The sequence below is a fragment of the Streptomyces sp. NRRL F-5755 genome (genome assembly GCF_001279365.1).
Taxonomy (GTDB): domain Bacteria; phylum Actinomycetota; class Actinomycetes; order Streptomycetales; family Streptomycetaceae; genus Streptomyces; species Streptomyces rimosus.
On sequence record NZ_LGCW01000114.1, the window covers coordinates 55,745 to 112,269 of the forward strand.

Sequence of the window (56,525 nt, forward strand, 5' to 3'; positions counted from 1 at the left end):
AGCCGCGACGGTGCCGGCCGCGAAGGAGGCCGCGGCCGCGCGGAGTTCGGCGGCGGAGGGCGCGTCCAGGCCGAGCCGGGCCGCGAGGTGCCCGTACAGGTTCTTACGGGGCGGGCGGGGGCGGCCGTAGAACGCGGTGAGGTCGGCCGTGCGGCTGTCGAGCACGTGGTGCAGTTCTCCGAGGTTGGCCGCCTTGGTGCCGTAGCGGTCCCGGTCGGCGCTGCGCAGCCGGTGCAGGGAGAGTACGGGCGCGTCCTCCAGGAGCGGTGGTTCCAGGCGGATGCGCTGCTGGTGCCAGGCCGGGGCCCGCAGTTCGGGGGCCTGCTCCAGCCGCTCCAGGGTGATCTCGTCCTCGCGGACCCGGTAGCGGACCCAGGCCCCGTCCAGACCGTCCTTCTGGACGAGCTGTTCCAGGTCGCGGACGATCGCGTTGGGGATGCCCCATCCGGAGGCGAGGACGTTGGTGTGGGACAGCGGGGTGATGGGCGCGGTGTTGATGAACCCGGCCACCCGCTGCACGCCGTCCGGCAGGCAGGGCATGGCGACGATGTCCGACCAGCCGAGCCCGTCGGCCGCCGCCTCGTACTCCGCCACGGTCGTGAAGCAGCGCAGCCGGCCGGTGGCTTCCCCGGCGTTGAGCGGCACGCGGACCCGGGAGCCGAAGAGTTCGTGACCGAGGATGCGCGGCACGCGCTGCTCGCTGACCGAGGCCAGTGTCTCTTCCTGGCCGTGGTTGGCGGGCTTGAGCAGGAGCGGCAGCCTGCCGTCGACGCGCTCCCGGACGAAGGTGTAGAAGAACTCCAGCAGTTCCCCGTGCATGGTGTCGGCCTCGGTCGTCTCCAGCACGAGGAAGGTGCGCTCGCGGCCCTCCCGGTCCTCGTCGGTGTGCAGGGACAGCACCCCGAGCAGGAAGCGGCGCCCGGGGTCCATGTAGACGGACGCGTTGAACTCGTCCAATCGTGCATCGAGTTCGTCGAGACTCATGCCGAGGACACGGGTGGCGATGTAGTTCACGTGGAACGGGTGGGCGGCCGTGTCGAGCAGGTGCCAGGTGGCCTCGGTGCGGTCGACGACGACCTTGAGGTACGGGTGGCCTGCCAGGACCCCGGACAGCGTACGGAACAGCGGCAGCGAGAGGTTCTCACCGACGACCGTGCGGTCGGTCGCGGGATCCGCGACGCTGACGGGGAGCGGAGCGGTGGTCATACGGCGACTCCCTCGGACGGTACGGCCGGCCGGACGCGCGGGCGGGCGGGGGATGCTGACGTTTTGGCCATGGACGGGGGCCGGTCGGCCGGAGACCCGGACCGCGGCGCGGCGGGTACGGCGGGCGGCAGCACGTCGGGCAGCGCGTCCACCAGAGCCGTGAAGTCGCGCAGCACGGTGCGCGCGTCGGCGGCGGAGAGCAGGCACAGGGCCGCCATCGTGTTGGCACCGCCGGCGGGGTCGTAGACCGGCACGGTGCTGCCGTCGGGCAGGGAACTCTCCGGTACCACCGAGAGCGTGCTGCCCTCGCTCAGTGCGACGGCCTCCTGCACCACGGGGAAGTCCCACAGCCTGCGGTCCCGCCAGGCCGCGCCGCGGCCGTCCACCGCGAGGACGACGAGGGAACCCGCGGCGCCCCGTGCCTGCTCCGGGCCGAGGACCCGCTCGGGCCAGGCGACCGGACGGCCCAGAAGATGGTCCACGAGCATGCCGACGACGTCGAGCCCGAACACCTCCTCGATCTGCGGGACGGTCATCGCGCCGCCGAACCGGGCGGCCGTCTCGATCAGCCACATCCGCCCGTCGGCGCCGAGCTTGATCTCGGTGTGGGTGCCGCAGTCGCGCAGGCCGAGGGCGTCGACGGCTTCCCGGGCGAGGGCGACGACGCGGTCCTGGAGGTCCGCGGGAAGCGACGCGGGGGTGATGCCGGCGCGCTCGGTGAACGGCCGCACCGTCGGCATCCGGCCGCTGACGCAGACCGGCCGGAAGACGCCGCCGGTCACCACGCCCTCGACGCTGACGTAGTCGCCCCAGCCGGGCTCGTCGAACCAGCCCGCGGTGTCGCCGGCCACGATCTCCTCGACCACGAAGTGCCCAACTGCCTCGGCGACATGGAGTTCGGCGAAGCCCAGCCGGGCGGACTGGTCCATGGTTTCGCGCGAGCGCTGCCAGGCGGCATCGGCCTCCTGCGGGGAGCCGATGATCTGGTGGGCGGTGGAACCGGCGCTCCAGGCCGCCTTCAGCAGCAGGGGAGCGGTCAGGGTGGCGACGGCCTCGTGCAGGTCCGCCTGTGTGGCGACGGGGCGGAACGCGGGCTGCGGCAGGCCGTGCCGCTGCCAGGTGTGCCGCATCATCCGCTTGTCGCGGGCGAGCGCGGCGGCCTCTCCCGCCCCGGCGAGGCCGAGCGCCTCACACGCCTCGGCGACGGCCACGACCGCGTACTCGGAGAAGGTGAGAACCGCGTCCGCGCCGACGGCCCGGGCCCGCGAGACGATCAACGAAACCAGATCGGACCGCTCCGCGTCGGTGGGCAGCACGACCGAGGCGCACAGACGCTCCGCGGACGCGGCGACCGACGGCACAAGCGCGCTGAGCGCCAGCAGGTGCACGTCTGCTCGCGCGGCTGCCCGGGACAGGACATGGCCGAGCGGCGGACCGCCCTTGGCGTGCACCAACAGCACCGTGCTCACTGAGATTCGTCTCCCATCACTTGTCACTTGTCTGTTCGCTCGTCCGTCCGGGGCGTCGGGCCGTGGCCTGGCACCACCACTGCCCGCCAACCGCGACCGGGGCACCGTGACGCAACCCGCGTAGAACACGGCGGGTAACCGGTGACACACACAAGGGAATCAGAAGGCGGGTGCCGGAAGTGCCGCCGGAGGCGGGCGCCAATCAGGCAAATGCCAAAGTCGTGGACATCGTTGGAGTGCGGACGAAGGTCGCGGATCACCTATGGCAAACCGCCTTGACGAGGCGCTTGCGCATCGCAGTCGGCCGATAACCGAGCATGGCCGGACTCCGCACGGGATAGGCATCGCCATGTCACTTCCCGCCGCCCGGTGGGGACATGGACGGAAAGGCCGTCGTGGACGATCCCGGTCTCAGAGCACTGCTGGAGCGTCTCCCCGTGTCGTGGTGGGAGGCCGATGAGCAGGGGCGCGTCAAGGAGCGGGGCGGCGGGGCCTTCGCCGACCTGCCCACCACACAGCGCTTCCTGGACCGTGCGCGCCAAGAACTGTCCGCTCAGGGAGACGCCCTCCAAAACGGCCACCCTTTGGTCCAGTTCGACGGCCGGACCTTCACCGTGAGACGGCCCCAGGACGGGAGCCGGGGCTGGACGCGCGGGTTCGCGATGGAGGCCGGTGCGCAGCCCGCGGGCGGCCGGCCGTACGCCGCTTTCGCGGACTTCGCCGACTTCGCGCCGGCCGCGGCCTTCCTCCGCGACCGCGACGGCCGCTACTTGTGGGCCAACCACGCCTACGCGCACCTTTACGGCACCACACCGGAGCGGGTCGTCGGCAGCCGCATAGAGGATCTCGACACCCCCTCCGACGCCGCCCAGTTCCGGGCCCTGGACCAGGAGATCCTCCGCCGCGGCAAGCCGGTCCGCCACCACCTGCGCTATCACCGTTCGGACGGCAGCACCGGGCAGGCGGCCGGCCACCGCTTCCCGGTCCAGGAGAACGGCCGGACCTGCGTGGCCGGGATCTACGTCGACATCACCGACCACGTCCGCGCCACGAGCCAGCGCCAGGAGGCCGAGGAGAAGCTGCGCGCGCTGCGGGACTACAGCGGTCTGCCCTGCGCGCTGCTCTCGGTCGGCGGCCGTATCGAACAGGCGGGTACGGCTGCCGCCGAACTGTTCCGGACACGCCTGTCCGACCTCGTCGGCCGCCGCGCGCACACCCTGCTCGCCGCCACGCCCGACCTGCGCCCCCTGCGCCGCGCCTGGGAGGGGCTGATCACCCGCCGCATCCGGCGGGCGGAGACCTCCGCCGTCCTCCTGGACACCGAGGGGCGCCAGCGCCGCGCGCAGCTCCACCTGTCCACGGTGAGCGGACCCGTCGGCCGCGTCGCGCACGTGTGGGCCGTCGTCACCGACCAGAGCATCGCCCACGACGCCCACCCGCCGCTCACCGCCGCGCAGATCCGCATACTGTCCCTCCTCGCCGGCGGCAGCACCAACGGCGAGATCGCCACCTCGCTGAAACTCTCCCGGCAGGCGGTCGACTACCACCTCAGCCGGCTCCGGGACCTACTGGGCGCCGAAACCAGACCCGCCCTCGTCGCCCGCGCCTACGTCCTGGGCATCCTCGCCCCCCGCGCCTGGCCACCGCGTCCGGCCGCGACCCGCGAACCGCTCAGGTCACGCTGAGATGTGCGGGCCGCCGGTGGCGGCCGCAGGTGTGACCGTGGGGCGGGAGGTGTGCGTGGCCGGCGCGGCGCGGGCGGTGGCGCGCGGTGGCCTGCCCGTACGAACGAGAGGCCGGGGCCGTCGGCATGTGAGGTCTGGATTTGCGGAACTCGGTGAGAATTCCGCAGGGTTCCGGCGCCGCTTATTGCGGCGACAGGCGCGCTGCCTCCGTACTTCGGTGGGCCGGACGCCAGGCATAGCAGGTGCTCAATAGGCGGGGGCGTCCGCCTGCTACCCGAACGCCCCGCGGTACCCGGCCCCGCGAGTCGCCACGGGACGGCTCGTCCGCCCAAGGCGCAGGCTTTGGCCGTATCCCTTTGCCGACGCTAAGGTATGCCGCCGTACTCGGCGGATCGCTTCCTTGAAGAAGGTGGGATGGGGCTCATGGACGCGGGCCACGCGGAGCTGGTTGTCGCGGCGCAGGCCGGTGACGACCGGGCGCGCGAGAAGCTGATCGCCGCATACCTGCCGTTGCTCTACAACATCGTCGGGCGAGCGCTGAGCGGACATGCCGACGTCGACGACGTCGTCCAGGAGACCCTGCTGCGCGTGGTGCGCGACCTGCCCGACCTGCGTGCCCCGGAAAGTTTCCGGTCCTGGCTGGTGTCGATCGCGCTCCGCCAGATCAATACCCACTGGCACCGGCAACGCACTCTCGCCGACCGGACCACGGTCATCGACGAGGCGCTCCGGACGCCGCGCGCCGGCGCCGCGCTGGAGGACGTGACGATCCTGCGTCTGCACATGTCGGACGAGCGCCGTCAGGTGGTCGAAGCCGCCCGGTGGCTCGACCCGGACCACCGGGTCCTGCTGTCGCTGTGGTGGCAGGAATGCGCCGGCGTGCTGAGCCGTCAGGACATCGCCGACGCGACGGGGCTCAGTGCCGCCCACGCCGGAGTACGCCTGCAACGTATGCGCGAGCAACTGGAACTGAGCCGGACGATCGTCGCCGCGCTGGCGGCGGACCCGCGCTGTCCGCAGCTGAACGAGACCGTCGTCGGCTGGGACGGTCTCCCTACATCGGTGTGGCGCAAGCGGATCGCGCGGCACACCCGCGACTGCCCGGTCTGCACGACGACCGAACGGGTTCCGGCCGAACTGCTGCTTGTCAACATCGCGCCGCTGGCCGTCCCGGCCGCACTCCTCGCCGCGCTGGCCGCCAAGGGCCTGTTGTCGGGTACGGCTGCGGGCGCCGCCGGGCTGGCCGCGGCACACGTCACCGTCGGCACGGCGACGGGGGGAAGCGGTCTGCACGGCTCGCTGATCGGCAAACTGCACGTGGTGACCGCTCATCCGATGGTGAGCCTCGCCACCGGCGCGGTGCTCATCGCCGGGACCGCCACCTACGCGGCCTGGCCGGAGCCGGCGCCCCGAACGCCTGCCGTCATCGCCGCTCCCCCGGTCGGCACCCCCACGCCGACCCCGTCGCGCATCCCTACGCCGACCCCGTCGCGCACCACCACGTCGCCCAAGCCGTCCCCGGCGAGTCCGTCCGCCGTTGCAGGCACGGTTCCGCTGGGCGCACAGTCGCTGGAGTCCGTGGACCAGCCCGGCCTGTTCGTCACGTATGCCGGTGACTTCGCGACGCTCGGCGGCCGGGTCTCCGCGCCCAGCGGCGCGCAGGCACCGCAACGGGTCACCTTCACGGTCATCGGGGGACTGGCCGACACACGGTGCGTCACGCTCCGCGCCGCAGACGGCCGGTATCTTCGCCATCAGTATCTGCGGCTACGGCTGAGCGCCGACGACGGCAGCGAACTGTTCCGTGAAGACGCCACCTTCTGTCCGCGCCCCGGTGCGGTCGCCGGGTCGGTGACCCTGCACGCGCACAACTATCCCGGATCGGTCCTCCGCCACCGCGACGGCGGCATCTGGCTCGATGGCTCCGACGGCACCCGGGCCTTCGCCGGCCAGGCTTCCTTCATCACGCGCAGGGCCCGGGCCTGAGGGCTGTTCCTTGAGCAGCCTGGGCCGGGTCGCTCGGTGACAGCCGGCGATTTCGCAGCAACGAGCCCGCATCACGCCTTCCTTCACCCCGCAGTGAGCCGAGCGCTGCGCCGAGTCCAGGTTCGGTCCGCATTTCATCGACGGCTGCTTCGCCGTGACAGGTCCGCATTCCTCTCCACGGGGACGGCCGGACCACCGGGCTCGGCATAACGTTTTTTGCCTGCGAGATGCATCACCGGGCAATCCTCCGGGCGGCGCGACTTTTCCGTTACGGGGCCACGGGTTCGAAAGCCTCCACTTCAGGGGTGATCTTCCCGCCGCTCGCCATGGCGTGCCGGCGTGGCAGGTCTCCCACGACCCGTTGACGTATCCCCTGAAGAAAGCGGCTCCCATGACCCGACACACCCACGAACCCCGGGTGACCGGTAGGCAGGAACGGTCCCACGTCCTGCACCGCACCCACCCCGCGGCAGATCAGGTGATCCGCGACCTCCGAGGAGAATCATGAAGGGCCTGCACCGGCTCCGCCGGAGCCGCCGGACAGTGACGGTAGGACTGTCGGCCGCGGCGGTGATCGCCGGAGTCGTGACGCTCCTCCCCAGCTCCGCCGGAGCCGCAGCCTTGAGTACGCAGGCGGCCCCCTCGGGCAGGTACTTCGGTACGGCCGTGGCTGCCGGAAGGCTCGGCGACCCGACGTACTCCACGATTCTCGACCGGGAGTTCAACATGATCACCCCGGAGAACGAGATGAAGTGGGACGCCACCGAACCCTCCCGCGGCACCTTCACCTTCGGCCAGGCCGACCGGATCGTCGGCCACGCCACCGCGCACCGGCAGCGGATACGTGGCCACGCCCTGGTCTGGTACCAACAGCTGCCCGGCTGGGTGAAGTCCATCACCGACGCCAACACCCTGCGCAGCGCGATGAAGAACCACATCACCACCGAGATGAACCACTTCAAGGGCAAGGTCTACGCCTGGGACGTGGTCAACGAAGCCTTCGCCGACGGCTCCTCCCAGCACCGCAGTTCGAAGTTCCAGGACCTGCTGGGCGACGGCCACATCGAGGAAGCGTTCCGCATCGCCCGTGCGGCCGACTCCTCGGTCAAGCTCTGCTACAACGACTACAACATCGAGAACTGGTCGGACGCCAAGACCCAGGGCGTCTACCGCATGGTCAAGGACTTCAAGTCCCGCGGCGTGCCCATCGACTGCGTCGGGTTCCAGAGCCACTTCCAGGCGGGCGGCCCGCCGGCGAGCTTCAAGACCACCTTGGCCGCCTTCGCCGCCCTGGGCGTCGACGTCCAGATCACCGAACTGGACATCGCCCAGGCACCACCCGTCCACTACGCGAACACCGTGAAAGCCTGCCTGGCCGTGGCCCGGTGCACCGGCATCACGGTGTGGGGCATCCGTGACAGCGACTCCTGGCGCCGCGACGAGCGCCCGCTGCTGTTCGACGACAACGGCAGGCCGAAGCCCGCGTACACCGCCGTCATGAACGCTCTCCATTCCGGCTCCGGTACGCCCCCGGCCAAGCCGGCCGACGGTACCGGGGAGATCAAGGGCGTGGCCTCCGGCCGCTGTATCGACATCCCCGACTCCACCACCGCCAACGGCACCCCGGCGCAACTGTGGGACTGCAGCGGACGGGCCAACCAGCGCTGGACCTACACCGCCGCCAAGCAGCTGAAGGTCCACGACAACAAGTGTCTGGACGCCAGGAACAAGGGCACCACCAACGGCACCTCGTTGGTCGTCTGGGACTGCAACGGCGGCGCCAACCAGCGGTGGAACATCAACGCCAACGGCACGATCACCGGCGTCCAGTCCGGGCTGTGCCTCGACGCCGTCGGCGCGGCCACCGCGAACGGCACCAAGATCCAGCTGTACGCCTGCGCGTCCGTCGACAACCAGAAGTGGACCGCCCCGTCCGGGACGACGGCGGGCGGCGGCGCGTGTGCTCTTCCCTCGACGTACAAGTGGAAATCGACGGGTGCCCTCGCACAGCCCTCGCACGGGTGGGCCGCGGTGAAGGATTTCACCAGCGTGGTGCACAACGGCAAGCACCTGGTCTACGCGTCGAGCGCGTCCGGAACCTCGTACGGCTCGATGGCCTTCAGCCCCTTCACGAACTGGTCGGACATGGCGTCGGCCGGCCAGACCGCCATGCGAGAGGGCGCGGTGGCGCCCACCCTGTTCTACTTCGCCCCCAAGAGGATCTGGGTGCTGGCGTCCCAGTGGGGTGCGTGGCCCTTCAGCTACCGCACGTCGAGCAACCCCACCGACCCGAACAGCTGGTCCGCGCCCCGTCCGCTGTTCACCGGCAGCATCCCCCGCACCGTTTCCCCCACCGGCCCGATCGACCAGACCCTGATCGCCGACGACCGGAACATGTATCTGTTCTTCGCCGGTGACAACGGCAAGATCTACCGGGCGAGCATGCCGATCGGGAACTTCCCGGGGAACTTCGGCTCCTCGTACACGACGGTCATGAGCGACACGCCGGACAAGCTGTTCGAGGCGCCGCAGGTCTACAAGGTCCAGGGCCGGAACCAGTACCTCATGATCGTCGAGGCGAAGGGCGCGCACCAGACGCGCTACTTCCGCTCGTTCACGGCCTCCAGCCTGAGCGGTCCGTGGACCCCGCAGGCCACCGATGAAAGCCACCCCTTCGCGGGCAAGGCCAACAGCGGTGCCACCTGGACCAACGACATCAGCCACGGTGACCTGGTCCGCAGCAACCCCGACCAGACCATGACCATCGATCCCTGCAACCTGCAGTTCCTCTACCAGGGCAAGTCCCCCACAGCGGGCGGCGACTACGACCGACTCCCGTACCGGCCGGGTGTCCTCACTCTGCAGCGCTGACCTGCCCGATCCACGGTGATATGCAAGGAGAACACCTCCCCATGAAAAGCCCCACGGACGGAGGGCGCCGCGGGCGTCACCGCCGTCGCAGAGCCGCGACCGGCCTGGTGCTCGGCGTGCCGGCCGCCGTCGTGCCGTACCTCCTGTTCACCCAAGAGGACTCCCAGGCCGCGACGATCGACGCCGGTGCCTACTACAGGCTGGTCTCCGTGCGCAGCGGCAAGGTGATGGACGTCAACGCCTTCTCCACCGCCGACGGCACCCGCATCCAGCAGTGGACCGACCAGAACACCGCCAACCAGCAGTGGAAACTGCGGCCCACCGGAGACGGCTACTACCAGCTCGTGAACCGCAACAGCGGCAAGGTGCTGGGCATAGCGGGCGGCTCGACCACCCGGTCGGCTGCCGCCGAGCAGCAGACCGACAGCTCCTCCGCCTCCCAGCAATGGCGGATCGATGACGTGAGCGGTTCCGGCGCCGTCACCTTCACCTCCCGCAAGAGCGGGCAGGTCCTGGACGTCTCCGGAGGCGCCACGGCCCAGGGCGCGGCGGTCGTCCAGTATCCCGGCAGGGGCAGCACCAACCAGCAGTGGAAGCTGGCGAAGGCGACCGACAGCCGGGCGGCCGCGGCCGGACCGTATACGTGGAGGAACGCCCAGGTGGTCGGTGGCGGTTACGTCACCGGCCTGGTGTTCAACCCACGGGAGAAGGGCCTGCTGTACGCGCGCACCGACATGGGCGGCGCCTACCGCTGGGACACCGCGGCCGAGCAGTGGATACCGCTCACGGACTGGCTCGGCGAGAAGGACTGGAACCTGCTGGGCATCGACGCGCTGGCCACCGACCCCGTCGACCCCGACCGGCTCTACCTCGCGACGGGCACCTACACCAACAACTGGGCCGGCAACGGCGCGATCCTGCGCTCCACCGACCGGGGCCGCACCTTCCAGCGCACCGATCTGCCGTTCAAACTGGGCGGCAACGAGGACGGCCGCGGGGCGGGCGAACGGCTCGTGGTCGACCCCTCGGACCACCGCACCCTGCTGCTGGGCACCCGTAAGAACGGCCTGTGGCGCAGCACCGACCACGGGGTGACGTGGCGGCAGGTCTCTTCGTTCCCGGTCAAGGACGGGGCGGGCAGCGGTGCCGGCATCTCCTTCGTGACGTACGGGCCGGCCGGCAGCAACACGGTCTACGTCGGCGTCGCGGACAGGTCGGCCTCCCTCTACCGCTCCACCGACGGCGGCAGCACCTGGAAGGCCGTCCCCGGGCACCCCACCGGCCAGCTGCCCCAGCACGGTGTGGTCTCCGGTGACGGTTCGCTGTACCTGACGTACACCGACAACCTCGGACCCAACGGCGTGACGGCGGGCTCGGTGTGGAAGTACACCCCGGCAGGCGGAGCGTGGAAGAACATCTCCCCGTCCCAGGGCAGCTACGGCTTCTCCGGCCTGGCCGTCGACCCGCGCAAGCCGTCCACGGTGATGGTCACCACCCTCGGCCGCTGGTGGCCCGAGGACGAGATCTACCGCAGCACCGACGGCGGCACGACATGGAAGGCGCTGGCCGGGAAATCCGTACGGAACGCCTTCGCCGCTCCGTACATCGGCACCCACACCGGGCACTGGATGACCGCCCTGGCCATCGACCCCTTCGACTCCGGGCACGTGCTGTACGGCACCGGCAACGGCATCTGGCGCAGCAAGGATGCCGACGCCACCGACAGCGGCGGCAACAGCCACTGGACCGTGGGCGCGCGCGGCCTGGAGGAGACCGCGCTGATGGACGCGATCGCCCCGCCCGGCGGTGCCACCGTCATCACCGCCATGGGCGACCAGGGCGGCTTCCGCCACGACGACCTGACCAAGGTGCCCGCCGGGCGGATGAACAACCCGATGATGACCAACAGCAGCGACATCGACTTCGCTCAGGCCAACCCCTCGGTGATGGTCCGTGTCGGCCGTGGCGGCGCGCAGGACGGCGCCTACTCCACCAACGGCGGCAACAGTTGGACCGGCTTCCGGTCGGAGCCGGTGGCCGGCGCCGACAGTGGCCATGTCGCGCTCGCGGCGGACGGTTCGAGCATCGTGTGGACCGAGGCCGGCCAGGTCCCGTACCGCTCGACCGACAAGGGGGCGAGCTGGTCGAAGGTCGGTGGCCTGGGCACAGGCGCCGTGGTCGTCGCCGACCGCTCCTCGGCCGGGACGTTCTACTCGCTGGCCGGCGGCACGCTCTACGCCAGCACCGACGGCGGAGCGACCTTCACCGCCCGGGCCACCGGTCTCCCCGCCGACGGCCGGCTCAAGGCCGTCCCCGGCGTCGCGGGAGACCTGTGGATCGCCGGCGGTGACCAGGGGCTGCTGCACTCCACCGACGGCGGCCGCACCTTCGCCAGGCTCACCACGGTGAAGTCCGCCGCCGCCCTCGGCTTCGGCAAGGCCGCACCGGGCGCCTCGTACCAGGCCCTGTACATGATCGGCACCGTCAAGGACGTCAGCGGGGTCTTCCGCTCCACCGACAAGGGCGCCACCTGGCTCCGCGTCAACGACGACGCCCACCAGTGGGGCAACATCGGCAGCGTCGGCGTCATCACCGGCGATCCCGACACCTTCGGCCGCGTCTACGTCGGCACCAACGGACGCGGCCTCCAGTACGGCGACCCGTCCTGACCCCGACGCCAGAGCGGACGCACGTCCAACGCATGAGCTGACGCGCTGTCAGCAATGGACAGCCGTCCCTCCTGACCGATGCGACATCTCGGTCGGAGGGGCGGCTTTCTGCTGTGGAGCGGGGACGCCGGCGGTGGGCGGGTTGGTGGTCATGGTGCTCCTTCCCGATCGGTTACGTCAGGGCGCCAACGCGCTCCGCGCCAGGTCGCGTAGCCAGACGTGTGCGGGGTCGGTGTCATAGCGCTGGTGCCATGACAGGTACACCGCGATGGGCGGCAGTTCGAACGGCAGGGGGAGCAGGGTCAGGCCGAGGGCCGTGGCTGTTGCGCGTGTTGTCGATTCGGGGGCTGTGACGAGGAGGTCGGAGTCGCGCACGAACTCGAAGGCGGTGCCTTCGGTGGGCGCGGTCGCCACCACCCGGCGGGTGAGGCCGAGCCGCCCGAGAGCGTCGTCGAGGGCATTGCCGAGCTTTCCGCGCCGCGAGACGGTGATGTGCTCGGCCGCGGCGTACTGCGCGGCGGTGACGGCCTCGGCCCGGGTGAGCGGGTGGCCCTGCCGCACGACGATGACGTGCCGGGTCTCGGCCACCCGGTCGGCGCGGATGTCGGGTGCGGTCGGGCGGTTCGCGTTCGCCTCCAGATCGATCTCGCCGCGGCGCAGCTCGGGGGTATCGGTGCTCGATTCCGCGATGAAACGCAGACGTACGCCCGGCGCCTGCTCGCGTACGGCCGCGAGAAGCGCGGGGCCACCGAGTGCGACGAGTGAATCGTGCCAGCGGAGTGTGAAGGTGCGCTCCAGCGTCGTGAGGTCGAGTGCGCGGCTCGGTGCCAGCACGCCCTGGACCTGCTGCAACAGCTCGTGCACCTGCTCCCGGACGGCGAGTGCGTACGGCGTCGGGGTCATCGTGCGCCCGGTACGCACCAGGATCTGATCCCCTGTCGTGCGCCGGATCCGGCCGAGGCTTCGGCTCATCGCGGGGGCGGTGACGCGCAGGCGCTCGGCTGCGCCGGCCACGCTGCCTTCCTCCAACAGCGCATCGAGCGCGGCGAGCAGGTTCAGATCCAATTGCATGAGAGTCATGCTAGCCGTGCTTTACATGCACTTGTGGTTAATGGTCGGCCCTTCTACCTTCGAAATGCGGGCGCGAAAGGGACACAGTCCTCGCCCAGTTCGCCTCATCACCCCCCTTTCTCAGACGGGAGCACCGCCATGCCCACATCGATGCAGAGCACCCCAAGCGCTGCAACAGCCGGTTCCGGGTCCGACGCCGACCTGCTCGCGCAGACCGCGATCGCCGTGCGCGCGGCGGCTTCGGTGCTGCGGGAGCGGTTCGGCGACGTGGTCCGCCACCGGACCCGCGAAGAGCTGATGCGCGCACTCGCCGCCAATGACGACGCGGCCCTCGGCGTCCTGCGCCCCCGCCTCACCCTCCTGCGCCCGGACGCCCGCTTTGTGGAGGACGAGCTGGCGGACGGTGCCCTGCCCCCCGGCGAGTGGTGGGTTCTGGATCCGGCCGAAGGCAACGTCAACCACCTGCACGCCCTGCCGGAGTGGGCGGTGACCGCCACGCTCGTACGCGACAACCAGCCGGTCCTCACCGCGGTGCACCTGCCGTTGGCCGGGGAGACCTACACCGCGCTCGCCGGCGCCGGCGCCCGGCTCGACGGCCGCCCGCTGCGCGTGTCCCGGACCACGGACCTCGGCTTGAGCCTCGTGGCCACGAGCCAGGCCAGGCCGGACGAGGACGAGAAGGTCGTGCGGCGCATCGGCTCCTCGATCACCGCGATGCTCTTCGACGCGCTCGTGGTGCGGACCTCCGTGCCCGCCACCCTGCACCTGCTGAACGTGGCCGCCGGCCGGATCGACGCCTTCTGGCAGTTCGCCGGGGCCCGTGCGGACCTGCTCCCCGGAGCGCTGCTCGTCGCCGAGGCCGGCGGACGGATATCCGACGCCGAGGGCCGCCCCTGGACCCCGCAGAGCGAGAGCTTCCTGGCCGCCGCGCCCGGCGTGCACACCGCAGCCGTCACCACGCTCTCCCGCTGACTGCCACGAGAACCACCACCACCGGAAGGACCACATCCGCATGACCATGATCGCTGTTCTCGGGAACGGCCGCGTCGGCGGCAGCCTCGCCCGAACCCTCACCGGGGCCGGGCACCAGGTGACCGTGGCGGACCGCTCGCCAGGCGCTGCCGCCGACGCCGCCCGCACGGCGCAGATCGTCATCAACGCCACCCCGGGCGCCGGATCGCTGGAGCGGCTCGTCGCACTGCGCGAGGAACTGCGGGGCAAGATTCTCGTGGACGTCTCCAACGCCACCGTCGACGGACCGGACGGCCTGCCGGCCGACCTGCTCTACCCCGGCTCAAGCCTCGCGGAGCACCTCCAAGAAGCCCTCCCTGACACGCGCGTCGTCAAGACGCTCAACACGATGCTCTACACGGTGATGACCGCGCCCGCCGCGCTGACCCGGACACCGACCGCCTTCCTCTCCGGCGAGAACCCGGAGGCCAAACAGGCCGTACGCGGGCTTCTCGCCGACCTCGGCTGGCAGCAGGAGTGGGTCACGGACCTCGGCGGGGTCGAGACCGCGCGGGCTGCCGAGGCCGCCGTCCTGTTCGTACCGCACGTGATCCGATCCGGCGGATTCGCGCCCTTCGCCATCTCGATCAGCCGCTGAAAGCCCGAGGCAACTCTTCCTGAGGGCGACCGTAGGGCGGCTGAGGCTATGGAGGTTGGAGGTCGCGCCCGGCCTGGGCAACCGCGAGCTGGTCCGCTCCTGCGCACCTGGTCAAACAGCTGCCGCCAGGCCCCCGCTATGGTCCCCACCACGACATGTGGGAGCGTGAGCAGGTGAGTGAGACGACGGTGAAGACCCTGCAATACCGCTCTGACGGGCCGGAAGACGCACCTTGTCTGGTTTTGGGGGCGGCGCTCGGGACGACCTGGCACATGTGGGATCGCCAGGTACCCGAGCTGACCCGCCACTGGCGCGTCGTCCGGTTCGATCTGCCCGGGCATGGCGGCTCGCCCGCGTATCCGGCGTCCTCCGTCGCCGAGCTGGCCGACCGACTGGTGGCCACGCTCGATGTGCTGGGGGTGGAACGTTTCGGGTATGTGGGGTGTTCCATCGGTGGTGCCATCGGTGCGCAGCTGGCGCTCACCCGGCCGCAGCGGGTCACCTCGCTCGCGCTCGTGTCCTCCTCGCCGCGGTACGGAACCGCGGACGCCTGGCGGCAGCGGGGTGTGGTGATCCGTACGAACGGGCTGGACCCGATCGCCCGCACCTCGCCCGAGCGCTGGTTCACCCCGGGCTTCGCGGGGGCCCAGCCCGCCATCGTCGAGTGGGCCGTCCAGATGGTGCGCACCACCGACCCGGGCTGCTACATCGCCGCCTGTGAGGCGATGGCCGCCTTCGACGTCCGCTCCTCGCTCCAGCGGATCGGCGTGCCCACCCTCGTCGTCGTCGGTTCCGAGGACCAGGTCACCCCGACCACCGATGCCCGCACCCTGGTGGCGGGCATTCCGGACGCGAGTCTCGCGCTGGTTCCCGGTACGTCCCACCTGGCGCCCGTCGAGCAGCCCGCCGCCGTCACCGAGCTGCTCATCCGGCATTTCACGGCCGCCTGGCACGACAAGCCGGGTGCCACCGGGCAGACGGCGATCGGCGCCGCCGCGCCCAAGCCGGTGCCGGCGGCCGTGCCGCCGCCTCCGCCCATGACGCCAGCGGCGATCGAGTCCGGGCTCAGGCAGCCGGAGGCGGTGCGGGGCGGCGCGTACGAGCAGGGGATCAAGGTCCGGCGCGAAGTGCTCGGCGACGCGCACGTGGACCGGGTGGAGGAGACGACGGATGACTTCACCGGGGACTTCCAGGAGTTCATCACCCGGTACGGGTGGGGTGAGGTGTGGACGCGCCCCGGGCTGGACCGGCGTACGCGCAGCATCATCACGCTCACGGCGCTGGTCGCCGGCGGTCATCAGGACGAGCTGGCGCTGCACACCCGCGCCGCGCTGCGCAACGGGCTGACGCCCACGGAGATCAAGGAAGTGCTGCTGCACACGGCGGTGTACTGCGGTGTGCCTGCCGCGAACGCGGCCTTCGCCGTGGCGCAGCGTGTCATACGGGAGGAGACCACCCCGGAGGGGTGACGGCCGGCGCCCGCCTCCCGCTGCGGCCCTCCAAGGGCTCCGCGCGGCAAGATGGGAAGCATGGAACTCACGAAGAAGACCCATGCCTGCGTCCGGCTGGAGAAGGACGGGCAGGTGCTCGTCATCGATCCCGGTGTCTTCAGCGAGCGGGACGCGGCGGTCGGCGCCGACGCCATCCTGGTCACCCACGAGCACATGGACCACTTCGACGAGGAGCGGCTGCGCGCGGGCATGGAGGCCAACCGCGGCGCCGAGATCTGGACCCTGGCCGCCGTCGCCGAGCAGATCTCCGCGGCCTTTCCGGGGCGGGTGCACACGGTCGGCGAGGGGGACACGTTCACCGCGGCCGGTTTCGACGTGGAGGTGCACGGGCAGATGCACGCCGTCATTCACCCGGACATTCCGTGCATCACGAATGTCGGCTACCTGATCACCACCGAGGACGACGGCGGCACCGTCTTCCATCCGGGTGACGCGCTGACCGTCCCCCAGGGGCGTACGGTCGACACGCTGCTGCTGCCGGTGCACGCGCCCTGGAACAAGGTCGCCGAGGTCATCGACTACGTCCGCGAGGTCCGGCCGCGCCGCGCCATCGACGTGCACGACAGCCTGCTCCAGGACCACGCCCGCCCGGTCTACGACGGCATGATCGACAAGCTGGGCGGCACCGACCACGGCCGCCTCGCACCCGGTGAGCGCACCGCGCTGAACTGAGATACGGTGCCCGCCCCCGGCCGCGCCGGGCACGGACCCCGACTGTCACACCCCCGCTGTAGGTTTACGGACATGCGCATCGCGACCTGGAACGTCAATTCGATCACCGCCCGCCTCCCGAGGCTGCTGGCCTGGCTGGAGAACACCGGCACGGACGTGCTGTGCGTCCAGGAGACCAAGTGCTCGGCCGAGCAGTTCCCGTACGACCAGCTGCGCGAGCTGGGCTACGAGGCCGCCGTGAACGCCACCGGCCGGTGGAACGGCGTCGCGCTGCTGTCCAAGGTGGGTCTGGAGGATGTCACTCCCGGTCTGGCCGACGGCCCGGAGTACGAAGGGGTGCAGGAGCCCCGTGCCGTCTCCGCGACCTGCGGCCCGGTCCGCGTCTGGTCGGTGTACGTGCCCAACGGCCGCGAGATCGACCACGCCCACTTCGCCTACAAGCTCCAGTGGTTCGAGGCGCTGAAAGCGGCCGTCGCCGAGGACGCGGCCGGTCCCCGGCCCTTCGCGGTCCTCGGCGACTTCAATGTGGCGCCGACCGATGACGACGTGTGGGACACCTCCGTCTTCGAGGGCATGACGCATGTGACGCCCGCCGAGCGGGCCGCCCTGGCCTCTTTGCGCGAGGCCGGCCTGTCGGACGTGGTGCCGCGCCCCCTGAAGTACGACAAGCCGTTCACGTACTGGGACTACCGCCAGCTCTGCTTCCCGAAGAACAAGGGCATGCGCATCGACCTGGTCTACGGAAACGAGCCGTTCTCCAAGGCCGTATCGGACGCCTATGTGGACCGCGAGGAGCGCAAGGGCAAGGGCGCCTCGGACCACGCACCGGTGGTGGTGGATCTGGACGTCTGAGCCGGCGGAAGGGCCCGCCCCCGTCAACGCCCGCCCGGCACCAGCGCCCGCAGGTGCACCGACTCCCCGAGCGCCCGCATGCCCGCGTCGCCGGGGTGCAGATGGTCGCCGCTGTCGTACGCGGGCAGCAGCCGCTGCGGGTGCCGCGGGTCGCGGAGCACCGCGTCGAAGTCCAGTACGGCGTCGAAACCCGCGCCGCGCGCCCGGAGGGCGGCGTTCACGGCGGCGCGCCGTTCCTCGACGGCCGCCGTGCAGTCCGGGAAGCCGCCGCACGGCGCGATGGTCGCGGCCACCACCCGTAGCCCGCGCTCGTGTGCGCGCCGGGCGAGGGACCGCAGTCCCGCCACGACCTCGTGCGCCGGAGTGCCGGTCCGTAGGTCGTTGACGCCTTCGAAGACCACGACCGTACGGACCGAGGGCCGCGCCAGCACGTCCCGCTCCAGCCGGTGCTGCGCGCTGACCCCGCTGACGTCGGCGCTGACGCCGTCACCCGGGTAGCGGTCGGTGACAACCCGGTTTCCCGCGATGCCGCTGTTGACCACGCCGTAGCGGGGGAGTGCGTGCTGGGCCTGGAAGCGGCGGGCCAGTACGTCCGGCCAGCGCCGGTTGGCGCCCGCCGTCGAGCCCTGGCCGTCGGTGATGGAGTCCCCGAGTGCCACGACCGTGCCCGGACCGCCCGCGACCTCCACCCCGGTCAGGAACGGCCAGCCGGTCAGCGTGCCGGGGTACGCCGCGGCGCCGGCGTCACCCGTACGGTCGCCGCTGCCCGGTGCGCTGACGTACGAGACCTGCTGGGACCGCCCGTGCACCGGCGCTGTCGTCACCGTGCCCGGCAGATACAGGCTGACCAGCAGGTTCCGGCCCGCAGGCACGCGTAGGCGGAGCGGATCGCTGTACGTCTCGGCGCCGGCCGGGACCCGGATGCCGCGCTGTCCGCCGAACGTCAGCGGTACGGGTGTGCGGGCGGCTCCCGCGCCGCCGCCCGCGCCCTGCACGGCCACGCTCGCCGCCCCGAAGTCCACCGGCGCCGCCGCGAAGGTGTTCGCCAGCCGGACCCGTACGCGCGGCCCGCCCGCGCCGCTGTGCACGACCAGCCGCAGCGTCCGGCCGCCCCACGGCCCGGCCTTCGCGTACCCTCCCGTGCTCGCGCCCCAACTGCCCGTCCAGCCGGCGCCGTTGTCGCGCACCGTCGCCGCGAACACGTGAAGATCGGCGCCCGGACCCGGGTCCCGGGGCAGTACGACGGCGGCCACCTCGCGCCCGCGCACCACCGGCACGCTCACCGCGTACAGCCGCGCCCGCTCCGCCCGTTGGCCGCCCGGTATGTTGATGTGCGGCAGCGCGACCGCCTTGGTACTCAGCGGGCCCGTACGCCAGTCCGGCGCGGTCAGCCGGTACGTGCTGCGCGAACCGTCCCGGTAGCGGACCGTGCCGGTGCCGCTCACCGTGCCGCCCGTCGCCGCGACCAGCAGCGTCACCGCGTCACCGCGCCCGCGCAGCCGTACGGCCTGGCCGTCGGCCCGTACGTTGTCCGGCCGGCCCGCGGCGGTGCGCGGCCACCGCGGCCGGGCCGCGTCGAGGGTCAGCATCCGGCCCGGCGTCCAGCCCGCCGCGGCGAGGTCCCGCGCGGACAGTGAGTTGCCCGCGCCGTCGAAGTCCGCCGACGCCGGGCCGCCCGGCTCGCTGACCGCCCGGTTGTCGAAGAGGCGCTCCAACGGCACCGGTTCAGCGGGCCGTTGTGGCGGCGCCGCCGGGGCGGCCGTGGTGCTCAGGGCGAGGGAGAGGGCCGGGGCGAGTATCGCGCCCCACAGTCGTACGCGCATACGGGCAGTCCTTCCGCGGGTGCCGGGAACGGGTACGGGACCGGCCGGAACCGGTGGCCGGGCGCGCCGATCCGGCCACCGGCCTGCCGCGCGCCTGTGGCGGGCGCCCCGGCCCGGGTGGGACGCTACGCCCATGAACATGTCTTTCCTGGACAAGTGGCGCAAGCGGCCGGAAGCGAGCCCCGCTGTGGTGGACGACCCCGAAGGCGCGGCCCAGCTCCTGGCGGAATGCGAGCTGCTGCGTGCCCAGGCCCAGACCGAAGGCGTGGAACTGGACGATTCGGTGCACTCGTTGGAGGCGCTGGACCAGCTGCGCCCCGCCTGGCGCGACGACCCCGAGGTGGTGACCTGGCTCGGCAACGACGCGGGCTTCTACCTGGGCACGGTGCTGGTGCGCACGGTGCCCGGCGCCAGCTGGAAGGTGTGGCCGGGCGGCGAGCCGGTGGTCCGGCTGGCGTCCGGCCGGGAGGTGGACGTGGTGACCGCGGGCCGGGACTGGGCGGCCACCGGAGCGCCCGAACTCTGCCAGCTCTACGCGGAGGCCGCGGAGAGCTGAGAGCCCGGGCCGCCGGAACACGGACGCCGGCCCCGGCGCGACCGTCCGAAGCCCGTCCGCCTGAAGTCCGGCCGCCCGGCCCCGGCTACACGAACCCGATGTCGTACGCGAGCCGCCACCGGTCGGCCCGTACGACGATGTCCGAGGTCTCCACGGCCCGCCCGTCCGCGTCGAAGTGGGTGCGCTCCACGACCGTGACGCACTGCCCGGGGGAGCAGCCCAGCGTCTCCGCCTCGGCGCTGGAAGCGGGCCGCGAGCCCACCCGCTCCTCGGCGCGCACCACCCGGATGCCGATGGCCGCCATGCGCCCTCGTACGCCCCGACGCGCGTAGGGTCCGCACTCCGGGAAGACCACGTCCGTGCCCTCGGTGATGGCGAGCGGCTCCCAGCTCGTGGCGAGTTGCACCGGCTGCCGGTTGGCGAGGTATTCGTACACCGACCGGATGACGCCGGTGCCCGGCACGATGCACAGCCGCCGCGCCACCCGGTCCGACGCCGCGGCCGTCGTCGAGGACGCCTCCCAGGTCAGCGGCGCGCCGTCGGGCGAGCCCTCCAGCGCGATGCGGGCGGCGAACGGGGAGTCCACGGCGCCCGTGGAGCGCAGCAGGGTGCCTATCGGCGCCCGGTCGGTCACGAAGACCCCGCGCCCGAACTGGCCCTCCGCATAGCCGGCGGCCTTCAGGACGCGGACCGCCCGGTCCACCGTCTGGTCGCTGGCCTCGTACGCCCGCTTCAGCTCGGAGCGGGACGGGATGCGCGCACCGACGGGCAGCGCGCCCTCGTCGATCTGGCGGCGCAGGTCGTCGGCGATGCGCTGGAAGACAGGCCGGTTGTCACCCATGCCCCACAGGCTAGGTACGCAGGCAGGCTCTGTGTACCTAGGGAAGCGCGGTGCGCCAGTGGCCCGCCCGGCCGTTCCGTGCCCGGCGCTCCCGGCGGTTCCGTACCCGGCACGCGTGGGCATTTTCTCCGGTAATCGGGGATTGTCGTGGCATCTGTGCGTGTCAGCGGAGAAGGCCCGGTTTCGTGCGGGTAGGTTGCGGTGTCCTGGCTGGACGGATGAGAGTGAGCAGGGCTGCACATGGCCGGTGATGCGCTGATCGAGCTGCGCGGGGTCAACAAGCACTACGGGAAACTGCATGTCCTCCAGGACATCGATCTCACCGTCGGCCGCGGCGAGGTGGTGGTCGTCATCGGGCCCTCCGGCTCCGGCAAGTCCACCCTGTGCCGCACCATCAACCGCCTCGAACCGATCGAGTCCGGCACCATCACCCTGGACGGCCACCCGCTCCCCGAGGAGGGGCGGGAACTGGCCAGGCTGCGCGCCGAAGTCGGCATGGTCTTCCAGTCCTTCAACCTGTTCGCGCACAAGAGCGTGCTGGCCAACGTGATGCTCGCGCCGGTCAAGGTCCGGGGGCGCAAGAAGGAGGAGGCCGAGCAGCGGGCCCGCCAACTCCTGGAGCGGGTGGGACTTGCGGCGCACGCCGACAAGTACCCGGCGCAGCTCTCCGGCGGCCAGCAGCAGCGGGTGGCCATCGCCCGCGCGCTCGCCATGGAGCCGCAGGCGCTGCTCTTCGACGAGCCGACCTCCGCCCTCGACCCGGAGATGATCAACGAGGTGCTGGAGGTCATGCAGCAGCTCGCGCAGGAGGGCATGACGATGGTCGTCGTCACCCATGAGATGGGCTTCGCGCGCTCGGCCGCCAACCGCGTCGTCTTCATGGCCGACGGCCGGATCGTCGAGGACCGCACGCCGGAGGAGTTCTTCACCGCGCCCGAGAGCGACCGCGCCAGGGACTTCCTCTCCAAGATCCTCAAGCACTGACCGGGGGCGCCGCCATGCACCAGACCCGAACCGCCCTCGCGGCGCTCGTGCTGACCGCCGTCGCGCTGCTGGCCGCCGCCTGCGGCAAGTCCGGCAGCCCGCCCGTCAAAGGCCCCAAGGGCAGCCAGCTGCCCCGTTACACGATCGCCACGGGCTTCCGGTTGCCCGGCTCGGCGACCTGGGAGAAGGCCAGGAGCCGCGGCCGTCTGGTGGTCGGCGCCAAGGAGGACCAGCCGTACATGGGCGAGCGCGACCCGGCCTCTGGCACGTACACCGGCTTCGACATCGAGATCGCCAAGATGCTGTCCGCCTCACTCGGCTTCGACCCGAAGACCATCCAGTTCAAGACGATCTCCTCCGCCAACCGCGAGACCGCCTTGCAGAACGGCCAGATCGACTACTACGTCGGCACCTACACCATCAACGCCAAGCGCAAGCAGCAGGTGGGCTTCGCCGGGCCGTACTACATGGCGGGGCAGGGCCTGCTCGTGCGCAAGGACCAGAAGGGCATCGACGGGCCGCGGGACCTGGCGGGCAGGAAGGTCTGCTCGGCGGCCGGTTCCACGCCGTACCAGCGCATCCGGTCCGACTACCCGAAGGCCGACCTGGTCGCCTACGACACGTACTCGGTGTGCGTCGACAACCTGCTCACCTATCAGGTCGATGCCGTCACGACCGACGACGCGATTCTCATGGGCTACGCCGCGAAGGTGCCCGACGAGCTGAAGCTGGCCGGCAAGCCGTTCTCCCAGGAGCCGTACGGCATCGGCGTGCCGCGCGGGGACACCGCGCTGCGCTTCGCGCTGGACGACGCCCTCGCCGCGCACGAGAAGAACGGCGACTGGAAGAAGGCGTACGACGCGACGCTGGGCCTGTCCGGCGTCCCCGCTCCGAAGCCGCCCGCCATCGACCGCTACCCGGCGAGCTGAGGACGGACCGCCCATGAATGTGCTCCTGGACAACTTCTCCCGCTACGGGGAGGGCCTGCTCGGCACCGTCGAACTGACCGTCTTCGCCTCGCTGCTGGCGCTCGCCGTGGGCGTGGTGATGGCGGCGTTCCGGGTGGCGCCGGTCGGCTCGCTGCGGGTGTTCGGCACCGTGTGGGTGATGGTGCTGCGCAACACCCCGTTGACGCTGCTGTTCTTCGCGGTGCTGCTCGGCCTGCCGCGCTTCGGCGTCGTGCTGCCCTTCAAGGTCTTCGCCGTACTGGCGCTGGGCTGCTACACCTCCGCCTTCATCTGCGAGGCGGTGCGCTCCGGCATCAACACCGTTCCGGTGGGGCAGGGCGAGGCGGCCCGCAGCCTGGGCATGACCTTCTCGCAGACGCTGGGCGACGTGGTGCTGCCGCAGGCGTTCCGTACCGTCATCCCGCCCGTCGGCTCCACGCTCATCGCGCTCGCCAAGAACTCCGCGATCGCCGGCTCCTTCAGCGTCGTCGAACTCCTCGGCACCTACAAGACGCTCAACGAACTGGGCTACAGCATCGTCTGGACCTTCGTGTGGATCGCCGTCGGCTATCTGATCGTGACCCTGACCATCAGCGCGCTGTTCAACGTGCTGGAAAAGCGCTGGGGGGTTCCCCGATGACCACCACCGCCCTCTACGACGTCCCCGGGCCGCAGACCCGGCGCCGACACCGGATCTACGGGGTGGTGGCGACCGTGGTGATCCTCGCCCTCCTCGCCTGGGCCGTGTATCTGCTCATCGACACCGGCCAGTTCAGCGCGCGCAAGTGGACGCCGTTCGCGTACCAGGGCATCCAGGAGCTGCTGCTCGAAGGGCTGGGCAACACGCTCAAGGCGTTCGCGATCGCGGCGGTGCTCTCCCTCGTCCTGGGCGCGGTGCTCGCCGCCGGACGGCTCTCGGACCATGCGCCGGTCCGCTGGGTGAGCACGCTGCTGGTGGAGTTCTTCCGGGCGATGCCCGTACTGGTCATGATCTTCTTCATCTACGTGGCGCTCAAGGCCGAGCCGCTGTACGCGCTGGTCGCCGGGCTGACGCTGTACAACGGCTCGGTGCTGGCCGAGGTGTTCCGGGCCGGCGTCCACTCGGTCGACCGCGGGCAGCGGGAGGCCGCGTACGCGCTGGGCATGCGCAAGACGCAGGTCATGACGCATGTGCTGGTGCCGCAGGCGGTCCGCGCCATGCTGCCCACGATCATCAGCCAGCTGGTGGTCGCCCTGAAGGACACCTCGCTCGGCTTCCTGATCACCTACGAGGAGTTCCTGCACGCCGGCAAGCTGATCGCCTCCAACCTGGACTACGACCTGCCGTTCATCCCGGTCGTCCTGATCATCTCGCCGATCTACATCGGCATGTGCATGCTGCTGTCGTGGTGCGCGTACCGGGTCGCCAAACGGCAGCGCAAGAGCCTGAAGACGGAGGCGGTGGACGTCAACGCGCCGGAGCCGGGGACGCTGCTGCCGGGGGCGGGGCAACAGCACTGACGCCCCCGGCCACCGCTCAGTCGCGTACCGGCACCGACAGCCACGACGGGTCGTCGGCGGGCGAGGAGAACGTGAGCTTCGCGCCGGACGGGTTGTGCTCGATGTAGAGCGGGTCCACGGAGTCCACGACCACCGCCAGCCGGTGGCCCGCCGGGACGTCGTACGCCGTCGAGAACAGCTCCAGGTCCACGCCGAACGGCTTGCCCGGAGCCTTGCCGTGGAACGTGAACGGCGCGTGCGAGACCAGCTTGCCGACACCGAGCGGCCCGACGTCGTACAGGTAGGCGATGCCGGTGCCGCTCTCCGCGGTGCTGGTCACGGTGGTGTGCAGCTTCGCCGTACCGCGTACGTGCTGGGCCGAGGTGTAGCGCTCGGACTGCCACACGGCCGCGACCGAGCGCGGCAGCAGCGGGATCGAGGCCATCGGCGGCAGCTTGAGGAACTGGTCCAGGATGCTGGACAGGAAGACGATGCCGCCGTTGGCACCGGAGTCCCAGTTGGTGGCGATCCGCTGCGTACCGTTCAGCGCGATCCTGCGGTGTCCGGAGGGTACGTCCTTCCAGCTCTGGTAGCCCTCGTAGGCGCCCGTGGAGCGGGACTTCAGCTGGACCGGCGCCTCCCGGTTCACTCCGTTGTCGGCGCCCTTGAGGTAGTGGTCGAACCAGCGCTTCGTGTGGTCCCAGGTGTCGTTGGGCAGGCCGAGCAGGCCCAGGCCCTCGGCGGTGGCGTGGTCACCGGGCCGGAACTCCAGCCGCTTGGGCCCCTTGAGCTTCTCGTAGAAGTCCGCGTACTGGTTGGGCGGGAAGAGCGAGTCGCCCCAGGCGTTGCCCAGCATGATGGCCGCGCCGTTGGCGTTGATCCGGTCGAGGTAGGTGACCGGGGACCGCTTGGCGCCCCACTTGAGCATGTCGCCTTCCTTGGCCAAATTGGAGGCCAGGAAGTCCTTGAGGATGGTCTTCAACTCCGGGCTGGGGCGCCCGGTGAGCGCACCGGCACCGCCCAGCAGGGCGGCCGCCTGCTGATGCTGGGTGCGCCCGCTGTAGATCGAGTCGATCAGGTCGGCCCAGCCGCTCAGTGCCGCGACCGCCTTGATCCGCTTGTCGAAGGCCGAGGCCAGCAGACTGATCCCGGCCCCGTACGACACCCCGCCCATGCCCACCTTGCCGGGGTCGGCCGGGGTATGGGCGAGCGCCCAGTCGATGACCTTGGAGGCGTCGGCGATGTCCGGGGGACCGGCCGTCTCGATCTGCCCGCCGGACTGCCAGAAGCCGCGGGAGTTGTAGCCGACCACCACGTACCCGGCGTCGGCGAGCTTCTTGGCCTGCACGACGTACTCGATCTGCGGCATGCCCCAGCTGGTGGGCAGCACGATCAGCGGGTAGCGGCGGCCGGGCGCGGCGTCGCCCGGCGTGAAGACATTGGCCTTCAGGGTGATGCCGCCGTCGCCCTGGATGTCGACGAACTTCACGTCGGGGAACCGCGCCGCGAGGTCCCGTGGTGCCGTGGCGCCGCTCCGCGCGCCGGCCGTGGGCGGGGGCGCCGCGGAGTTCGCGGCGGGGGCGCCCGCGAGGGTGGAGGTGGCGAGCACGGCCGCGGAGACGGTGCCGACGGCGGTGCGCAGCGTGGGGCGTGAGGGCGACATCTACTGCTCCAGGTGCTTCAGGAGGGGGGCTGAAGTGACTGGAGAGTAAGGTGCCGCTCTTACCGGAGGTAACCCGTCGGTAGGTTACGGATGGGTAACGTGGAGATGTCCGGGTGCGGGGCGGTGCGCCCGGCCGGCGGGCCGGGCGCATGCCGTGCTCACAGGCCCAGGTCCGGGCCGAACACCTCGTAGTGGATGTCCGCCGCCGGTACGCCCGCCTCCAGGAGCTGGGCGCGGGCGGCCTTCATGAACGGCACCGGGCCGCAGAGGTAGGCGATGGTGCCGGCCGGGATCTCCACCCGGCTCAGGTCGATCAGGCCCTCGTGGAAGGTGATCGCCTCGCCGGCGCCCTCGCCGGCCCCGCCGTCCTCCGGCTGCTCGTACCAGACCTCCGCCGTGGCGTTGTCCAGCTTCTCCGTCAGCTGCCGCAGTTCGGCACGGAAGGCGTGGGTGTACGGGGAGCGGTCGGCGTGCACGGAGACGACGCGCCGGGCGGAGCCGTCGGCGGCGAGCCGGGACAGCATGCCGATCATGGGTGTGCAGCCGATGCCCGCCGAGGCGAACAGCAGCGGGCGGTCGCCCTCGTCCAGCACCACGTCGCCGAACGGCGCGCTCACGCGCAGGACCTCGCCGCCCTGCACGTGGTCGTGCAGGTAGTTGGAGACCTCGCCCGCGGGCGAGCCCGCCGCGTCGCCGGTGACCCGCTTCACGGAGAACTGCAGACCGGCGTCCGGCCGGCCCGACAGGCTGTACTGCCGGATCTGGCGGGCGCCGTCGGGCAGCTCGACCTGTACGGAGACGTACTGGCCGGGCCGGGACGCCGGGAGCGGGCCCCCGTCCACCGGCTGTACGACAAAGGTGGCCACGTCGTCGGTCTCCTGGAGCCGGCCGGTCACGCGGTACTCGCGCCACACGTCGCCGCCGGGCGTCCCCGCCGCCGCGTACAGCCGCTCCTCCAGCGCGATGAGGGCGTTCGCCATCAGCCAGTACACCTCGTCCCAGGCCGCCGCCACCTCTTCGGTGACCGCGTCGCCGAGCACCTCGGCGATGGCCGCGAACAGGTGCTCGCGCACGATCGGGTACTGGTCGGCGCGCACGCCGAGCGAGGCGTGCTTGTGCGCGATGCGCTCCAGCATCGCGTCGGGGCGCTCGTCCGGGTGCTCCACGAGGTACGTCGCGAAGGTGGCGATGGAGCCCGCGAGCGCCTGGCGCTGGCTGCCGTTGGCCTGGTTGCCGCGGTTGAACAGGTCGCGCAGCAGCTCGGGGTGGGCGGCGAACATCTTGTCGTAGAAGAGCGGGGTGATCTCGCCGATGGCCGACCCGACGGCGGGGAGGGTGGCGCGGACGGTCTCGGCGGACGTGGTCGACAGCATCGGATGCTCCGGTTCGTGTTCTTGAGATGTGCTGATCTTGAGTTGTGCCGGCACGGTGGCCGGGCGGTGCGACGCCGCGGTGAAAACTGGCATCTTAGATTCGTATTTCACTGCGAGCGTACGAGCGGGGGTGGCGGCGCAATAGGGCCGTTCAGCCCTCCGGCCGGGGCGACAGGCTCAGCAGCAGCGGGCCGGTCGGGGTATCCACCAGGTCCTCGATGGACAGCGGGTCGAGCGCGGCGAAGAACGCCTCCTGCGCGGCGCGCAGCGCGCCGCGCAGCCGGCAGGCCGCGCGCAGGGGACAGGGCGGATCGTCCTCGCAGCCCACCACGTCGCCGACCCCCTCCAGCTCGCGGACCAGGCGCCCGAGGGAGCCGGTGCGGCCCGCGGCGGTCAGCGACAGCCCGCCGTTGCGGCCCCGCCGGGCCTCCACGACGCCGAGGTGCTGCAGTCTGCTCACCACCTTGGCGGCGTGGGTGTACGGCACCTGGACCGCACCGGCCACCTCCCGGGTGGTCGGCGCGTCCTCCCGGTCGCCGAGGACCGCCAGCCGCATGGCGATGCGGAGCGCGATGTCGGTGCTCTTCGTCAGGCGCACACGCACACCGTACTGAATTGGAGTATGTGATGCCAATTTGGATGGGGCGGGCGGGGGCGGGCGTACCGGACAAGGCGGACGGGTTCGGACGGTCAGGGGGAACCGCCCGCGCGGCTCCGTGTGCCACGGGGTACGCGTCGACTCATGGTGACCGGCGTCGAATGGGCCGCGTTCTTCCCGGCGGCCGTCCTCCTGGCCGCCACACCCGGGGCCAACCAACTACTGGCACTCCGCAACGGCCTGCGGCACGGTCCACGGGCGGCCGTCGGCGCCTCACTGGGCCGGTTCGGCGCGTTCGCGCTGATGGTGGCGGCGGTGGTGGCCGGACTGGGAGCGCTGCTGACCGCGTCCGAAGCGGCGTTCAGCGTCGTCAAATGGGGTGGCGTGGCGTATCTGGCCTGGCTGGGCGTACGGACGGTGGCCACGGCGGGCCGGCCGGCGGGTGAGGAGGGGCCGGGAAGCCGGAACGGCGACGCGGGCCCGCCGGGCCGCCAACTCTCCGTATCCGCAATCCGCTTGGCCCGCCAGGAGTTCATCGTGGCCGCGGCCAATCCGAAAGCCCTGATCCTCTTCACCGTCTTCCTCCCGCAATTCCTCTCCCGCGACGCCGCACACGTCGTCCTCCCGCTGTGCGCCCTGGGAGCGGCCTACATCGCCGTGGAATTCTGCTGCGCCTGCGGCTACGCCGCCCTGGGCGGACGGCTGAAGGCCCTCGGCATCACCCGGCGGGTGCGACGGCGGCTGGACGCGGCGACGGGGGCCGGGATGCTGGGGCTGGCGGGGTGGTTGGCGACGGAGGAGCGGTGAAGGCGGGGCGCACTGGCCAAAGTTGCCTCGGATCTCCGCTGTGACCAGCGGAGATGTGATCTGGTTAAATCCGCTGTTGCTAGGGTTTGCCCGATCACCAGCGGGGGGCACACGGTTTCCGTCGGTTCGGGGGAAACAGTGTCCCCTGGGCGCTCTCCGGCTGGTCAGTGTGTTGCCAGGAGGGCACATGACTTTTTCCCCGATATCGAGACGGTCCGGACGGCTGCTGAGCACGGCGGTGGCGGTCGGCCTGGCGGTCACCGCGGGCCCGCTCGCCGTCCCCGCCTCCGCGGCCGCTCCGGCGGCCCCCGCGGCCTTCGCCGCCCCCGCCGCCCCGGTGGGCAAGCTCGCGCCGGGCTCCCGGATCGTGAGCGCGGGCACCACCGGGTACCTCTCCGCGGACCCGCAGGGCAAGGTGGTGTGGACGCGTTACGCGGACGGCAGCACCACGCAACTGGCCCAGGACAAGGCCGATTACGGGTTCGGGACGGAGCACGGCACGGCGTCCGACGTCGTCGCGCTCGGCGACGACCCGGTCATGGGCGCCTCCAAGAAGATCACCCTGCGCGACATGGCCACGGGGAAGTCCACGTTCATCGACCTCACCACGTACGGCTACCACTACATGGGCACCGTGGGCTCCTCGGTGTTCGCGTACAAGCGGGTCGGCAAGGACGAGAAGGACGAGGAGGTGCACCTGCTCGCCGCCGAGGGCGAGAAGGTGACCGACCGGGTGGTCACCGGCTTGCCCGGTCACTCGAACGACTTCCACCTGGAAGCGGGAGGCTCCGGTAAGGCCGTGGTCCGCTGCGGGCGGGGATACGGTGAGTTCTTCGACTACGTCGTGGTCGACCTGGCCACGGCCAAGGTTGTCACCGGCCGGAGCCTGGCGAGCGGTTACACCGCCGGTGCCGCCGTGTCCGCCAAGCACCTCGCGGTGAGCGGCTCGGTGCTCGACCCCCGCGCCGAACTGGAAACGGTGGAGCTGGCCGGTGACGGCGACGGCAAGCGGTGGAGCACCGCGCTCAAGGGCATGGTGATCCCGGACGTCGGTCTGGTCGGCGACTGGGCGGTCTACGGGGAGAAGCAGAAGACCACCGAGTACTCCCGGGACCCCTCCGTACGCGCCATGCCGGTCGGCGGCGGCACCGACCGCAAGGTGCTCGACCATTTCGAAAGCCTCACTCCCACGCCGGACGGCGCCCTGCTGATGACGGGCGGCACCGCGGAACAGGGCGAGGGCCTGTACCGGATCTCCGCGGGGGCCGACGGCGCGCCGGTCGCGCAGCTGGTCGCGAGCACCGGTGAGCCGACGAAGGTCACGCTCACCGACGCGCAGGTACCGGCGGTGGCCGACCTGTCCAAGGGCCACTGGAAGCCGCGCTGGCAGCTGTCCCGCCGCAACGTCGAGGTCACCATCACCCTGCGGCACCAGGCGTCCGGCGCCGAGCACGAGTTCACCGTGCGCCCCGGCGACGCGGGCCCGGGCCACAGCGGCCCCGGCTGGGTCGACTTCGACTGGGACGGCGTGTTCGGCGACTGGTCGGACAAGCCGGCCGCGCCCAACGGCGACTACACCTGGAAGTTCAGCGCCAAGCCGCTCAACAACCTGGGGCCGGTCCTGGAGAAGAGCGGCACGTTCAAGGTGACGCGCAGGCCCGCCCCGCACGACTACACCGACAACGGCACGCCGGACCTGCTGCTCCGCGGATCGAGCACGCTCTCGGTCATGGACACCTTCCGTGACGACGGGAAGCTCAAGGGCACGCAGAGCAAGGAGGTCGGCACCGGCTGGGGCGACTACAACCAGGTCACCGCCGTCGGCGATGTGGCCGGCGCGTCGGCCGGCGACATCGTGGTGCGGGACAAGGACGGGGTGCTGTGGCTGTACCTGGGCAAGGGTGACGGCACCTTCAGCGACCGCGCGAAGATCGGCGCGGGCTGGGAGATGTACGACCGGATCACGGGCGGCGGGGACATCGACGGCGACGGCCGCGGCGACCTGCTGGCCCGCGACTCCGCCGGTGTGCTCTGGTTCTACAAGGGCACGGGTGACTGGCGGGCGCCGTTCGCGCCGCGGGTCAAGGCCGGTACCGGCTGGAACATGTACAACGAGATCACCTCGGTCGGCGATGTGGCCGGCGGCCCCGGCGGCGACCTGGTGGCCCGCGATCCGGACGGTGTCCTGTGGCTGTACCTGGGGTACGGCAACGGTACGTTCGCGGACCGGGTGAAGATCGGCGCGGGCTGGGACGCCTACCCCCAGATGGTCGGCATCGGTGACGCGAACGCCGACGGCAGGGCCGACCTCTTCGTCACCACGAAGGACCGTACGACGTACGTCTACCACGGCACCGGTGACTGGCGGGCGCCGTTCGCCCCGCGTGAGACCACCGGCATCGAGCTGTGGAGCTGGGACACGCTGTCCTGAAAACCGGGGGTGGGCCCGGCGCGGACCGGTTCCACCCCCCGGTCTCCGGCCCGGACGGCCTACTTCCTCCGCCGCTCCCGCCACTCGCTCATCACGCGCTCCACCATCACGCGCTCCCTGGGGCGTGGGGTCGGCCGGTCGCCCGGGCCCCGGCACGCCGGAGCCGTTGGTAGCAGGACCACCACTCGGGGGTGACGGCGGGGCTTTGTGGTGGGGAGGCGTTCGGATACGGCGGGCCGTCGCGTAGAACGGGTGCTGCTGCACGGGGGCCGGACCGGACGAAGGGGCTGAACGATGGCCGCAGGACGCGCGTGGTGGCGGACCGTGGAGACCGAGCGGGGGCGGGTGTGCGGCGAACCGGCGCCGGTGGGGGAGGGGGGCGTGGACGCGCCGCCGGTGGCCGCCTTCCGCGGCATCCCGTACGCGGCCTCGCCGGTCGGAGCGCTGCGTTTCGCGCCGCCGCGCCCGCACGAGGGCTGGTCCGGTGTCCGTGACGCGGCGCGTCCGGGGCCTGCCGTACCGCAGGGGCCGTCCCGCCTGGAGTGCGTCATGGGGCGCCGGGCCGTCGACTGGCGCGAGGACGGCTGTCTGACGCTGAATGTCTGGAGCCCGGCCGGGGCGGCCGGTGCGGGGCGGCCCGTGCTGGTGTGGTTCCACGGCGGCGGCTTCTCCAGCGGCTCCGGCGGCTGGGACTGGTACGACGGGGCCCGGCTCGCCGCACTCGGCGACGTGGTCGTGGTCACCGCCAACTACCGCCTGGGGCCGCTCGGTTACCTGTATCTGCCGGAGTCCGGTGTGGGCAACCTCGGCCTGCGGGACCAGGCCGCGGTGCTGCGCTGGGTGCGCGACAACATCGCGGCGTTCGGGGGCGATCCCGCTTGTATCACCGTCGGCGGGCAGTCGGCGGGCGCGTATGCGGCCCTGGCCCTCGCGGTCGCGCCGGAGACCCGCGGGCTGGTGCGCCGGGTCATCGCGCAGAGCGGGCCGTGGGGGCTGCCGCCCCAGGAACCGGACGCGGCGGCCGGGAGCGCGACCGCCTTCCTGGACCTGCTCGGGCTGCCGGGGAAGGCGGTGGGCGGCGCCCGGGAGGCGGAGGTGCTGCGGGAGCTGCGTGCGCTGCCGGCGGAACGGCTGCTCGCCGCGTACGCCCGGCTGTCGGCGGACCGCGCGCGGCCGGGCCGGGTCGCGCCGCCCATGTACCCGGTGCTCGGCGGCGCGCTGCTGCCCACGGCGCCCCGGCAGGCCGTGGCCGAGGGCGCCTTGGGCGACGCCGGGCTGCTGATCGGTACGGTACGGGACGAGATGACCGCGTTCGTCGCCTTCGACGAGCGGGCCCGCGCGTTCACCCGGGACGACGTCCTGCGGATCATGCGCGAGGACGCCCGCGACACTTTCCGCGACGGCGACCGCGACGCGGCGGCCTGCGCCTACGACGACCTGGCGCGCCTGCGCCCGGACGCCTCGCCCGCCGGACTCCTCACCGAGGCGGCCACCGGCTGGCTGTTCCGGGACGGCGTGACCCGGATCGCCGAGCAGCGCGCCGCGCAGGGCACCCCCGCGTACGTCTACCGCTTCGACCGGGCACCGGACGGCGACGACGGCACGCTGGGCGCCACCCACTGCGCGGAGCTGCCCTTCCTCTTCGGGACGTTCGACGCCTACCCCGACAGCCCGATGCTCGGCCGGCCCGGCACGGACGCCCGCCGCCTGGCACGGGCCTTCGGCGGCGCGTTCGCGGCCTTCGCCGCCACCGGCACGCCGAACGGGCCCGGGCTCGCGGACTGGCGGCCGTACTGCGGCGGACCGGCGCCCGAGGTCATGTACTTCGGCTGAGAAGGCTGTGGCTGAACCTGGCCACCGCGCGGGGCCTACACGCCCGCGCGGTGGCCCTTCGGCTCCGGCGGCGCCAGCGCGGCCTTGGTCACGTCTGCGACCAGCTCCACCACGTCCGGCCCGTACGCCTGTGAGTTGACGACCTTCAGCAGCAGGCAGAACTGCCCGTCGACGCCGTACTTGCGGGCCAGCCGCGCCCGGTTGCGCACCAGGTGCCGCACCGCGGCGCGGTGGGTGACCGGGCGCTGGCCGGCCGCGAGGAACACCGGTCGGCCGCTCTCGACGGCGGTGAGCCGGGCCAGCAGGACGTGTTCCGTCGCGCCGGGCTCCAGCCGGTACGTCGAGCCGCCGACCGCGAACGTCCCGCGTCCGATGCCGTGTTCGTCCCCGGGGTGCACGGCGACCCCCGGCAGCAGGTTGGCCATGTGGGCCGCCAGGCGCCGGTGCGCGGTCGGGTCGCCGACGCAGAACTCCGTACGGGCGCCGAAGCCCTGCAGCCCGGTGTCGTGCGGCGCCACCTCCGCGTGCGCCCCGCAGTTCTCCACCACCGAGGCCAGCCCGAGCAGCGCCAGCGCGTCGTGCCGCGGGATGCTCCAGTGGGCCGAGGTGCTGTCCCGGTGGGTGACCAGCACGCATTCCGACCCGTCGGGCAGCCCGAAGAAGTTCTGCTCGCGGGTCAGCTTGCGGCGCACCACGGCGGCCTGCGCGGCCCAGCCGCCCGCCGTGCCCACGACGAGGGCGGCCACCGCCACGATCAGGAGGAGCAGGGAGTCGTTCATGGCGGGGGAGCGTAGCGGCTGTCCGGGAGTGTGTTCGAACGCGGGGCGGGCGGCTGGGTGGCCTTGCCCGCATCCGTACGGGCATGGGAGCGGAACCCCCTATGCGGTGTCGTGCGCCCCTTGTGCACCGCGTGCCTCACGCCCCTGCGCGCCCCTTTCGCGCCCCGCCCTCGCGCCCCCTGTCGCCCCCGTGATCTCGCAGGTAGGCTCCGGCCCCTGCCGCCCGCTCAGGCCAGGAGGGAACGCCGTATGACACCGGTCCGCCGACTTTCCGTACTGGGGGTGGTGGCCGCCCTCGCCGGTTCGCTGACCACCGTCCCGGCCGCCGCCCAGTCCCCGGCCGCCGCCCCGCCGTCCCCGTCCCGGGCGCCCGCGAAGACCCCGCCCAAGGCGCCGGTCGCGGTCGGCTACGGCGGCGCGGTCTCCAGCGTGGACGCCGACGCCTCGGCCGCCGGCATCGAGGTGCTGCGCAAGGGCGGCAACGCCGTGGACGCGGCCGTCGCCACCGCGGCGGCCCTCGGCGTCACCGAGCCCTACTCGGCCGGCGTCGGGGGCGGCGGCTACTTCGTCTCGTACGACGCCAAGTCCCGCACCGTCCGCACCCTCGACGGGCGCGAGACCGCGCCGCGCAGCGCCACCAGCGGTCTGTTCCTGGAGAACGGCAAGCCGGTCCCGTTCGACGAGGCGGTCACCAGCGGGCTGTCCGTCGGCACCCCGGGCACGCCCGCGACCTGGGACACCGCGCTTAACCGGTGGGGCACCCGCTCGCTGCGCGACGTCCTGAAGCCCGCGGAGAAGCTGGCCCGCGACGGCTTCACGGTCGATGCGACCTTCCGTTCGCAGACCGCCGCCAACGAAGCCCGCTTCCGCGACTTCCCCGCCACCGCCCGCCTGTTCCTGCCCGGCGGGAAGCTCCCGGCCGTCGGCTCCACCTTCAAGAACCCCGATCTCGCCCGGACGTACAAGGAGTTGCGCGACAAGGGCGCCGACGCCATGTACCACGGTCGGCTCGGCACGGACGTCGTACGCACCGTACGGAAGCCGCCGGTGCGGCCCGGCGCCGGGCGCAAGGTGCGGGCCGGTGACCTGACGGCCCGTGACCTGCGTTCGTACGAGGTGCGCTCCCAGGCGCCGACCCGGTCCCGCTACCGGGGGCTGGACGTGTACGGCATGGCGCCGTCCTCGTCCGGCGGCACCAGCATCGCCGAGGCGCTGAACATCCTGGAGCACAGCGACCTGTCGAAGCTGAGCGAGAAGGACTACCTGCACCGTTACATCGAGGCGAGCCGTATCGCCTTCGCCGACCGGGGGCGCTGGGTGGGCGACCCGGAGTTCGAGGACGTGCCGACCCGGGGCCTGACCTCGCAGCGGTTCGCCGACTCCCGGGCCTGCCTGATCAAGGACGACGCGGTGCTCACCAGCCCGCTGGCGCCCGGCGACCCGCGCCACCCGAAGCCCTGCGAGGCCGGTGGCCGGGCCACACCGACCACGTACGAGGGCGAGAACACCACCCACCTGACCGTCGCCGACAAATGGGGCAACGTCGTCGCCTACACCCTCACCATCGAGCAGACCGGCGGCAGCGGCATCGTCGTGCCGGGCCGCGGCTTCCTGCTCAACAACGAGCTGACGGACTTCTCCTTCGCCCCGGCGAACCCGGCCGTGCACGACCCGAACCTGCCGGGCCCCGGCAAGCGCCCGCGCTCCTCGATGTCCCCGACGATCGTGCTGCGGGACGGCCGGCCCGTGGTGGCGCTGGGCTCGCCCGGCGGCGCGACGATCATCACGACCGTGCTGCAGAGTCTGCTGAACCACCTGGACCGCGGAATGCCGCTGGTCGACGCCATCGCGGCGCCCCGCGCCAGCCAGCGCAACGCGGCCGCCACCGAGCTGGAACCCGGCCTGTGGGACAGCCCGGTCCGGGCGCAACTGGAGGCGATCGGGCACCGGTTCACCCGCAACCCGGAGATCGGCGCCGCGACCGGCGTCCAGCGTCTGCCCGGCGGACGCTGGCTGGCGGCGGCCGAGAAGGTGCGGCGCGGCGGCGGGTCGGCGATGGTCGTACGGCCGCAGGACTGACCGCGGCGCGGCCTCCCGCCGGGCGGGCCGGGGCGGAACACAAGGGGCGAAGGTAAAAAATTCGATAGGTTTTTCCGTGTGCACGACGAACCGAACCCCGCCCCGGCCCGCGACCTGGACGTGGACGCCTTCGCCACCGCGATCGAGACCTTCAGCCGCTTCTACGCCCGGCTCCCCGTCCCGGAGAAGCTCTCGTCCACGGCGCTGTCGGTGCTCGACACCCTCACCTGCCACGACGGCCCGCTGCGGCTGACCGACCTGACCAGGTCCGAACAGGTCAGCCAGCCCGGCATCACCCAGCTCGTCGCCCGGCTGGAGCGCGACGGGCTGGTGGCGCGCCGCCCCGATCCGAGTGACGGGCGCGCCGTCCTCGTCCGTATCACCGAGGCCGGACGGCGCGCCGGACGCACCCGCCACGAGGCCCGCACCCGCCACCTGACGCCCCTGGTGGACCGCCTGTCCGGCGCGCAGCGCCGGGCGCTCGCCGACGCGCTGCCGGCCCTGACCCGCCTCGCGGAACTCGGACGCGAGCACCGTTGAAGCCGCCGCCCGGCCCGGTTACCGTCGAAGTCGTTCGTTCGAACGAACAGTCCGGCAAGGGGGTTTCATGGGCCTGCGGGACAACGGCAGCAGGAACGGCGACAACGGTGCCGCCCACCGGAGCGGCGCCGGCGGGGAGTACGAAGGACTGGCCGAGCAGGCGGCGGCGCTGGCGGCCGGCCGGGTCGCGTCGGTGGAGCTGGTACGGCGCTCGCTGGAGCGCATCGACGCCACCCAGGACACGGTCAACGCGTTCCGGCGGGTCCGCGCCGGTGCCGCGCTCGCCGAGGCCGCCGCGGCCGACCGGCGCCTGGCGGCGGGGGAGCGGCTGCCGCTGCTCGGCGTGCCGGTCGCCGTCAAGGACGACACCGATGTGGCGGGCGAGCCCACCGCTTTTGGCTGCGCGGGCGAGTTCCCGCCCAAGGCGGCGGACTCCGAGGCCGTACGGCGGCTGCGCGCGGCCGGCGCGGTCATCGTCGGCAAGACCAACTCCTGCGAACTGGGGCAGTGGCCGTTCACCGAGGGCCCCGCGTTCGGCGACACCCGCAATCCCTGGAATCCGGGCCACACACCGGGCGGTTCGTCGGGCGGCTCGGCCGCGGCGGTCGCCGCCGGACTCGTGCCGGCCGCCCTCGGCACGGACGGCGCGGGCTCGGTCCGCATCCCCGCCGCCTGGACCCACCTCGTCGGCATCAAGCCGCAGCGCGGCCGCATCTCGACCTGGCCCGACCCGGAATCCTTCCAGGGCATCACGGTGCTCGGCCCGCTGGCCCGTACGGTCCGGGACGCGGCGCTGCTGCTCGACGCCGCCGCCGGGAGCCACGACGGCGACCTGCACCGGCCCCGCCCCGTCGCGGCCCGCGCGGCGGCGGACCGCGACCCGGGGCGGCTGCGCATCGCGCTCTCCTGGAAGCCGGCCTTCACCGGTACGCCCAAACCGCTCCACCCTGAGGTACGGTCCGCCGTCACCGCGCTCGCCCGTACGCTCGCGGCCCTCGGCCACCAGGTCGAGGAGGCCGAGCCGGACTACGGGCTGATCGGGCTCGCGTTCGTGCCGCGGGCGACGACGGGCGTACGGGAATGGGTGGCGCGGGCGCCCGACCGCACGCTGCTGGACCGCCGTACCCGCGAAGCGGCCCGGCTGGGACGCCTGCTGGGCGGCCCCGTGCTGCGCCGGGCGCGGGCGGCGGAGCGGCGCCAGCACCGGCGGGTGGGCGCGCTGTTCGGCCCGTACGACCTCATGCTCACGCCGACCACGGCCGCGCCGCCGCCGCGCATCGGCACGCTCGCGAAGATGAGCGGCTGGCAGACCGACCGGGCGATGATCGCCGCGTGCCCGTACGCCTGGCCGTGGAACGTCCTCGGCTGGCCCGGCATCAGTGTGCCCGCCGGATTCACCGCGGGCGGCCTCCCCTTGGGCGCCCAGCTGCTCGGCCCGTCCCACTCGGAACCGCTGCTGATCTCGCTGGCGGCGCAGTTGGAGGCGGAGCTGCGGTGGTACGAGCAGTGGCCCGAGGCGGGGCTGGTGGGCGAACGGCCGGAGGTGGCCGAGCGACCTCGGGTGGTGGGCGCGGGGCGGGCGCAGCCGCGCCCCCTCAGGGCCGACGGCCTCGGCGGCTCGGCGGACGCCGTGGGCCTATGACGGCGGCGGAGACCGGGGCCGCTCAGCCCGGCGACACCCGGCGCTGCATCATCGGCGCCGTGCTGCGCATCATCGGGCGGGACGGTGTCGCCGCCGTCACCAACCGGCGCATCGCGAAGGAGGCCGGTGTGTCGCTGGGCTCGGTGACGTACCACTTCGCGACGCAGCACGACCTGCTGCGGGAGAGCCTGCTGCGGTTCGTCGACGAGGAGACCCGGCGGTTCACGGCGCTGGCCGACGACACCCGTCTCGACCGGATCGGCCTGGCGGAGGCCGCGGCGCTGGTCGGACAGGTCGCGGGCGGCACCGAGTTCGACAGCGAGCACATCGCGCCGTTCGAACTGTACGTCCAGGCCGGTCGCGACGAGCGGCTGCGGACCGCGGCGGCCGAGTGCTTCGCCGCGTACGACCGGCTGGCGGCCCGCATCCTGACGGCGCTGGGCGTCGCGGACGCCGAGCGGCTGGCCGGCACCGTGGTGGCCCTGGTGGCAGGGCAGCAGCTGCGGCGCCTGGCCACCGGCTCGTCCGCGGCAGACCTGGTCGACGCGCTGCTGCTCCTGGCCAAGGGCGCGGCCCCGACGGCCGCCGCGCCGCCGCCTCCCGGTCCGGTCAGCCCAGCAGGCCGATGACCTCCTCCGCCGAGCCGGTCTCGCCCAGCCGCGGGAAGATCTTCTCCAGGCTTCGGCGGTGCGCCTCCTCGTCCATGTCGGTCACCGCGTCCGTGGCGACGGTGACGTGGTAACCGTGCTCGTGGGCGGCGCGCGCCGTGGACTCCACGCCGATGCTCGTCGCGATGCCCGCCAGGACGATCTGCGTGACGCCCCGGCGGCGCAGCTCCGCGTCGAGGCCGGTGCCGTGGAAGGCGCCCCAGGTCTGCTTGGTGACGGCGATGTCGGTGGGCTGCCGGTCGAGTTCCGGCACCAGCTCGGCCCAGTCGGCCGGCGGCGTGCCCCCGGGCCGCCCGGCCTCCGTACGGCCCGGCGCGCCGCCCGTGACGTTGACGAGCACCACGGGCAGGTCCCGCGCCCGGAAGGCCGCGGCGAGCCGCGCGGAACGCTCGACGATCTCGGCGGCGGGGTGGGCGGTCGGCAGCGCGGTGATGCCCTTCTGAAGGTCGATCAGGACGAGGGCGGTGGTGGGATCGAGTGCGGTGACGGGCATGGGGTGCTCCTAGGGAAGGGGGGACGAGTCTCCGGTGCGGTGGGTGGTGGCTGCGGGGTTCGGGGACGTACGAGTACGGGACGGTGTGGCCGTACGGGCCGGTGACGACGGGACGGTCCGGGGCCGCAATGTGCGGTCCGCGGCGGTCAGTACGAGCAGCAGTCCGCCGAGGACGAGGCCGACGACGGCGATCTCGTGCAGCCCCGTGTCCGTGGCCCGCTGCCCGTACAGAAGCCCGATCAGGCTCGAAGCGGTGATCGCGCCGAAGTACTGCGCGGTGCGCTGGAACCCGGCCGCCGCGCCGATGCCGTCGGCCGGTGCCTGCGCATAGACCGCGGCCTGGTTGCCCGTGGAGGCGAGGCCCTGGGGGATGCCGAAGAGGGCTCCGGCCAGCAGCAGGAGAGCCGGCGGCGTACCGCCGCCCAGCAGCAGGCAGACGCCGCTGCCCACGGCGAGGCACGCCGCGGCGGCCGTGAGCGGGGCCCGGATGCCTTTCGTGCGGGCACCGGCGAGGGAGCAGACGGCGGCAGCCCCGGACATGGGCAGCATGATGAGCCCGGCATGGAAGGCGCTGTAGCCGTGCCCTTCCTCCAGCCACTGGCTGTAGCCGTACAGCACGCAGTAGATGACGAGGTACGTCAGCCCGTGCCGGAGGTAGGTCAGCAGCAGCGCGCCGTTGCGGGCGAGCATCCGCAGGTCCAGGAAGGGTTCGGGGTGGCGCAGCTGCCACCACGTCAGGACGGCGGCGAGCGCGGCGGCCGGTGCCAGCAGTGGCCAGCGGGGGTGCGCGAGGTCCAGCAGGAAGAACATTGCGACGGTGAGCGTGGCCGCGAACAGCGCGATGCCGAGCGGGTCGAGGGAGCCTGGGCGGTCCGCATCGCGGGCTGACGTACGGGCCGTCTCGCGGTCCGCCGTACGGTCCGCGGCGGCACGCCCGTCCGCGGGCAGCCAGGCCAGTGCGCAGGCGAGGGCGACGAGGGCGAGGGGGACGTTCACCGCGAAGACTGCGCGCCAGCCGGCGGTCGCCGCCAGCAGCCCGCCGAGCGCCGGGCCCACGGCGGCGCTGCCCAGGGCGGCGAGGGACAGCCGCCCCAGGACGGCGCGCGGCGTGCCGCGGCCCACCCGTTCCGCCTCGGTACGCAGCATCGCCATCGCGGCCGGGTACGCCGCCGAGGTGCCGACGCCCAGGACGACGCGGGAGACGATCAGCAGCGTGAAGGTGGGCGCGAGTGCGCCGAGCAGACCGGCGCCGAGCACCGTCACCAGCCCCGCGACGAAGACCCGGCGCGGACCGAGCCGGTCGGCCAGCCGGCCCATGGAAGGCTGGGCGACCGCGCTGGCCAGGTACATCGCGGAGATGAGCCAGGCGGTGTCGGCGGCGCCGACGCGAAAGTCCCGGGCGATGGCCACCAGCGCGGTGGCGATCATCGTCGAGTTGACCGGGTTGAGCACCGAGCCGAGCAGCAGCGGCGTCATCAGCCGCGCCCCGAACCCCCGCTCACCGCCTCCGGGCGCCGCCCCGGGGGCGCTTCGCGCTTCCGCCGCCGCTCCCCGGGCCCTCATTCCTGTATCAGCCGCTTCAGCAGTTCGGTGGCTTCGGCCAGCGTGTGCTGTTCGGCCGGGGCGAGGCGTTCGGCGATGGCGACGGCGAGCCAGTTCTGCTTGGCCTGCCGGGCCTCGGCGAGCACCCGCCGCCCCTCCTCGGTGAAGGAGAAGACGACCTGCCGGCCGTCGGTCGGGTGCGGGCTCCGCCGCAGGATGCCCTGCTCCTCCAGGGCCCCGACCGTCATCCGCATCGACTGCGGCCGTACGTATTCCGCGCGGGCCAGTGCCGCGATGGTGGTGGGCCCCTCGGCGTCGATACGGGCGAGTGCCGCGCGCTGCGAGGCGGTGAGGCCGCCGGCGTGCGAGACGGCGCGCAGCTGTCGCACGAGGAGGCTCACGGTGGCGCCCAGGTCGGTCGCCAGGCGTTCCTGATCCTTGTCGGGCATGGCCGCACCGTAGGACAACGACAGGAGAACTTGCAAGTTAGACTGTCGATTATTCGCACACCGTATGCGTCCTCGTGGCCGCCCCCATAAAGCGCCGAAGCCTGTGAGGCGCCATGATGCGGCGCCTCACAGGCTTCTTCTCCCTGGGTGGGCGAGCGCCTGACCCCCGTCCAAGCGCTCACCCAGCCGCCCCGTACGGGGGTGGGTGTCTTCGCCCACGCCCCCGGGAGTGAGGGCGTGGGAAGTGTGGGGTGGTGCGGACCGTGCGGGCGGGGTCAGTGGCCCATGCCCGCGCCGCCGTCGACCGGGATGACGGCGCCGGTGATGTACGACGCTTCCTCGCCGGCGAGGAAGCGCACCGCCGCGGCGATGTCCTCGGGGCGGGCGGCCTTGCGCAGCGGGATCTCCTCCAGCATGGCGTCCAGGCGTTCCTGCGGGAGCGCCGCGGTCATGTCGGTCTCGGTGAGGCCGGGGGTGATCACGTTGGCGGTGATGCCGCGCGAGCCCAGTTCGCGGGCGATGGAGCGGGCGAGACCGACCAGTCCGGCCTTGGCCGCCGCGTAGTTCGCCTGGCCCGCCTCGCCGCGCAGGCCGACGGTGGAGCCGATGAAGATCATGCGGCCCTTGCGGGCCCGCAGCATGCCGCGGGTGGCGCGCTTGGCCACCCGGTAGGCGGCGGTGAGGTTGGTGCCCACCACGTCGCCGAAGTCGTCCTCGGACATGCGCATCAGCAGCGCGTCGCGGGTGATGCCCGCGTTGGCCACCAGGACCTCGACCGGGCCGTGCGCCTCCTCGATCTGCCGGAACGCCGCCTCGACCTGCTCCGGGTCGGTGATGTCGCACCGTACGCCCAGGACGCCGGCGGGCGGCTCGCCCGAGCGGTAGGTGACGGCGACCTTGTCGCCGTCGGCGGCCATGGCCTGCGCAATCGCCAGTCCGATGCCTCGGTTGCCACCGGTGATGAAGACGCTGCGGCTCATGGGTCCCTCTCGATTGCTGCGGGTGTGCCCGGCTCGGCCGGTGGCACGGCGGCGGGGCGTCGGCGGGGGCGCCGTGCGGCCCTGCCGCGGTCAGTCACTCTGGCACAGACCGATCGGGCGTTCTCGTTCGCCGCCGGTCACCCACGGTGACCGGTACTGGGAGTTCCGGTAGGCGGGGTGCCGCTCCGGCCCGGGAAATGCGGAGGATGCGGGCTTTGGGGTGATTCGCGGGGCGGCGGGTGGTCCGCGGTGGGTCCGAGGGCTCGTTCGGTGCGTAGCGAAGTGGCGATAAAGTCGGCCGTAACTTTTCGATCCTTTTACCGAACCGGAAGGAGTTTTGTGTCGAATGTCCCGTAAGCAGCGCCTCGGCGACTTCCTGCGCGACTGGCGCGGCCCGCGGGACCCCAACCAGGTGCCGGGTTTCACCGCGAAATTCGGCCACCGGGACCGGCTCGGTATCACCCAGGCCGAGATGGCGGTGCTCACCGGCGTCACCGAGGGCTGGTACCGCAGGCTGGAGTCCGGCCGGATCGAGCGGCCGAAGACCGAGTGGCTGGAGCGCATCGTGCGCATCCTCGACCTCGACGAGGCACAGCGGCACACCCTCTTCGTGTACGCGCGGGGCCAGGTGCCGCCGCCGCTCTACCGCCCCACCGGCGCGGTCGACCCGTCGACGTCCGCGCTCATCCAGGTGCAGCCCTGGCCCGCGTACCTGTCCGACTCGGCGTGGGACGTGCTCCTGTACAACGCGGCCTGCGAGAAGGACTGGCCGTGGATGAAGCACGGCATCAACGTCATGATCTGGGCGCTGACGTACCCGGAGGCCCGCCTCCAGCTGATCAACTGGGAGGAGGACTGGGCCAAGCCGATGGCGTCCCAGCTGCGCCTGGCCGCCGCCGAACAGCCGGAGAACCGCAGGCTGACGGAGGTCGTCGCGGAGATCAAGGAGCGCGACCGGGTCGCCGCCCGGCTGCTCACCGACGATCTGACGACGGTCACCCACCCGGACGGCGACCGGCGCTGGCTGTACCTGCCCGGCCACGGCGACGAGGAGTTCGAGGTCACCTTCCGCTGCTTCGCGCCGCTCAGCGACCGTACGCAGCGGCTCATGCTGGTGGTGCCGTCCGACTACCCGGTGGCCACGGACCCCGCCGCGTCCGGCTACCCGGCGGCCGCCAGCCGGGCCATGCCCTCGACCAGCTCGAACGTGGTGGACGGTACGTCCGGCACGCCCGCCTCCTGGTAGGCCGCCGCGACCGCGGTGAACAGCCGCTCCGGATGTGCCAGGCCGCCCGCGTGCGCGGCCTTGACCAGGCGGGCCGCCTCGTCCAGCGCCCTGCCCTCGCGGGCGTACGCGGTGGCCGTCTCGAAGATCCGGGACAGCTCGTCGCGGAAGTGCGTCAGCCCCGCCCGGTCGGTCAGCTCCCCGTGGCCCGGTACGAAGGTCGTGGCGCCGGTGGCCAGCAGGGTGTCGCAGGCCGTGACGCACGAGGAGAGCGAGCCCGACCAGACGATCATGTGGCCGCCGCGGAACAGGGCGTCGCCGGTGAACACCACGCCGTCCTCGGGCACGTGCAGCGCGACATCGCCCGCGCTGTGCCCGGCGCCGAGGTCCAGCAGGCGCACCGCCGTACGGCCGACGGTCAGCTCCAGGCTGCCGGTGAAGGTCCGGGTCGGTCCGGTGAGGGTGATGCCGCCGAAGTCGAAACCGCCGAAGTGCTCGACGGCGTAGGCCGCGACCGCGGTGGCCGGCTCGCCGCGGCTCAGGGCCGACAGCGTTTGCGGCGACATCTCCTGGCACCGGTGTGCGGCGGACGCCTCGGACGTGATGATCTCCGCGCCACCGACCAGCTCGTTGCCCCACGTGTGGTCGCCGTTCTGGTGGCTGTTGACCACGGTGGTGATCGTCGCGTCCGGTACGGCGCCGGCGACTGCGGCCAGCAGCTCCCGGGTGGCTTCCAGGGTGAACTGAGTGTCCATCAGGAGCGCTTCGCCGTCGGACGCGACCAGACCGCAGTTGCTGTAACCCCAGGCGGTGCTGTCGTGCGTCCACGCCCAGGTGGCCGGGGAGAGCGGGACGAGGCGGGGCGTGGTCAAGGAAGAGGTCCCTTCTCTCGGGCGGCGCCGCTGCCGCCGGATGGCACGGCGTACGGACCCGGCGGTGAACCCCCCACGGGAACGGTCGCCCGGTTCCGCAAGAAGCCAATGTAATCACCAACGGTCTGGACCACTCACACCGGACCACCCCACATCGGGCCGAATGGCCCGGGCCGGGCCCGGAGCCGCTACTCCACCTCCCGCCGCTCCAGCGGCTCCGTGGCCGGGCCCTGGAGCACCGAGCCGTCCGGCGCGAAGCGGGAGCCGTGGCACGGGCACTCCCACGCCTTCTCCGTCGCGTTGAACGCGACCAGGCAGCCCAGGTGGGTGCAGCGCGCCGACACCGCCAGGGTGGTCCCGTCCTCGTCCCGGTGGACCGCGCAGCGCCTGCCGCGCACCCGGACGATCGCGCCGAAGCCGGGCGCGATCTCCGCCACCGAGTCGGCGTGCGCCGTCCGCAGCCGGTCGCCGACGAAATGCCGGCCGACCTCGGCCTGGTGCTTGAGGAAGGCGGGCGCCTCGCGGACGGCGCTCCACAGCCGGCGGGGGTCGTACAGGCCCGCCCACGGCGGCGGGTCCCCGGCGATCAGGCCGGTCAGCAGGCGCCCGGCGGCCACGCCGCCGCTCAGGCCCCAGCCGCCGAACCCGGTGGCGACATAGGTGTGGCGGGCCGCCGGGTGGAACGGCCCGATCAGCGGAACGGTGTCGGTGGCGTCGTTGTCCTGGGTCGCCCAGCGGTACGCCACCTCCGTGCCGGGGAAGTGCCGGTGCATCCAGGCGGTCAGCCGCGCGAACTTCTCGCCGGCGTCCGCCGTGCCCGGCTTGAAGGTCTCGCCCGTGACGATCAGCAGCCGGCGCCCGTCGCCGTACGGTGCGGTGCGCACCGACCGCTTGCCCTCCTCCTCCGTGATGAACATCCCGCCGGGGTCACGGTCCGCGTCCACGGGGGCGGCCACCACGACCTCCCGGCGCGGCGACAGCCGGGTGAACAGCAGGGCGCGGTCGAAGACCGGATAGTGGGTGGCGACCACGACGTCCCGCGAGGTGACGGTGGCGCCCGACTCGGTCGTCACGCGGCAGGGCGAGCCCTCGTGCAGGCCGGTCGCGCGGGTACGCTCGTGGATGACGCCGCCGCGGGAGCGGAAATCCTCCGCCAGCGCGAGCAGATACGTACGCGGGTGGAACTGGGCCTGGTCCTCCACCCGCACCGCGCCGGCCACGGGGAACGGCAGCCCGGTTTCGGTCACGAAGGAAGCCGGCAGCCCGGCCTCGCGCGCCGCCTCCGCCTCCGCGCGCAGCTGCCCGGCGCCCGCCGGGTCCCGTACGTAGGTGAACGCCGGACCGCGTTCGAGGTCGCAGTCGACGCCCAGCAGGTCCGCGATCCCGACGACGCGCTCGACGGCGGCCTGCTGGGACTCGGCGTACCGGCGGGCTCCCTCGGCGCCGCGGGTACGGCGCAGCCGGTCGTAGACCAGGGTGTGCAGGGACGAGAGCTTGGCGGTCGTGCAGCCGGTGACCCCGGCGGCGATCCGGTCCGCCTCCAGCACGACGACCCGGCGCCCGGTCCTGGCCAGTTCCCAGGCCGTGCTCAGCCCGGCGATCCCGCCGCCGATCACCGTCACATCGGCCTCGGCGTCCTCGGCGAGCGGCGGATAGGACGTGCCGGGCGTCGTCGCCATCCAGTACGACTCGTACGACTCGCCGGGGCCGGACGCTCCATCGTTGTCGGTCATGCGACACCGGGTGCCCCGCACGGCCGTCCCGAAGCCCGTCCGCGCCCCGGCTCCCCCGGACGGTCCTGCGGCCGGGGCGGGGCTCCACCGGCCGATGACCGGCTCCAGGCCCGTCCCGTCGCCGCGCGGCGTCAGGACGTGCGTCGTCCGGCGCGACGTCCCGGCGTGACCGAAGTGTCTCGGCCATGTCCGCAGAACAGGGCCCACCCCTGGCAACGGCGGGCGACCGCTGCTCCGCCCGCCCCGGAGGCCCCGGCGAACCGCGCGTAGACCGGTGCAATCGAGGCCGAAACCCGGCTGGTGCCGCATGCGGGTCGGGCGTGAGGTGGGAACGGGCGGGCGCACGGGGAGCGGGGGAGGGGAGAGGGGAACGTGACAACGAACCAACTCGAAGCGCCGGTGGCGGAGTTCGCGCGGTTCCTGCGCGGGCTGACGCGGCTGCTCGACGAGACGGCCGGGTGGTACGCCGTCTTCACGCTCCGCGACCCCGAGGGCATGCGGGCCTGTCTGGACGGTACGGAGGTGCCGCCCTGGGACGTGGTGGAGTCGCTGCTGCACGACCTCGCCGGTCGGCGCGGCGAGTACGCCGTGCGCACCGAAGGACCGCGGGCGCGCCGGCTCCACGAGGAGGCGGTCGCGGCGTACGACGCCCGGCCGGGCGCCGCCGCGCACCTCGGGGACCGGCTGGACATGATGCTGCGCGAGCGGCAGTACGCGGCGCTGCGCGAACGGGAGCTACGGGCCGGCCTGCGGGCGGCGGCGGGCGGCCCCGACGCGGCACGGCTGGCGGACGAACTGGCCTGGGCCCGCGACGACCACGTACGGTCCGGCGCCCGGGCGCGCGAACTTCAGGGGCGCCTCGACGCACTGGCGAGCGCGGCGGTGAGCAGCCGCTTCCCGGGCGGCGGCACCGGCCCCGTCGCGGCGGCACCCCGCAGCGTCCGTTCCGCCGGTCCGTACGAGCGCGAGCCGGACGCCGGCAGCGCTCCCCGCACCTCCGGAACGCCCGTCACCCCCGCCCCTCCACCTCCACCCCCTCCCGCCCCCACCAACGCCACCCGCCTGGCCCGGCTCCGCGCCACCGGGCGCGGCGGCGAGGCGCACGCCCTGCTGTGCGCCGCCGCCCACGCGCATCCTTCCGACCTGCCGCGCCTCATAGACGAGTTGGAGAGTGCGGGCTTGGCGGCCGAAGTGCCGACGCTGCTCTGGGAGGTGGCCTGTCTGCCGCCGCCCCGGCTCGCCGCTGCCGCCGACGCGCTGACCGCCGCAGGCCGTACCGCCGAGAGCGTGCGGCTGCTGCGCCAAAGCGTCGCCCGGCCCGTCGGGGAAGTGGCGCACACGGCGCTGGCGCTGCTCGGCGCGGGCCGCCCGGCCGAGGCCCGCGAATTGTTCGCGGCGCTCGTCCGGGCCCGTACGCCCGAGGAGGCGGTGGAGGCGACCGCGAGCGCGCCGGGCGAGCTGGTCCCCCTGCTCCTGGAAGCCGCCGCCGACGTCTCGCCGTACCGCCACCGCGACATCTCGCACGCCCTGCGCGCGGGCGGCGCGAGCTTCTGACCGTGCGCCGGGCGCACGCCCCTGCGGCCGCCTCCGGTACCGCCCACCGCCGTACGGGAGATGGTCTTGCCTCGCCGCTGCACGGGGCCTACGGTCGCTCCACACGCGTAGATCCGCATGGCCCGCTGGCCGACGGCTCGACGAAGGAGCAGCTCATGGCCGATGTTGTCCGTAACGTCGTACGCGCCGCACTGGTTCAGGCGTCCTGGACCGGCGACACCGAATCGATGATCGCGAAGCACGAGGAACACGCCAGGGCGGCGGCCGCGCAGGGCGCGCAGGTGATCGGCTTCCAAGAGGTCTTCAACGCCCCGTACTTCTGCCAGGTCCAGGAGCCGGAGCACTACCGCTGGGCCGAGCCGGTACCGGACGGCCCCACCACCCGCCGGATGCAGGAACTGGCCCGCGAGACCGGCATGGTGATCGTGGTGCCGGTCTTCGAGGTCGAGCAGTCCGGCTTCTACTACAACACCGCGGCCGTCATCGACGCCGACGGCACCGTGCTCGGCACCTACCGCAAGCACCACATCCCGCAGGTCAAGGGCTTCTGGGAGAAGTACTACTTCAAGCCGGGCAACCTGGGCTGGCCGGTCTTCGAGACCGCCGTGGGCCGGATCGGCGTCTACATCTGCTACGACCGCCACTTCCCCGAGGGCTGGCGCCAGCTGGGCCTGAACGGCGCCCAGCTCGTCTACAACCCGTCCGCCACCTCCCGCGGCCTGTCCGCCTACCTGTGGCAGCTGGAGCAGCCCGCCGCCGCGGTCGCCAACGAGTACTTCGTCGCCGCGATCAACCGCGTCGGCGTCGAGGAGTACGGCGACAACGACTTCTACGGGACGAGCTACTTCGTCGACCCGCGCGGGCAGTTCGTCGGCGAGGTCGCCAGCGACACCAAGGAGGAGCTGGTCGTCCGCGACCTGGACTTCGGCCTCATCGACGAGGTGCGGCAGCAGTGGGCCTTCTACCGGGACCGCCGGCCCGACGCGTACGAGGGGCTGGTCCGGCCGTGACGGCCCCGGACGCCGGCCCGGGCGCCACCGGCCTGCACGCCCGGCACCGCGCCGTGCTGCCCGACTGGCTCACGCTGCTGTACGAGCGGCCCATCGAGCTGACGCACGGCGAGGGCCGCCATGTATGGGACGCGGACGGCAACCGCTACCTGGACTTCTTCGGCGGCATCCTCACCACCATGACCGCCCACGCGCTGCCCGAGGTCGCCAAGGCGGTCGCCGAGCAGGCCGGCCGCATCCTGCACACCTCGACGCTCTACCTGTCCCGCCCGATGGTGGACCTGGCGGAGCGGATCGCCGCGCTCTCCGGCATCCCCGACGCCCGGGTCTTCTTCACCACCTCCGGTACGGAGGCCAACGACACCGCGCTCCTGCTGGCGACGGTGTACCGGCGCTCCAACCAGATCCTGGCGATGCGCAACAGCTACCACGGCCGGTCCTTCTCGGCCGTCGGCGTCACGGGCAACGCCGGCTGGTCGCCGACCGGCCTGTCCCCGCTCCAGACGCTGTACGTACACGGAGGTGTGCGCACCCGCGGCCCGTACGCGGGGCTGTCCGACGCCGCGTACATCGACGCCTGCGTCGCCGACCTGGAGGACCTGCTCGGCCAGACGGCGGGCGTCGCGGCGCTGATCGCCGAGCCGGTGCAGGGCGTCGGCGGCTTCACCTCGCCGCCCGACGGGCTGTACGCGGCCTTCCGCGAGGTGCTCGACCGGCACGGCATCCTGTGGATCGCGGACGAGGTGCAGACCGGCTGGGGCCGGACCGGCGACCACTTCTGGGGCTGGCAGGCGCACGCCGGCAACGGGCCGCCGGACCTGCTCACCTTCGCCAAGGGGATCGGCAACGGCATGTCCGTCGGCGGCGTCGTCGCCCGCGCCGAGGTGATGAACTGCCTCGGCGCCCACTCCATCTCCACCTTCGGCGGCAGCCCGGTCACCATGGCGGCGGCCCTGGCCAACCTCGATCACCTCCTGGCCCACGACCTCCAGGGCAACGCCCGGCGCGTCGGCGGCCTGCTCATCGAGCGGCTGCGGGCGGCCTGCGCGGGGCTGGAAACCGTACGGGAAGTGCGCGGACGCGGCCTGATGATCGGCGTCGAACTGGTCGCGCCCGGCACGGACGAGCCGTCGCCGCGGGCGGCGGGCCTCGTCGTGGAGGCCGCCCGCGAGCGCGGCCTGCTGATCGGCAAGGGCGGCCTGTCGGGTTCCGTCCTGCGCATCGCGCCACCGCTGTCGCTGACGGTCGAGGAGGCGGAGACCGGAGCGCGCATCCTCGCGGAGGCACTGCGGGAGGCGGAGCGGGGGATGGCGGTGGGATAGGCGGCGACATCGGACATGTCCCGGCCCCGGACCGCCACGAGCCGGAACGCCACCCGTTCGGGCGTTCCGGCTCGTGCCGTGTTCCGTTCCGCTCCGCCGTCCGCACCCGGCCGGCCGGGTGCGGACGCTCAGGCGATGACGATGTTCTCCGCCTGCGGGCCCTTGTGGCCCTGCGTGACATCGAAGGTGACCTTCTGGCCTTCCTGCAGCTCACGGAAGCCCTGGGCCTGGATGTTGGAGTAGTGCGCGAAGACGTCGGCGCCGCCGCCGTCCTGCTCGATGAAGCCGAAGCCCTTTTCGGAGTTGAACCACTTCACGGTGCCGGTTGCCATGTCCCTATCCTTCGATCGAGGCAGTTGAGGATTCCGCACAGCGCGGTCTCCAGGGTCGCCGCAATTGAGCCCATCCGGATGTGACCGGCAGAAACAGAAGGCGCCCGACGGACACATCCCGTCAGGCGCACATGACGTTCATGGGTACCAAAACTGCAACTGGGGTGACCGTAGCACGCGATCCGTGATCGTCCCGGTACCGACCGTCACTCCCGGGTGTCGCCCGTGTGGCGGCACCCGGGGCGCGGGGCCGGGCGGTGCGGCCGTCAGATCGTCGCGGTGTCGATCACGAAGCGGTAGCGGACGTCGCTGGCGAGCACCCGCTCGTACGCCTCGTTGATCCGGTCGGCGGAGATCACCTCGATCTCCGAGGTCAGCCCGTGCTCACCGCAGAAGTCCAGCATGTCCTGGGTCTCCTGGAGGCCGCCGATCAGCGAACCGGCCAGCGAGCGGCGGTTGCCGATCAGGGCGAACGGGGCGACCGGCAGCGGATGCTCCGGCGCGCCGAGCTGGACGAGGGTGCCGTCGGTGCGCAGCAGGCCCAGGTAGGCGTTCAGGTCGAGCTGCGCGGAGACGGTGTTGACGATCAGGTCGAAGCTGCTCGCCAGCTCCTCGAAGGTCGCCGGGTCGGACGTGGCGTAGTAGTGGTCGGCGCCGAGCCGCAGGCCGTCGTCCTTCTTGCGCAGCGACTGGCTCAGTACGGTGACCTCCGCGCCCATCGCGTGTGCGATCTTGACGCCCATGTGGCCGAGGCCGCCGAGGCCCACGACGGCGACCTTCTTGCCGGGCCCGGCCTTCCAGTGCGCCAGCGGCGAGTAGAGGGTGATGCCGGCGCACAGCAGCGGCGCGGCGGCGTCGAGCGGCAGGCTGTCCGGGATGCGCAGGGCGTAGTTCTCGTCGATGACGAGGTGGGTGGAGTAGCCGCCCTGGGTGGCCAGGCCGTCCCGGCCGATGGCGTTGTACGTGCCGACCTGGCCCAGCTCGCCGGTGCAGTACTGCTGGAGGCCGGCCCGGCAGTTCTCGCACTCGCGGCAGGAGTCGACGAAGCAGCCGACGCCGACCCGGTCGCCGACCGCGTACCGGGTGACCTCGGGGCCGACCTCGCTGACCACGCCGGCGATCTCGTGGCCGGGGACGATGGGGAAGTTCCCGCCGTCGCCCCACTCCGCCCGCACGGTGTGGATGTCGGAGTGGCAGATGCCCGCGAACTTGATGTCGATGAGGATGTCGTGCGCGCCCAGCTCCCGGCGCTCGATGGTGGTGCGCTCCAGCGGAGCCTTCGGGGCGGGTGCTGCGTATGCGGGTACAGAGGTGCGGTTCATGCTCTCCAGGGTGGGCTTGCATGCCCGGGGCAACCAGTGCCCTGTTCAGCGTACGCTCGCCGGTCCTACTACTGCGAGAACCACCCTGGCCGCACCGCGGAGGGCGCCCGGCGGCCCTCGCCGCCGCTTGCCGGGCGGCGCCCGTCATACTTCAGGGATGGACCAGCGCACCGAACTGAGCGAATTCCTCCGCTCCCGCCGCGCCAGGCTCCAGCCCGAGGACGTCGGTCTCGCCCCTCATGGCGGGCGGCGCAGGGTACCCGGCCTGCGGCGGGAGGAACTGGCGCAGCTGGCGGGGGTCAGCGTGGCGTATTACATACGGCTCGAACAGGGGCGGGGGCAGAACGTCTCCGCGGCCGTGCTGGACTCGATCTCGGACGTGCTGCGGCTGACCCGGGCCGAGCGCTCCCACCTGAACCACCTGGTCAGGCCGGTCTCCCGGCGGCAGCGCCCGGCGCCCCGGCCGCAGCGGATGCGTCCGGCCTTGCAGGACCTGATCGACGCGATGGACGGTGTCCCCGCGTACGTGATCGGCCGGCGGCTGGACATCCTCGGCTGGAACCGGCTGGCCCGCGCGCTCCTCGGCGACTTCGCCGCGATGCCCGCCGAGGAGCGCAACATGGCCTGGCAGCTCTTCCTCGCTCCGGCGACGCGCGAGCTGTACGCCGACTGGGAGGGGAAGGCGGCGCACGTCGTGGCCCAGCTGCGCGGCGACGTCGGCCGGTTCCCGGACGACCCGAAGCTGTGCGCGCTGGTCGGCGAGCTGTCCGCGAAGAGCGCGGACTTCCGGCGGATCTGGGCGGCCCACGACGTCCAGGACAAGGGGTTCGGCCGCAAGCGGCTGACGCACCCGCTGGTGGGGAGCCTGTCGCTGGCGTACGAGACGCTCGCCCTGCCGGCCGATCCGGACCAGCAGCTGGTCACCTACCACGCCGAGCCCGGGTCCGCTTCGGCGCTGGCGCTGCGGCGGCTGGCGCAGTGGTCGGCGGAGCCGGACGCGCGCCGTGCGCAGGGGCCGGCGGAGCGGGTGGCCTGATGCCGTGAAAGCCGCCGACGCGGTCTGTTGTGCGCGCGCCGGGCTGGGTACCGTACGACTGGGCCCCGCTGTGAGTATTCCGGCGGGGCCCGCCAGGTGTCCGGCCGGGCGGGCGTCCGTCCGGTTTCCGCCCCGCGGCCCTGCTTCTTTGCTTCGTCATTACCTCTACAGTGCTGTAGATTTGCGATTCCCGGCCGGCGGCGGCCGCCGCTCTGCCCGGGGCATGCCATCCCGACGCAGGAGTGACAGCACATGACCGTGAACCTGGACAAGGGTCAGAAGATCAGTCTGAGCAAGTCCGGCGGGGGCGAACTCAGCGTGGTCCGCATGGGCCTGGGCTGGCAGGCCGCCGCCCGCAAGGGCTTCCTCGCCAAGCTGATGGCCCGCGAGATCGACCTGGACGCCTCCGCCGTGCTGTTCGCCGGTCAGGAGCCCGTCGACGTCGTCTTCTTCCAGCACCTGATCAGCGACGACGGCTCCGTGCGGCACACCGGGGACAACCTGGTGGGCGGCGCGGGACAGGGCGGCGACGACGAGGTGATCTACGTCGACCTCCAGCGGGTGCCCGCCCACATCGACCAGATCGTCTTCACGGTGAACTCCTTCACCGGGCAGACCTTCGCCGAGGTGCAGAACGCGTTCTGCCGCCTGGTCGACGAGAGCACCGGCCAGGAGCTGGCCCGCTACACCCTCACCGGCGGCGGCCAGTACACCGCGCAGATCATGGCCAAGGTGCGCCGGGCCGGCGGCGGCTGGGAGATGGCCGCCATCGGCGAGCCCGCGGCCGGCCGCACCTTCCAGGACCTGATGCCGGCCATCGCCTCGCACCTGTAGGCGGGGCCCCAAGGGCGCGCCCTTCCCGGGCGCGCCCTTTCGCGTACCGGTATCAGCCGACGTTGACGCCGTAGTCGGTGGCGATACCGGCCAGCCCGGACGCGTAACCCTGGCCGATGGCGCGGAACTTCCACTCGCCGCCGCGCCGGTAGAGCGCCCCGAAGACCATCGCCGTCTCGCCGGCGGCGTCGTACGACAGCTCGTAGCGGCACATCTCGCGGCCCGTCAGGTTGTCCACGACGCGGATGTACGCGTCCTCGACCTGGCCGAAATTCTGCCCGCGCGTCTCGGCGTCGTGGATGGAGACGGTGAAGACGACCTGACCGGTCTGCTCGCCGAGGCGGTCGAGGTCGACCAGGATCTGCTCGTCGTCGCCGTCGCCCTCGCCGGTGAGGTTGTCGCCGGTGTGCCGGACCGCGCCGTCCGGGCTGGCGAGGTTGTTGTAGAAGACGAAGTGCGCGTCGGACAGGACGCGCTGGTCGGGGCCGCAGACGACCGCCGAGGCGTCCAGGTCGAAGTCCGCGCCGCCGGTGGGCCGGGCGTCCCAGCCCAGGCCGACGGTGACGTCCGCGAGGGGAGTGCCGTCCTGGTTGAGGACGACGTTCTGGCCCTTGCTGAGGCTGACGCCCATGGTGCTGTGTCTCCTGTTGCGTGTGCGGTCGGGTCCGGTGTGTCGGGTTGTCCCACCGGGGCAACGCGGCGGCCCGTACCAAGGTTCCCGGATTGCGCAATCGATGAAGTTTTACGGACGGCAGCCGGGCACGCCCCACCGGTTCCCGCTGAACCGCGGTCATGGTGTTGCCACGGTGGGTGACATGCTTCTACGGTCAGCTGCACGGCCGCGTTCTACGGGTGTAGACCGGCCGTGACGCGGCGTCACCCGGGACGCGCTGCCCGGCCGGCCGACCACGCCGGGCCGTGTCCCTTCCGGCGCCGCCGAGCACCTGTGCTGTGTGTGGAAGGGAGAGCCGGAAGCATGAGCCGAACAGTCGTCCGCGGCGGTCTGGTCGTCACCGCCGCCGATGAGATCCATGCCGATGTCCTGGTCGAGGACGGCAGGATCGCCGCCCTCGCCGCGCACGGCACGGCCACCGCCGAGAGCTGGGCCGAGGGCGCCGACCGCACCATCGACGCCACCGGCAAGTACGTCATCCCGGGCGGCGTGGACGCCCACACCCACATGGACTTCCCGTTCGGCGGGACGTCCTCCTCCGACACCTTCGAGACCGGCACCCGGGCAGCGGCCTGGGGCGGCACGACCACCATCGTCGACTTCGCCGTCCAGACGCGCGGCCGGGCGCTGCGCGAGGGCCTGGACACCTGGCACGCCAAGGCCGACGCCCGGTGCGCCGTCGACTACGCCTTCCACATGATCCTCTCCGATGTGAACGAGCACGCGCTCAAGGAGCTGGACCGGCTGGTCGAGGAAGGCGTCACCTCCTTCAAGCTGTTCACCGCCTACCCGGGCGTCTTCTACAGCGACGACGGCCAGATCCTGCGCGCCATGCAGCGTTCGGCGGCCAACGGCGGGCTGGTCATGATGCACGCCGAGAACGGCATCGCGATCGACGTCCTGGTCGAACAGGCCCTGGCGGAAGGGCGCACCGACCCCCGCTACCACGGCGAGGTGCGCAGGGAGCTGCTGGAGGCCGAGGCCACCCACCGTACGATCCAGCTCGCCCGGGTCGCCGGCGCGCCGCTGTACGTCGTGCACGTCTCGGCCGAAGAAGCCGTCGCCGAACTGGCGCAGGCCCGCGACAAGGGGCTGAACGTCTTCGGCGAGACCTGTCCGCAGTATCTGTTCCTGTCCACCGACAACCTGGCCGAGCCGGACTTCGAGGGCGCCAAGTACGTGTGCAGCACACCGCTGCGGCCGCGCGAGCACCAGGCGGCGCTGTGGCGCGGGCTGCGCACCAACGACCTCCAGGTGGTCTCCACCGACCACTGCCCGTTCTGCTTCAAGGGCCAGAAGGAGCTGGGCCGCGGCGACTTCTCCAAGATCCCCAACGGGCTGCCGGGCGTCGAGCACCGGATGGACCTGCTCCACCAGGGCGTGGTGGACGGGCACATCAGCCGCCGCCGCTGGATCGAGATCGCCTGCGCCACACCGGCCCGGATGTTCGGCCTCTACCCCAAGAAGGGGACCATCGCGCCCGGTTCGGACGCCGACCTCGTCATCTACGACCCGGCCGCCGAGCAGGTCCTCTCGGCCGCCACCCACCACATGAACGTCGACTACTCCGCGTACGAGGGGCGCACCGTCACCGGCCGCGTGGAGACCGTCCTCTCGCGCGGCGAGACCGTGATCGACGAGCGGCGCTACACCGGGCGCGCGGGCCACGGCCAGTACACCCCGCGCGGCACCTGCCAGTACCTGAACTGAAGGAGGCCGAGATGGACTTCGGAGTCGTCCTGCAGACCGACCCGCCCGCATCCGACGTCGTCACCACCATGCGCCGCGCCGAGCGGCAGGGCTTCCGCTACGGCTGGACCTTCGACTCCTCCGTCCTGTGGCAGGAGCCGTTCGTCATCTACAGCCGCATCCTGGAACATACCGAACGCCTCATCGTCGGCCCGATGGTCACCAACCCCTCCACCCGCACCCCCGAGGTGACCGCCTCCACCTTCGCCACCCTCAACGACATGTACGGCAACCGCACCGTCTGCGGCATCGGGCGCGGCGACTCGGCGATGCGGGTGGCGGGCCGCGCCCCCAACACGCTGGCCCGCCTCGGCGAGTCGATCCGGGTCATCCGCGACCTCGCGGAGGGCCGGGAGGCGGACGTGGGCGGCCACACCCTGCGCATTCCGTGGGTGCGCGACGGGCGGCTGCCGGTGTGGATGGCCGCGTACGGGCCGAAGGCCCTGAAGATGACCGGGGAGCTGGCGGACGGCTTCATCCTCCAGCTGGCGGACCCGTTCCTGACGGAGTGGATGGTCAAGGCGGTCCGCGACGCCGCGACGGCGGCCGGCCGCGACCCGTCCGACGTGAAGATCTGCGTCGCCGCGCCCGCCTACGTGGGCGACGACCTCGCGCACGCCCGCGAGCAGTGCCGGTGGTTCGGCGGCATGGTCGGCAACCACGTCGCGGACCTGGTCAAGCGGTACGGCGAGCACTCCGGCATGGTGCCCGAGGCGCTCACCTCGTACATCAAGGAGCGCGCGGGCTACGACTAC

At 72.3% G+C, this 56,525-nt stretch carries 47 protein-coding genes (2 of these 47 running past the window's edge); 29 read left to right on the forward strand and 18 right to left on the reverse strand.

The window, feature by feature from the left end; all coding sequences use genetic code 11:
• Positions 1 to 1,206 carry the 5' portion of a PEP/pyruvate-binding domain-containing protein gene (locus ADK86_RS13370; RefSeq protein ID WP_053696786.1) on the reverse strand. The gene continues 807 nt to the left of window position 1, outside the view, so only the first 1,206 of its 2,013 coding nucleotides appear in the window; its start codon is at positions 1,204 to 1,206; its stop codon lies off the left edge, out of view.
• Positions 1,203 to 2,675: an ATP-grasp domain-containing protein gene (locus ADK86_RS13375; protein WP_053696787.1), complete on the reverse strand. Its 1,473-nt coding sequence runs from the start codon at positions 2,673 to 2,675 to the stop codon at positions 1,203 to 1,205. Before ADK86_RS13375 ends, ADK86_RS13370 begins: the two co-directional genes overlap by 4 nt.
• A 377-nt stretch (positions 2,676 to 3,052) precedes the next feature.
• Here ADK86_RS13375 and ADK86_RS13380 point away from each other — a divergent pair, with 377 nt between their 5' ends.
• The 4 genes from ADK86_RS13380 to ADK86_RS13395 all read left to right on the forward strand — a co-directional run bounded on the left by ADK86_RS13380 (position 3,053) and on the right by ADK86_RS13395 (position 11,886).
• The gene (locus ADK86_RS13380) at positions 3,053 to 4,360 is read left to right on the forward strand and encodes a PAS domain S-box protein (protein WP_199834396.1); all 1,308 of its coding nucleotides are present in this window, start codon (positions 3,053 to 3,055) and stop codon (positions 4,358 to 4,360) included.
• A gap of 414 nt (positions 4,361 to 4,774) precedes the next feature.
• Positions 4,775 to 6,346 (forward strand): sigma-70 family RNA polymerase sigma factor, encoded by a 1,572-nt coding sequence (locus tag ADK86_RS13385; RefSeq protein ID WP_234345840.1) that lies wholly within the window; start codon positions 4,775 to 4,777, stop codon positions 6,344 to 6,346.
• Between the two features lie 504 nt (positions 6,347 to 6,850).
• On the forward strand, positions 6,851 to 9,217 hold the full coding sequence (locus ADK86_RS13390; protein ID WP_053696788.1) for a non-reducing end alpha-L-arabinofuranosidase family hydrolase: 2,367 nt from the start codon (positions 6,851 to 6,853) through the stop codon (positions 9,215 to 9,217).
• Between the two features lie 41 nt (positions 9,218 to 9,258).
• A complete protein-coding gene (locus ADK86_RS13395) occupies positions 9,259 to 11,886 on the forward strand; it encodes an RICIN domain-containing protein (protein WP_053696789.1) in 2,628 nt (875 codons plus the stop codon).
• Positions 11,887 to 12,063: 177 nt separating this feature from the next.
• Here ADK86_RS13395 and ADK86_RS13400 read toward each other — a convergent pair whose 3' ends face one another.
• Positions 12,064 to 12,957 carry a LysR family transcriptional regulator gene (locus tag ADK86_RS13400; protein ID WP_053696790.1) on the reverse strand — a complete coding sequence of 298 codons (894 nt, stop codon included), beginning with the start codon at positions 12,955 to 12,957 and terminating at the stop codon, positions 12,064 to 12,066.
• 138 nt (positions 12,958 to 13,095) lie between these two features.
• Here ADK86_RS13400 and ADK86_RS13405 point away from each other — a divergent pair, with 138 nt between their 5' ends.
• The 5 genes from ADK86_RS13405 (at position 13,096) to ADK86_RS13425 (ending at position 17,601) form a co-directional block, all read left to right on the forward strand.
• The gene (locus ADK86_RS13405) at positions 13,096 to 13,929 is read left to right on the forward strand and encodes an inositol monophosphatase family protein (protein ID WP_053696791.1); all 834 of its coding nucleotides are present in this window, start codon (positions 13,096 to 13,098) and stop codon (positions 13,927 to 13,929) included.
• A gap of 40 nt (positions 13,930 to 13,969) precedes the next feature.
• Positions 13,970 to 14,566, forward strand: a complete 597-nt coding sequence (locus ADK86_RS13410) for an NADPH-dependent F420 reductase (protein WP_053696792.1) — start codon at positions 13,970 to 13,972, stop codon at positions 14,564 to 14,566.
• A gap of 173 nt (positions 14,567 to 14,739) precedes the next feature.
• The gene (pcaC, locus tag ADK86_RS13415; protein WP_199834397.1) at positions 14,740 to 16,035 is read left to right on the forward strand and encodes a 4-carboxymuconolactone decarboxylase; all 1,296 of its coding nucleotides are present in this window, start codon (positions 14,740 to 14,742) and stop codon (positions 16,033 to 16,035) included.
• A 60-nt stretch (positions 16,036 to 16,095) separates the two neighbouring features.
• The gene (locus tag ADK86_RS13420) at positions 16,096 to 16,749 is read left to right on the forward strand and encodes an MBL fold metallo-hydrolase (protein ID WP_053696794.1); all 654 of its coding nucleotides are present in this window, start codon (positions 16,096 to 16,098) and stop codon (positions 16,747 to 16,749) included.
• Positions 16,750 to 16,821: 72 nt separating this feature from the next.
• Positions 16,822 to 17,601: an exodeoxyribonuclease III gene (locus tag ADK86_RS13425; RefSeq protein ID WP_053696795.1), complete on the forward strand. Its 780-nt coding sequence runs from the start codon at positions 16,822 to 16,824 to the stop codon at positions 17,599 to 17,601.
• A 23-nt stretch (positions 17,602 to 17,624) separates the two neighbouring features.
• Here ADK86_RS13425 and ADK86_RS13430 read toward each other — a convergent pair whose 3' ends face one another.
• Positions 17,625 to 19,424, reverse strand: a complete 1,800-nt coding sequence (locus tag ADK86_RS13430) for an SGNH/GDSL hydrolase family protein (RefSeq protein WP_053696796.1) — start codon at positions 19,422 to 19,424, stop codon at positions 17,625 to 17,627.
• A 133-nt stretch (positions 19,425 to 19,557) separates the two neighbouring features.
• On the opposite strand from ADK86_RS13430, the gene ADK86_RS13435 reads away from it, so the two are divergent.
• Positions 19,558 to 19,980 carry a DUF6278 family protein gene (locus tag ADK86_RS13435; protein ID WP_030592631.1) on the forward strand — a complete coding sequence of 141 codons (423 nt, stop codon included), beginning with the start codon at positions 19,558 to 19,560 and terminating at the stop codon, positions 19,978 to 19,980.
• Between the two features lie 85 nt (positions 19,981 to 20,065).
• Here ADK86_RS13435 and ADK86_RS13440 read toward each other — a convergent pair whose 3' ends face one another.
• Positions 20,066 to 20,821 (reverse strand): GntR family transcriptional regulator, encoded by a 756-nt coding sequence (locus ADK86_RS13440; RefSeq protein ID WP_053696797.1) that lies wholly within the window; start codon positions 20,819 to 20,821, stop codon positions 20,066 to 20,068.
• 240 nt (positions 20,822 to 21,061) lie between these two features.
• Here ADK86_RS13440 and ADK86_RS13445 point away from each other — a divergent pair, with 240 nt between their 5' ends.
• From ADK86_RS13445 to ADK86_RS13460, 4 genes are read left to right on the forward strand one after another with little or no spacing between them, the layout of a single operon-like run.
• Positions 21,062 to 21,805, forward strand: coding sequence for an amino acid ABC transporter ATP-binding protein (locus ADK86_RS13445; RefSeq protein ID WP_030592637.1), 744 nt, complete (start codon positions 21,062 to 21,064; stop codon positions 21,803 to 21,805).
• A gap of 14 nt (positions 21,806 to 21,819) precedes the next feature.
• The gene (locus tag ADK86_RS13450; RefSeq protein WP_053696798.1) at positions 21,820 to 22,734 is read left to right on the forward strand and encodes a glutamate ABC transporter substrate-binding protein; all 915 of its coding nucleotides are present in this window, start codon (positions 21,820 to 21,822) and stop codon (positions 22,732 to 22,734) included.
• A 13-nt stretch (positions 22,735 to 22,747) separates the two neighbouring features.
• Positions 22,748 to 23,392 carry an amino acid ABC transporter permease gene (locus ADK86_RS13455; RefSeq protein WP_030592643.1) on the forward strand — a complete coding sequence of 215 codons (645 nt, stop codon included), beginning with the start codon at positions 22,748 to 22,750 and terminating at the stop codon, positions 23,390 to 23,392.
• Positions 23,389 to 24,252, forward strand: coding sequence for an amino acid ABC transporter permease (locus tag ADK86_RS13460; RefSeq protein ID WP_053696799.1), 864 nt, complete (start codon positions 23,389 to 23,391; stop codon positions 24,250 to 24,252). The genes ADK86_RS13455 and ADK86_RS13460 overlap by 4 nt, the downstream gene beginning before the upstream one ends.
• 16 nt (positions 24,253 to 24,268) lie before the next feature.
• On the opposite strand, the gene ADK86_RS13465 is transcribed toward ADK86_RS13460, so the two are convergent.
• The 3 genes from ADK86_RS13465 to ADK86_RS13475 form a co-directional block, all read right to left on the reverse strand.
• On the reverse strand, positions 24,269 to 25,894 hold the full coding sequence (locus ADK86_RS13465) for an alpha/beta fold hydrolase (protein ID WP_053696800.1): 1,626 nt from the start codon (positions 25,892 to 25,894) through the stop codon (positions 24,269 to 24,271).
• A gap of 158 nt (positions 25,895 to 26,052) precedes the next feature.
• The gene (locus tag ADK86_RS13470) at positions 26,053 to 27,267 is read right to left on the reverse strand and encodes a globin domain-containing protein (protein WP_053696801.1); all 1,215 of its coding nucleotides are present in this window, start codon (positions 27,265 to 27,267) and stop codon (positions 26,053 to 26,055) included.
• A gap of 151 nt (positions 27,268 to 27,418) precedes the next feature.
• Complete coding sequence (locus ADK86_RS13475; protein WP_053696802.1) at positions 27,419 to 27,865, reverse strand: RrF2 family transcriptional regulator; 447 nt, start codon at positions 27,863 to 27,865, stop codon at positions 27,419 to 27,421.
• 144 nt (positions 27,866 to 28,009) lie between these two features.
• Between ADK86_RS13475 and ADK86_RS13480 the strand changes: the two genes are divergently transcribed.
• The 3 genes from ADK86_RS13480 to ADK86_RS13490 all read left to right on the forward strand — a co-directional run bounded on the left by ADK86_RS13480 (position 28,010) and on the right by ADK86_RS13490 (position 32,936).
• Positions 28,010 to 28,672 (forward strand): LysE family translocator, encoded by a 663-nt coding sequence (locus ADK86_RS13480; protein ID WP_053696803.1) that lies wholly within the window; start codon positions 28,010 to 28,012, stop codon positions 28,670 to 28,672.
• A 187-nt stretch (positions 28,673 to 28,859) separates the two neighbouring features.
• Positions 28,860 to 31,103: an FG-GAP repeat domain-containing protein gene (locus tag ADK86_RS13485; protein WP_159393852.1), complete on the forward strand. Its 2,244-nt coding sequence runs from the start codon at positions 28,860 to 28,862 to the stop codon at positions 31,101 to 31,103.
• Positions 31,104 to 31,397: 294 nt separating this feature from the next.
• Positions 31,398 to 32,936 (forward strand): carboxylesterase/lipase family protein, encoded by a 1,539-nt coding sequence (locus ADK86_RS13490; protein WP_053696805.1) that lies wholly within the window; start codon positions 31,398 to 31,400, stop codon positions 32,934 to 32,936.
• A 35-nt stretch (positions 32,937 to 32,971) separates the two neighbouring features.
• Here the strand turns inward: ADK86_RS13490 and ADK86_RS13495 are convergent, their stop codons facing one another.
• Positions 32,972 to 33,715 (reverse strand): hypothetical protein, encoded by a 744-nt coding sequence (locus tag ADK86_RS13495; protein ID WP_053696806.1) that lies wholly within the window; start codon positions 33,713 to 33,715, stop codon positions 32,972 to 32,974.
• Positions 33,716 to 33,964: 249 nt separating this feature from the next.
• Between ADK86_RS13495 and ggt the strand changes: the two genes are divergently transcribed.
• From ggt to ADK86_RS13515, 4 genes are all read left to right on the forward strand, one after another.
• Positions 33,965 to 35,794: a gamma-glutamyltransferase gene (ggt, locus tag ADK86_RS13500; protein ID WP_053696807.1), complete on the forward strand. Its 1,830-nt coding sequence runs from the start codon at positions 33,965 to 33,967 to the stop codon at positions 35,792 to 35,794.
• Positions 35,795 to 35,872: 78 nt separating this feature from the next.
• A complete protein-coding gene (locus tag ADK86_RS13505) occupies positions 35,873 to 36,334 on the forward strand; it encodes a MarR family winged helix-turn-helix transcriptional regulator (protein WP_030592678.1) in 462 nt (153 codons plus the stop codon).
• Positions 36,335 to 36,401: 67 nt separating this feature from the next.
• On the forward strand, positions 36,402 to 37,976 hold the full coding sequence (locus ADK86_RS13510) for an amidase (protein ID WP_053696808.1): 1,575 nt from the start codon (positions 36,402 to 36,404) through the stop codon (positions 37,974 to 37,976).
• Positions 37,973 to 38,605: a TetR/AcrR family transcriptional regulator gene (locus tag ADK86_RS13515; protein WP_053696809.1), complete on the forward strand. Its 633-nt coding sequence runs from the start codon at positions 37,973 to 37,975 to the stop codon at positions 38,603 to 38,605. Before ADK86_RS13510 ends, ADK86_RS13515 begins: the two co-directional genes overlap by 4 nt.
• Here ADK86_RS13515 and ADK86_RS13520 read toward each other — a convergent pair.
• The 4 genes from ADK86_RS13520 to fabG form a co-directional block, all read right to left on the reverse strand.
• Positions 38,586 to 39,137 (reverse strand): isochorismatase family protein, encoded by a 552-nt coding sequence (locus ADK86_RS13520; RefSeq protein WP_053696810.1) that lies wholly within the window; start codon positions 39,135 to 39,137, stop codon positions 38,586 to 38,588. The two genes, ADK86_RS13515 and ADK86_RS13520, sit on opposite strands and share 20 nt — an antisense overlap.
• A gap of 9 nt (positions 39,138 to 39,146) precedes the next feature.
• Positions 39,147 to 40,613 carry an MFS transporter gene (locus ADK86_RS13525; RefSeq protein ID WP_053696811.1) on the reverse strand — a complete coding sequence of 489 codons (1,467 nt, stop codon included), beginning with the start codon at positions 40,611 to 40,613 and terminating at the stop codon, positions 39,147 to 39,149.
• Between the two features lie 83 nt (positions 40,614 to 40,696).
• Positions 40,697 to 41,128, reverse strand: coding sequence for a MarR family winged helix-turn-helix transcriptional regulator (locus ADK86_RS13530; RefSeq protein ID WP_053696812.1), 432 nt, complete (start codon positions 41,126 to 41,128; stop codon positions 40,697 to 40,699).
• Between the two features lie 275 nt (positions 41,129 to 41,403).
• The gene (fabG, locus tag ADK86_RS13535) at positions 41,404 to 42,108 is read right to left on the reverse strand and encodes a 3-oxoacyl-ACP reductase FabG (protein ID WP_053696813.1); all 705 of its coding nucleotides are present in this window, start codon (positions 42,106 to 42,108) and stop codon (positions 41,404 to 41,406) included.
• A gap of 346 nt (positions 42,109 to 42,454) precedes the next feature.
• Here fabG and ADK86_RS13540 point away from each other — a divergent pair, with 346 nt between their 5' ends.
• Positions 42,455 to 43,354 (forward strand): helix-turn-helix domain-containing protein, encoded by a 900-nt coding sequence (locus ADK86_RS13540; RefSeq protein WP_053696814.1) that lies wholly within the window; start codon positions 42,455 to 42,457, stop codon positions 43,352 to 43,354.
• On the opposite strand, the gene ADK86_RS13545 is transcribed toward ADK86_RS13540, so the two are convergent.
• Positions 43,270 to 44,205, reverse strand: a complete 936-nt coding sequence (locus ADK86_RS13545) for an MBL fold metallo-hydrolase (protein ID WP_053696815.1) — start codon at positions 44,203 to 44,205, stop codon at positions 43,270 to 43,272. The genes ADK86_RS13540 and ADK86_RS13545 overlap by 85 nt on opposite strands.
• Positions 44,206 to 44,393: 188 nt before the next feature.
• Positions 44,394 to 45,938: an FAD-dependent oxidoreductase gene (locus tag ADK86_RS13550; protein ID WP_053696816.1), complete on the reverse strand. Its 1,545-nt coding sequence runs from the start codon at positions 45,936 to 45,938 to the stop codon at positions 44,394 to 44,396.
• A 372-nt stretch (positions 45,939 to 46,310) separates the two neighbouring features.
• Between ADK86_RS13550 and ADK86_RS13555 the strand changes: the two genes are divergently transcribed.
• From ADK86_RS13555 to ADK86_RS13565, 3 genes are all read left to right on the forward strand, one after another.
• Positions 46,311 to 47,492: a hypothetical protein gene (locus tag ADK86_RS13555; RefSeq protein ID WP_199834398.1), complete on the forward strand. Its 1,182-nt coding sequence runs from the start codon at positions 46,311 to 46,313 to the stop codon at positions 47,490 to 47,492.
• Positions 47,493 to 47,647: 155 nt separating this feature from the next.
• Positions 47,648 to 48,502 (forward strand): nitrilase-related carbon-nitrogen hydrolase, encoded by an 855-nt coding sequence (locus tag ADK86_RS13560; protein WP_003981988.1) that lies wholly within the window; start codon positions 47,648 to 47,650, stop codon positions 48,500 to 48,502.
• Complete coding sequence (locus ADK86_RS13565; RefSeq protein WP_053696818.1) at positions 48,499 to 49,824, forward strand: aspartate aminotransferase family protein; 1,326 nt, start codon at positions 48,499 to 48,501, stop codon at positions 49,822 to 49,824. Before ADK86_RS13560 ends, ADK86_RS13565 begins: the two co-directional genes overlap by 4 nt.
• Before the next feature lie 128 nt (positions 49,825 to 49,952).
• Here ADK86_RS13565 and ADK86_RS13570 read toward each other — a convergent pair whose 3' ends face one another.
• Together ADK86_RS13570 and ADK86_RS13575 are read right to left on the reverse strand one after the other, a co-directional pair.
• Positions 49,953 to 50,156 (reverse strand): cold-shock protein, encoded by a 204-nt coding sequence (locus ADK86_RS13570; RefSeq protein ID WP_030592723.1) that lies wholly within the window; start codon positions 50,154 to 50,156, stop codon positions 49,953 to 49,955.
• 266 nt (positions 50,157 to 50,422) lie between these two features.
• Positions 50,423 to 51,478: an NAD(P)-dependent alcohol dehydrogenase gene (locus ADK86_RS13575; protein WP_053696819.1), complete on the reverse strand. Its 1,056-nt coding sequence runs from the start codon at positions 51,476 to 51,478 to the stop codon at positions 50,423 to 50,425.
• A 157-nt stretch (positions 51,479 to 51,635) separates the two neighbouring features.
• On the opposite strand from ADK86_RS13575, the gene ADK86_RS13580 reads away from it, so the two are divergent.
• On the forward strand, positions 51,636 to 52,514 hold the full coding sequence (locus tag ADK86_RS13580) for a helix-turn-helix domain-containing protein (RefSeq protein WP_053696820.1): 879 nt from the start codon (positions 51,636 to 51,638) through the stop codon (positions 52,512 to 52,514).
• A 252-nt stretch (positions 52,515 to 52,766) separates the two neighbouring features.
• Positions 52,767 to 53,348 carry a TerD family protein gene (locus ADK86_RS13585; RefSeq protein WP_003981983.1) on the forward strand — a complete coding sequence of 194 codons (582 nt, stop codon included), beginning with the start codon at positions 52,767 to 52,769 and terminating at the stop codon, positions 53,346 to 53,348.
• Positions 53,349 to 53,400: 52 nt separating this feature from the next.
• On the opposite strand, the gene ADK86_RS13590 is transcribed toward ADK86_RS13585, so the two are convergent.
• Positions 53,401 to 53,979, reverse strand: a complete 579-nt coding sequence (locus ADK86_RS13590; protein WP_030660037.1) for a TerD family protein — start codon at positions 53,977 to 53,979, stop codon at positions 53,401 to 53,403.
• 345 nt (positions 53,980 to 54,324) lie between these two features.
• Between ADK86_RS13590 and hydA the strand changes: the two genes are divergently transcribed.
• Positions 54,325 to 55,731, forward strand: a complete 1,407-nt coding sequence (hydA, locus tag ADK86_RS13595; protein ID WP_030642380.1) for a dihydropyrimidinase — start codon at positions 54,325 to 54,327, stop codon at positions 55,729 to 55,731.
• 11 nt (positions 55,732 to 55,742) lie between these two features.
• A protein-coding gene (locus ADK86_RS13600) for a TIGR03842 family LLM class F420-dependent oxidoreductase (protein WP_053696821.1) crosses the window boundary here: on the forward strand, positions 55,743 to 56,525 show its 5' portion. Its footprint extends 219 nt past the window's final position; the window shows 783 of its 1,002 coding nt (coding positions 1-783); its start codon is at positions 55,743 to 55,745; its stop codon lies off the right edge, out of view.

What these genes read in the sequence shown, in the direction of transcription:
- ADK86_RS13380 (WP_199834396.1), top strand. Translation starts at nt 3,053, where the DNA reads ATGGACGGAAAGGCCGTCGTGGACGATCCCGGTCTCAGAGCACTGCTG.
- ADK86_RS13385 (WP_234345840.1), top strand. Translation starts at nt 4,775, where the DNA reads ATGGGGCTCATGGACGCGGGCCACGCGGAGCTGGTTGTCGCGGCGCAG.
- ADK86_RS13390 (WP_053696788.1), top strand. Translation starts at nt 6,851, where the DNA reads ATGAAGGGCCTGCACCGGCTCCGCCGGAGCCGCCGGACAGTGACGGTA.
- ADK86_RS13395 (WP_053696789.1), top strand. Translation starts at nt 9,259, where the DNA reads ATGAAAAGCCCCACGGACGGAGGGCGCCGCGGGCGTCACCGCCGTCGC.
- ADK86_RS13400 (WP_053696790.1), bottom strand. Translation starts at nt 12,957, where the DNA reads ATGCAATTGGATCTGAACCTGCTCGCCGCGCTCGATGCGCTGTTGGAG.
- ADK86_RS13405 (WP_053696791.1), top strand. Translation starts at nt 13,096, where the DNA reads ATGCCCACATCGATGCAGAGCACCCCAAGCGCTGCAACAGCCGGTTCC.
- ADK86_RS13410 (WP_053696792.1), top strand. Translation starts at nt 13,970, where the DNA reads ATGACCATGATCGCTGTTCTCGGGAACGGCCGCGTCGGCGGCAGCCTC.
- ADK86_RS13420 (WP_053696794.1), top strand. Translation starts at nt 16,096, where the DNA reads ATGGAACTCACGAAGAAGACCCATGCCTGCGTCCGGCTGGAGAAGGAC.
- ADK86_RS13425 (WP_053696795.1), top strand. Translation starts at nt 16,822, where the DNA reads ATGCGCATCGCGACCTGGAACGTCAATTCGATCACCGCCCGCCTCCCG.
- ADK86_RS13430 (WP_053696796.1), bottom strand. Translation starts at nt 19,424, where the DNA reads ATGCGCGTACGACTGTGGGGCGCGATACTCGCCCCGGCCCTCTCCCTC.
- ADK86_RS13435 (WP_030592631.1), top strand. Translation starts at nt 19,558, where the DNA reads ATGAACATGTCTTTCCTGGACAAGTGGCGCAAGCGGCCGGAAGCGAGC.
- ADK86_RS13440 (WP_053696797.1), bottom strand. Translation starts at nt 20,821, where the DNA reads ATGGGTGACAACCGGCCTGTCTTCCAGCGCATCGCCGACGACCTGCGC.
- ADK86_RS13445 (WP_030592637.1), top strand. Translation starts at nt 21,062, where the DNA reads ATGGCCGGTGATGCGCTGATCGAGCTGCGCGGGGTCAACAAGCACTAC.
- ADK86_RS13450 (WP_053696798.1), top strand. Translation starts at nt 21,820, where the DNA reads ATGCACCAGACCCGAACCGCCCTCGCGGCGCTCGTGCTGACCGCCGTC.
- ADK86_RS13455 (WP_030592643.1), top strand. Translation starts at nt 22,748, where the DNA reads ATGAATGTGCTCCTGGACAACTTCTCCCGCTACGGGGAGGGCCTGCTC.
- ADK86_RS13460 (WP_053696799.1), top strand. Translation starts at nt 23,389, where the DNA reads ATGACCACCACCGCCCTCTACGACGTCCCCGGGCCGCAGACCCGGCGC.
- ADK86_RS13465 (WP_053696800.1), bottom strand. Translation starts at nt 25,894, where the DNA reads ATGTCGCCCTCACGCCCCACGCTGCGCACCGCCGTCGGCACCGTCTCC.
- ADK86_RS13470 (WP_053696801.1), bottom strand. Translation starts at nt 27,267, where the DNA reads ATGCTGTCGACCACGTCCGCCGAGACCGTCCGCGCCACCCTCCCCGCC.
- ADK86_RS13480 (WP_053696803.1), top strand. Translation starts at nt 28,010, where the DNA reads ATGGTGACCGGCGTCGAATGGGCCGCGTTCTTCCCGGCGGCCGTCCTC.
- ADK86_RS13485 (WP_159393852.1), top strand. Translation starts at nt 28,860, where the DNA reads ATGACTTTTTCCCCGATATCGAGACGGTCCGGACGGCTGCTGAGCACG.
- ADK86_RS13490 (WP_053696805.1), top strand. Translation starts at nt 31,398, where the DNA reads ATGGCCGCAGGACGCGCGTGGTGGCGGACCGTGGAGACCGAGCGGGGG.
- ADK86_RS13495 (WP_053696806.1), bottom strand. Translation starts at nt 33,715, where the DNA reads ATGAACGACTCCCTGCTCCTCCTGATCGTGGCGGTGGCCGCCCTCGTC.
- ggt (WP_053696807.1), top strand. Translation starts at nt 33,965, where the DNA reads ATGACACCGGTCCGCCGACTTTCCGTACTGGGGGTGGTGGCCGCCCTC.
- ADK86_RS13510 (WP_053696808.1), top strand. Translation starts at nt 36,402, where the DNA reads ATGGGCCTGCGGGACAACGGCAGCAGGAACGGCGACAACGGTGCCGCC.
- ADK86_RS13515 (WP_053696809.1), top strand. Translation starts at nt 37,973, where the DNA reads ATGACGGCGGCGGAGACCGGGGCCGCTCAGCCCGGCGACACCCGGCGC.
- ADK86_RS13520 (WP_053696810.1), bottom strand. Translation starts at nt 39,137, where the DNA reads ATGCCCGTCACCGCACTCGATCCCACCACCGCCCTCGTCCTGATCGAC.
- ADK86_RS13525 (WP_053696811.1), bottom strand. Translation starts at nt 40,613, where the DNA reads ATGACGCCGCTGCTGCTCGGCTCGGTGCTCAACCCGGTCAACTCGACG.
- ADK86_RS13530 (WP_053696812.1), bottom strand. Translation starts at nt 41,128, where the DNA reads ATGCCCGACAAGGATCAGGAACGCCTGGCGACCGACCTGGGCGCCACC.
- fabG (WP_053696813.1), bottom strand. Translation starts at nt 42,108, where the DNA reads ATGAGCCGCAGCGTCTTCATCACCGGTGGCAACCGAGGCATCGGACTG.
- ADK86_RS13540 (WP_053696814.1), top strand. Translation starts at nt 42,455, where the DNA reads ATGTCCCGTAAGCAGCGCCTCGGCGACTTCCTGCGCGACTGGCGCGGC.
- ADK86_RS13550 (WP_053696816.1), bottom strand. Translation starts at nt 45,938, where the DNA reads ATGACCGACAACGATGGAGCGTCCGGCCCCGGCGAGTCGTACGAGTCG.
- ADK86_RS13560 (WP_003981988.1), top strand. Translation starts at nt 47,648, where the DNA reads ATGGCCGATGTTGTCCGTAACGTCGTACGCGCCGCACTGGTTCAGGCG.
- ADK86_RS13570 (WP_030592723.1), bottom strand. Translation starts at nt 50,156, where the DNA reads ATGGCAACCGGCACCGTGAAGTGGTTCAACTCCGAAAAGGGCTTCGGC.
- ADK86_RS13575 (WP_053696819.1), bottom strand. Translation starts at nt 51,478, where the DNA reads ATGAACCGCACCTCTGTACCCGCATACGCAGCACCCGCCCCGAAGGCT.
- ADK86_RS13580 (WP_053696820.1), top strand. Translation starts at nt 51,636, where the DNA reads ATGGACCAGCGCACCGAACTGAGCGAATTCCTCCGCTCCCGCCGCGCC.
- ADK86_RS13585 (WP_003981983.1), top strand. Translation starts at nt 52,767, where the DNA reads ATGACCGTGAACCTGGACAAGGGTCAGAAGATCAGTCTGAGCAAGTCC.
- ADK86_RS13590 (WP_030660037.1), bottom strand. Translation starts at nt 53,979, where the DNA reads ATGGGCGTCAGCCTCAGCAAGGGCCAGAACGTCGTCCTCAACCAGGAC.
- hydA (WP_030642380.1), top strand. Translation starts at nt 54,325, where the DNA reads ATGAGCCGAACAGTCGTCCGCGGCGGTCTGGTCGTCACCGCCGCCGAT.